Origin of the sequence: Microbispora sitophila, from assembly GCF_014892245.1 — a bacterium.
GTDB classification, from domain to species: domain Bacteria; phylum Actinomycetota; class Actinomycetes; order Streptosporangiales; family Streptosporangiaceae; genus Microbispora; species Microbispora siamensis.
Genome location: NZ_JADBGC010000009.1, coordinates 1 through 57,671, shown reverse-complemented (window position 1 = coordinate 57,671; position 57,671 = coordinate 1). Strand labels below are relative to the sequence as shown.

General features: G+C 71.3%; 48 protein-coding genes and 2 pseudogenes (1 of these 50 running past the window's edge). 27 read left to right on the top strand and 23 right to left on the bottom strand.

The window, feature by feature from the left end; all coding sequences use genetic code 11:
* From IL992_RS17930 to IL992_RS17915, 4 genes are all read right to left on the bottom strand, one after another.
* Window positions 1–977, bottom strand: the beginning of a protein-coding gene (locus tag IL992_RS17930) for a bifunctional YncE family protein/alkaline phosphatase family protein (RefSeq protein WP_226873291.1). Its footprint begins 1,555 nt before the window's first position; only the first 977 of its 2,532 coding nucleotides appear in the window; its start codon is at window positions 975–977; its stop codon lies off the left edge, out of view.
* Window positions 978–1,098: 121 nt separating this feature from the next.
* Complete coding sequence (locus IL992_RS17925; RefSeq protein WP_193204507.1) at window positions 1,099–2,517, bottom strand: pyridoxal phosphate-dependent decarboxylase family protein; 1,419 nt, start codon at window positions 2,515–2,517, stop codon at window positions 1,099–1,101.
* Window positions 2,518–2,525: 8 nt separating this feature from the next.
* Window positions 2,526–3,893, bottom strand: a complete 1,368-nt coding sequence (locus IL992_RS17920) for a sensor histidine kinase (RefSeq protein ID WP_193204506.1) — start codon at window positions 3,891–3,893, stop codon at window positions 2,526–2,528.
* A 48-nt stretch (window positions 3,894–3,941) separates the two neighbouring features.
* A complete protein-coding gene (locus IL992_RS17915; RefSeq protein WP_193204505.1) occupies window positions 3,942–4,616 on the bottom strand; it encodes a response regulator transcription factor in 675 nt (224 codons plus the stop codon).
* A gap of 133 nt (window positions 4,617–4,749) precedes the next feature.
* Between IL992_RS17915 and IL992_RS17910 the strand changes: the two genes are divergently transcribed.
* The 4 genes from IL992_RS17910 to IL992_RS17895 all read left to right on the top strand — a co-directional run bounded on the left by IL992_RS17910 (window position 4,750) and on the right by IL992_RS17895 (window position 8,443).
* Window positions 4,750–5,907 (top strand): LolA family protein, encoded by a 1,158-nt coding sequence (locus IL992_RS17910; RefSeq protein WP_193204504.1) that lies wholly within the window; start codon window positions 4,750–4,752, stop codon window positions 5,905–5,907.
* Window positions 5,904–6,959, top strand: coding sequence for an ABC transporter ATP-binding protein (locus tag IL992_RS17905; RefSeq protein ID WP_193204503.1), 1,056 nt, complete (start codon window positions 5,904–5,906; stop codon window positions 6,957–6,959). The genes IL992_RS17910 and IL992_RS17905 overlap by 4 nt, the downstream gene beginning before the upstream one ends.
* Window positions 6,946–7,905, top strand: a complete 960-nt coding sequence (locus IL992_RS17900; RefSeq protein ID WP_193204502.1) for an ABC transporter permease — start codon at window positions 6,946–6,948, stop codon at window positions 7,903–7,905. The genes IL992_RS17905 and IL992_RS17900 overlap by 14 nt, the downstream gene beginning before the upstream one ends.
* Window positions 7,906–7,969: 64 nt before the next feature.
* A complete protein-coding gene (locus IL992_RS17895; protein WP_193204501.1) occupies window positions 7,970–8,443 on the top strand; it encodes a hypothetical protein in 474 nt (157 codons plus the stop codon).
* Here the strand turns inward: IL992_RS17895 and IL992_RS17890 are convergent.
* Genes IL992_RS17890 through IL992_RS17875 form a run of 4 tightly spaced genes read right to left on the bottom strand, consistent with a single transcriptional unit; the run spans window position 8,370 to window position 11,157 of the window.
* Entirely contained in the window at window positions 8,370–9,173 is an 804-nt protein-coding gene (locus IL992_RS17890) for an ABC transporter ATP-binding protein (RefSeq protein WP_193204500.1), read from the bottom strand. The two genes, IL992_RS17895 and IL992_RS17890, sit on opposite strands and share 74 nt — an antisense overlap.
* 5 nt (window positions 9,174–9,178) lie before the next feature.
* On the bottom strand, window positions 9,179–9,967 hold the full coding sequence (locus IL992_RS17885) for an ABC transporter permease (RefSeq protein ID WP_193204499.1): 789 nt from the start codon (window positions 9,965–9,967) through the stop codon (window positions 9,179–9,181).
* Between the two features lie 6 nt (window positions 9,968–9,973).
* Entirely contained in the window at window positions 9,974–10,774 is an 801-nt protein-coding gene (locus IL992_RS17880) for an ABC transporter permease (RefSeq protein WP_319018628.1), read from the bottom strand.
* On the bottom strand, window positions 10,771–11,157 hold the full coding sequence (locus IL992_RS17875) for a DUF3052 domain-containing protein (protein ID WP_193204498.1): 387 nt from the start codon (window positions 11,155–11,157) through the stop codon (window positions 10,771–10,773). The genes IL992_RS17880 and IL992_RS17875 overlap by 4 nt, the downstream gene beginning before the upstream one ends.
* A 115-nt stretch (window positions 11,158–11,272) precedes the next feature.
* Here IL992_RS17875 and IL992_RS17870 point away from each other — a divergent pair, with 115 nt between their 5' ends.
* From IL992_RS17870 to aceA (IL992_RS17860), 3 genes are all read left to right on the top strand, one after another.
* On the top strand, window positions 11,273–12,253 hold the full coding sequence (locus tag IL992_RS17870; protein WP_193204497.1) for an alpha/beta hydrolase: 981 nt from the start codon (window positions 11,273–11,275) through the stop codon (window positions 12,251–12,253).
* Between the two features lie 66 nt (window positions 12,254–12,319).
* On the top strand, window positions 12,320–13,024 hold the full coding sequence (locus IL992_RS17865; RefSeq protein ID WP_193204496.1) for a type 1 glutamine amidotransferase: 705 nt from the start codon (window positions 12,320–12,322) through the stop codon (window positions 13,022–13,024).
* Window positions 13,025–13,289: 265 nt separating this feature from the next.
* Window positions 13,290–14,579, top strand: coding sequence for an isocitrate lyase (gene aceA, locus IL992_RS17860; protein WP_193204495.1), 1,290 nt, complete (start codon window positions 13,290–13,292; stop codon window positions 14,577–14,579).
* Window positions 14,580–14,690: 111 nt separating this feature from the next.
* On the opposite strand, the gene IL992_RS17855 is transcribed toward aceA (IL992_RS17860), so the two are convergent.
* Together IL992_RS17855 and aceA (IL992_RS17850) are read right to left on the bottom strand one after the other, a co-directional pair.
* Window positions 14,691–15,467, bottom strand: coding sequence for an ABC transporter ATP-binding protein (locus IL992_RS17855; RefSeq protein WP_193204494.1), 777 nt, complete (start codon window positions 15,465–15,467; stop codon window positions 14,691–14,693).
* 323 nt (window positions 15,468–15,790) lie between these two features.
* A pseudogene (gene aceA / locus IL992_RS17850) lies at window positions 15,791–16,392 on the bottom strand (isocitrate lyase); the annotation flags it as partial.
* A gap of 244 nt (window positions 16,393–16,636) precedes the next feature.
* Here aceA (IL992_RS17850) and IL992_RS17845 point away from each other — a divergent pair.
* A complete protein-coding gene (locus IL992_RS17845) occupies window positions 16,637–18,109 on the top strand; it encodes a helix-turn-helix domain-containing protein (RefSeq protein WP_226873290.1) in 1,473 nt (490 codons plus the stop codon).
* A gap of 7 nt (window positions 18,110–18,116) precedes the next feature.
* On the opposite strand, the gene IL992_RS17840 is transcribed toward IL992_RS17845, so the two are convergent.
* Window positions 18,117–19,994, bottom strand: a complete 1,878-nt coding sequence (locus IL992_RS17840) for a propionyl-CoA synthetase (protein ID WP_193204725.1) — start codon at window positions 19,992–19,994, stop codon at window positions 18,117–18,119.
* Window positions 19,995–20,298: 304 nt separating this feature from the next.
* A complete protein-coding gene (locus IL992_RS17835; RefSeq protein WP_193204493.1) occupies window positions 20,299–20,898 on the bottom strand; it encodes a TetR/AcrR family transcriptional regulator in 600 nt (199 codons plus the stop codon).
* A gap of 117 nt (window positions 20,899–21,015) precedes the next feature.
* Between IL992_RS17835 and IL992_RS17830 the strand changes: the two genes are divergently transcribed.
* From IL992_RS17830 to IL992_RS17815, 4 genes are all read left to right on the top strand, one after another.
* A complete protein-coding gene (locus IL992_RS17830; RefSeq protein WP_193204492.1) occupies window positions 21,016–22,218 on the top strand; it encodes an MFS transporter in 1,203 nt (400 codons plus the stop codon).
* 35 nt (window positions 22,219–22,253) lie between these two features.
* Window positions 22,254–23,219: a glucosyl-3-phosphoglycerate synthase gene (locus IL992_RS17825; RefSeq protein WP_319018627.1), complete on the top strand. Its 966-nt coding sequence runs from the start codon at window positions 22,254–22,256 to the stop codon at window positions 23,217–23,219.
* A gap of 57 nt (window positions 23,220–23,276) precedes the next feature.
* Window positions 23,277–24,488 carry an acyl-CoA dehydrogenase family protein gene (locus IL992_RS17820; protein ID WP_193204490.1) on the top strand — a complete coding sequence of 404 codons (1,212 nt, stop codon included), beginning with the start codon at window positions 23,277–23,279 and terminating at the stop codon, window positions 24,486–24,488.
* A gap of 224 nt (window positions 24,489–24,712) precedes the next feature.
* Entirely contained in the window at window positions 24,713–25,216 is a 504-nt protein-coding gene (locus IL992_RS17815; RefSeq protein WP_193204489.1) for a hypothetical protein, read from the top strand.
* A gap of 69 nt (window positions 25,217–25,285) precedes the next feature.
* On the opposite strand, the gene IL992_RS17810 is transcribed toward IL992_RS17815, so the two are convergent.
* Window positions 25,286–25,660, bottom strand: coding sequence for a hypothetical protein (locus tag IL992_RS17810; RefSeq protein WP_193204488.1), 375 nt, complete (start codon window positions 25,658–25,660; stop codon window positions 25,286–25,288).
* A 118-nt stretch (window positions 25,661–25,778) separates the two neighbouring features.
* Complete coding sequence (locus IL992_RS17805) at window positions 25,779–26,252, bottom strand: hypothetical protein (protein WP_193204766.1); 474 nt, start codon at window positions 26,250–26,252, stop codon at window positions 25,779–25,781.
* A gap of 432 nt (window positions 26,253–26,684) precedes the next feature.
* Here IL992_RS17805 and IL992_RS17800 point away from each other — a divergent pair, with 432 nt between their 5' ends.
* The 3 genes from IL992_RS17800 to IL992_RS17790 all read left to right on the top strand — a co-directional run bounded on the left by IL992_RS17800 (window position 26,685) and on the right by IL992_RS17790 (window position 30,049).
* Entirely contained in the window at window positions 26,685–27,941 is a 1,257-nt protein-coding gene (locus tag IL992_RS17800) for a hypothetical protein (protein WP_193204487.1), read from the top strand.
* Between the two features lie 219 nt (window positions 27,942–28,160).
* On the top strand, window positions 28,161–29,135 hold the full coding sequence (locus IL992_RS17795; RefSeq protein ID WP_193204486.1) for a patatin-like phospholipase family protein: 975 nt from the start codon (window positions 28,161–28,163) through the stop codon (window positions 29,133–29,135).
* Window positions 29,136–29,209: 74 nt separating this feature from the next.
* Window positions 29,210–30,049 (top strand): hypothetical protein, encoded by an 840-nt coding sequence (locus IL992_RS17790; RefSeq protein ID WP_226873289.1) that lies wholly within the window; start codon window positions 29,210–29,212, stop codon window positions 30,047–30,049.
* A gap of 24 nt (window positions 30,050–30,073) precedes the next feature.
* Here the strand turns inward: IL992_RS17790 and IL992_RS48390 are convergent, their stop codons facing one another.
* The 3 genes and pseudogenes from IL992_RS48390 to IL992_RS17780 all read right to left on the bottom strand — a co-directional run bounded on the left by IL992_RS48390 (window position 30,074) and on the right by IL992_RS17780 (window position 31,708).
* Complete coding sequence (locus IL992_RS48390) at window positions 30,074–30,238, bottom strand: response regulator transcription factor (RefSeq protein ID WP_319018626.1); 165 nt, start codon at window positions 30,236–30,238, stop codon at window positions 30,074–30,076.
* Between the two features lie 193 nt (window positions 30,239–30,431).
* Window positions 30,432–30,671 (bottom strand): annotated as a pseudogene (locus tag IL992_RS48385) (response regulator); the annotation flags it as partial.
* A gap of 50 nt (window positions 30,672–30,721) precedes the next feature.
* Entirely contained in the window at window positions 30,722–31,708 is a 987-nt protein-coding gene (locus IL992_RS17780) for a sensor histidine kinase (RefSeq protein ID WP_193204485.1), read from the bottom strand.
* A 168-nt stretch (window positions 31,709–31,876) separates the two neighbouring features.
* Here IL992_RS17780 and IL992_RS17775 point away from each other — a divergent pair, with 168 nt between their 5' ends.
* Complete coding sequence (locus IL992_RS17775; protein WP_319018625.1) at window positions 31,877–32,413, top strand: NUDIX hydrolase family protein; 537 nt, start codon at window positions 31,877–31,879, stop codon at window positions 32,411–32,413.
* A 103-nt stretch (window positions 32,414–32,516) separates the two neighbouring features.
* Here IL992_RS17775 and IL992_RS17770 read toward each other — a convergent pair whose 3' ends face one another.
* Window positions 32,517–33,689, bottom strand: a complete 1,173-nt coding sequence (locus IL992_RS17770; protein WP_193204484.1) for an ROK family transcriptional regulator — start codon at window positions 33,687–33,689, stop codon at window positions 32,517–32,519.
* Between the two features lie 131 nt (window positions 33,690–33,820).
* Here IL992_RS17770 and IL992_RS17765 point away from each other — a divergent pair, with 131 nt between their 5' ends.
* The 7 genes from IL992_RS17765 to IL992_RS17735 all read left to right on the top strand — a co-directional run bounded on the left by IL992_RS17765 (window position 33,821) and on the right by IL992_RS17735 (window position 46,667).
* Window positions 33,821–34,948: a Gfo/Idh/MocA family protein gene (locus tag IL992_RS17765; RefSeq protein ID WP_193204483.1), complete on the top strand. Its 1,128-nt coding sequence runs from the start codon at window positions 33,821–33,823 to the stop codon at window positions 34,946–34,948.
* Window positions 34,945–36,447: a sugar ABC transporter ATP-binding protein gene (locus tag IL992_RS17760; RefSeq protein WP_193204482.1), complete on the top strand. Its 1,503-nt coding sequence runs from the start codon at window positions 34,945–34,947 to the stop codon at window positions 36,445–36,447. Before IL992_RS17765 ends, IL992_RS17760 begins: the two co-directional genes overlap by 4 nt.
* Complete coding sequence (locus IL992_RS17755; RefSeq protein WP_193204481.1) at window positions 36,444–37,469, top strand: ABC transporter permease; 1,026 nt, start codon at window positions 36,444–36,446, stop codon at window positions 37,467–37,469. Before IL992_RS17760 ends, IL992_RS17755 begins: the two co-directional genes overlap by 4 nt.
* Entirely contained in the window at window positions 37,466–38,464 is a 999-nt protein-coding gene (locus IL992_RS17750; RefSeq protein ID WP_193204480.1) for an ABC transporter permease, read from the top strand. Before IL992_RS17755 ends, IL992_RS17750 begins: the two co-directional genes overlap by 4 nt.
* A 31-nt stretch (window positions 38,465–38,495) precedes the next feature.
* The gene (locus IL992_RS17745) at window positions 38,496–39,695 is read left to right on the top strand and encodes a substrate-binding domain-containing protein (protein WP_193204479.1); all 1,200 of its coding nucleotides are present in this window, start codon (window positions 38,496–38,498) and stop codon (window positions 39,693–39,695) included.
* The gene (locus IL992_RS17740; RefSeq protein WP_193204478.1) at window positions 39,692–40,555 is read left to right on the top strand and encodes a sugar phosphate isomerase/epimerase family protein; all 864 of its coding nucleotides are present in this window, start codon (window positions 39,692–39,694) and stop codon (window positions 40,553–40,555) included. Before IL992_RS17745 ends, IL992_RS17740 begins: the two co-directional genes overlap by 4 nt.
* A 97-nt stretch (window positions 40,556–40,652) precedes the next feature.
* Window positions 40,653–46,667: a ThuA domain-containing protein gene (locus IL992_RS17735; RefSeq protein ID WP_193204477.1), complete on the top strand. Its 6,015-nt coding sequence runs from the start codon at window positions 40,653–40,655 to the stop codon at window positions 46,665–46,667.
* Here IL992_RS17735 and IL992_RS17730 read toward each other — a convergent pair.
* Entirely contained in the window at window positions 46,646–47,914 is a 1,269-nt protein-coding gene (locus IL992_RS17730) for an MFS transporter (RefSeq protein WP_193204476.1), read from the bottom strand. The two genes, IL992_RS17735 and IL992_RS17730, sit on opposite strands and share 22 nt — an antisense overlap.
* A gap of 145 nt (window positions 47,915–48,059) precedes the next feature.
* On the opposite strand from IL992_RS17730, the gene IL992_RS17725 reads away from it, so the two are divergent.
* From IL992_RS17725 to IL992_RS17710, 4 genes are all read left to right on the top strand, one after another.
* Entirely contained in the window at window positions 48,060–49,094 is a 1,035-nt protein-coding gene (locus IL992_RS17725) for an ArsR/SmtB family transcription factor (protein ID WP_193204475.1), read from the top strand.
* A 141-nt stretch (window positions 49,095–49,235) separates the two neighbouring features.
* On the top strand, window positions 49,236–50,219 hold the full coding sequence (locus tag IL992_RS17720; protein ID WP_226873288.1) for an ABC transporter ATP-binding protein: 984 nt from the start codon (window positions 49,236–49,238) through the stop codon (window positions 50,217–50,219).
* A complete protein-coding gene (locus IL992_RS17715; protein WP_193204474.1) occupies window positions 50,216–51,571 on the top strand; it encodes an ABC transporter permease in 1,356 nt (451 codons plus the stop codon). The genes IL992_RS17720 and IL992_RS17715 overlap by 4 nt, the downstream gene beginning before the upstream one ends.
* A 3-nt stretch (window positions 51,572–51,574) precedes the next feature.
* Complete coding sequence (locus tag IL992_RS17710; protein WP_193204473.1) at window positions 51,575–54,328, top strand: bifunctional YncE family protein/alkaline phosphatase family protein; 2,754 nt, start codon at window positions 51,575–51,577, stop codon at window positions 54,326–54,328.
* Window positions 54,329–54,479: 151 nt separating this feature from the next.
* On the opposite strand, the gene IL992_RS17705 is transcribed toward IL992_RS17710, so the two are convergent.
* The 4 genes from IL992_RS17705 to IL992_RS17690 all read right to left on the bottom strand — a co-directional run.
* Window positions 54,480–55,655, bottom strand: a complete 1,176-nt coding sequence (locus IL992_RS17705; protein WP_193204472.1) for a glycosyltransferase family 4 protein — start codon at window positions 55,653–55,655, stop codon at window positions 54,480–54,482.
* A complete protein-coding gene (locus tag IL992_RS17700; RefSeq protein WP_193204471.1) occupies window positions 55,652–56,539 on the bottom strand; it encodes a sulfotransferase family protein in 888 nt (295 codons plus the stop codon). The genes IL992_RS17705 and IL992_RS17700 overlap by 4 nt, the downstream gene beginning before the upstream one ends.
* A gap of 76 nt (window positions 56,540–56,615) precedes the next feature.
* A complete protein-coding gene (locus IL992_RS17695) occupies window positions 56,616–57,125 on the bottom strand; it encodes an HAD domain-containing protein (protein WP_193204470.1) in 510 nt (169 codons plus the stop codon).
* 109 nt (window positions 57,126–57,234) lie between these two features.
* On the bottom strand, window positions 57,235–57,671 hold a 437-nt coding region (locus IL992_RS17690), incomplete at its 5' end, for a cellulose binding domain-containing protein (RefSeq protein WP_193204469.1).

The window sequence follows — 57,671 nt, the reverse complement described above, 5'->3', positions numbered from 1 at the left end:
GTGTCGACGACGGCGACGTCGTTGTTGCCGGAGTTGGCGACGTAGAGCGTTTTCCCGTCCGGGGACAGCGCGAGCGCGTCGGGGTTGCTCCCGACCTGCGCCCCGCGGTAGGGCGCCAGGCCGATGGTGCGGATCGTCCTGCCGGCCGTGGTGTCGACGACGCTGACGTCGTCGCTGTCACCGTCGGCGACGTACAGGAGGTTCCGCGCCGAGTCCAGGACCGACTGGTTCGGGTGGGTTCCCACGGTGATCGTGGACAGGACCGCGGGCTCGGCCGCCGTCAGGTCGAGCACGGAGACGGTCTCGGCGCCCTGGTCGGTGACGTACGCCCTGGTGCCGTCCCGGCTGATCGTGACGCCGTACGGCGCGTGGCCGACGGCCACGGTCCTGCTCGTCCCGTCGGCGAGCGTGATCACGGTGGCCGCGTCGGCGAGGTGATCGGCGACGACCAGCCTCGCGCCGTCGGGGGTGACGGCGATCTGGGCCGGGTAGGGGTTGATCGTCTGCCCGTCCGGGTTCGTGACGGGCAGCGGGATCGACGTGGTCTCGGTCAGCCGGTCTCCGGCGACGGTGTACACACGGATCTTGTTGTTGCCGCCGGCGCTGACGTACGCCTTCGTCCCGTCCGGGCTGAAGGCCGCCCCGGCGAACACCGCCTGGGGCGAGGCGTACCGGATGGTCTGCGACACGCCGCCGTCCCGCGGGGAGACCACCTGGACGGACTGGACGCCCTGGCCCGCGTTGACCACGAGCACCGCCCGCCCGTCCGGGAACGGTTTGGCGAGGAGCGGAAGGTCCCCGAGCGCGCTCTGCGCCCCCGCCGGGGTGACCCGGTATCCGACGGGGACGACGGCGGTGCCGTCGGGCCGCGGCCCCGCCTCGAACACGTCGGCACCGGCCATCGCGACGCCGATGCCCAGCAGCGTGACGCCGGCCCCGGCGACGAGGGCGCGGGTCACCGCTCCGCGACCACGCATACCGACTCCCCTCCGGATGACGCGCACGGGACGGTAGGGAGCAGCCGATAAGTACAACGAGCGGCCGGATCGACAGCCGGGCATGCCCCGCTAACGGTTCGGCGAAAAGTACGTCGAATCCTCAGGAGTACAGGACCGACAGGAAGCGGACGAGGATCGCCTCGCGGGTCGCGGCCGGCAGCGCGTCGAGCACGGCGTTCACGACCGCCATCCCGGGCTGTCCCGTCGCGGTGAGGTCGATCCCCACCGACGCGGCGAGCTCGGCGAACGTCGCGTCGTCCAGCGCGTCGAGGTCGAGGGACGCGATGAGCTCGGGCAGGCCCTCGGGCACGTCGGCGGGCCCCCGGCGCCGGGCGGCCTCGGCCGCCTCCGCGATCACCTCCAGCATCGCGTCCACCCCCGCCAGCGTCACGCCGGTGACCGTGATGTGGATGTTGGCCGGGATCCCGGCGTACGACAGCTGCGGCTGGAGGAACCAGCCGAGCCTGCGCGCCTCGTCGGCGAGCACGAAGACGTCCACCTCGGCGGAGCCGGCGATGGCGACCAGCGCGGCCTCGGGCTCCCCGAGCACCCGCAGCCCGGGGATCTTCCCCACGCCCTCCACCAGCCGCCGGGTCGCCTCCAGCGTCCTGCGGCCGAGCTCCAGGTAGCCCTCCCGGCCGAGGGCCTGCAGGGTGGCCCAGGCGCCGCCGAGCGGCCCGGCCGACCGCGAGCTCTGCACGGTCGCGTTGATGATCGTGTAGCCGGGCCAGGCCGCCGAGGCGAAGTAGGCCCGGCGGCGCAGGTCCGCGTCGCGGAACAGCAGCACCGACGCCCCCTTCGGCGCGTACCCGAACTTGTGCAGGTCGCACGAGATCGAGGTGACGCCGGGCACGCTCAGGTCGAAGGGCGGGATCGCGGCGCCCGCCTCGCGCAGCCACGGCAGCAGCCATCCGCCGACGCATGCGTCCACGTGGCACGGCACGCCGCGCGCCGCGGCGAGCGCGGCCACCTCTTCGACCGGGTCGACGACGCCCTGCGGATAGGACGGCGCGGAGACCACCGCCAGCGCCGTACGCTCGTCGAGCGCGGCCTCGAACGCCGGGACACAGGCGCGGTAGGTGACCGGGTCGACCGGGACCGGCACGATCTCCATGCCGAGGTAGTGCGCGGCCTTGTGGAACGCCGGGTGCGCGGTGACCGGCAGCACGACGCGGGTGGCGCCGGGACGGGCGTCGCGGGCGGCCTTCACGGCCAGCATGATCGACTCGGTGCCGCCGCTGGTGAAGACGCCCGGCGCGCCGGGCCGGCCGAGCAGCTCGGCGACGGCCCCGACCACCTGCCGCTCCAGCGCGACCATGCTGGGGAAGGCCGTCGGGTCGAGCATGTTGACTTCGAGCATCTCCGCGTACGCCCGGTGGGCGGCCTCGTGCACCTCCGGCAGGCCGGTGTCGTAGACGTAGGCCGTCACCTTGCCGCCGCGCACCGGCAGGTCGGCCTCCTTCAGGGCGGTCAGCTCGGCGAGCAGTTCGGTGACGGGCCTGCCGTATTCGGGAAGCATGAAACTCCTCAACATGCCAGGGGGAGCCGGACGACGACACGCAGTCCGGGGGAGGCGTCCTCCAGGTGGACCGTACCGCCGTGGGCCTCGACCGTGGTGCGCACGATCGCGAGACCGAGACCCGCGCCGCCGTCGTCGCGGCTGCGGGCGTCGTCGAGACGGGTGAACCGGTCGAAGACCCGCTCGCGGTCCTCGGCCGGGATGCCCGGCCCGTCGTCGGTGACCGTGAGCTCGGCGGCGCTCCCATCGGCGCGTACGCCGATCCGGACCGCCGACGCCGCGTGCCGCAGGGCGTTGTCGACCAGGTTGGCGAGCACCCGCCGCAGGTCCAGCGCGTCGCCCAGCACGACGGGAGACGCTACGACGGGAGACGCACTGGGCGCGAGGTCGAGGCCGAGGCCGTACCGCTCGGCCGTACGGCGGGCCAGCTCCGCCAGGTCGACCGGCTCCCGCCGGCCCAGGCGGCCCTCGTCGAGCCGGGCGAGCGCGAGCAGGTCCTCGGCGAGGCGGGACAGCCGGAGGGTGTCCTCCAGCACCCCCTCGGCCGTCTCCTTCCAGTCCTGCCCCTCCGGGTGGCTCAGCGCGACCTCCAGTTGGAGCCGGATGCTCGCGAGCGGGCTGCGCAACTCGTGCGCCGCGTCGGAGACCAGCGCCCGCTGCCGGGCGTCGGCCTCCTCCAGCCGCCCGAGCATGTCGTTGAGCGTCGTGGCGAGCGCGTGGACCTCGTCGAGCGCCTCGGGCACCGGCAGCCGCCGCGACCGCGCCGTGGCGCCCACCTCGGCCGCGCCCCGCCGCAGCAGCGTGATCGGCCGCAGCGTGCGCCCGACGACCAGCCACGAGACCGCCGCCAGCAGCGCGAGCAGGAGCGGCATGCCGGCGATCAGCACGTGTCCGGTGGTCACCAGGCTGCTCTCCACTTCGGCGAACGACCGCGCCACGATCACCGTCACGCCGCGGTCCGCGCTGAGCGCCCGCACTCGCAGCGGCCCCGGCAGGGCGTACGGCCGGCCGTCCAGGAAGCGGGCCGTGCCGCTGTGCACGGCGTCCTCCCGCGCCTTCGCCGGCAGCAGGGGGACCAGGCGGTCGGTGTTCGGGGTGGCGTCGACGATCCGCCCGTTCCGGTCGAGCACCTGCACGATCGTGTTGTCCACCGAGACGACGGGGTCGGACAGCCGGTTCGCGTCGGACAACGCGACGATCTCACGTCCCCGCTGGTAGATCCGGTCGTCGATGCCGCGGACGAGCGCCTCGCCGAGCACCGCGACGAACATGTACGCCGACACGGCGAGGGCGAGCGCCAGCACGGCCGTCGCCGCGGCGGTGACCCGGAACCGCAGGCTCTGCCGCCGCCACCACGTCACCGGGCGCGCGAGCACGGCGAGACCGGATGCGGGTGATTTCGGCCCGGGTGAGTTGGACACCGCTCAGCCGCCGTCGCTCGCGAGCCGATATCCGGCCCCGCGCACGGTCTGCAGGGCGGCGCGGCCGAAGGGCGTGTCGATCTTCCTGCGGAGATACCCGACGTACACCTCGACCACGTTCGGATCGGTGTCGTAGGTGTCCCACACGTGCTCCAGGATCTCCGGCTTCGACACCACCTCGCCCGGCCGGCGCATCAGGTACTCGAGCAGCGCGAACTCCCTGGGCGTCAGCTCGATCGGCGTCTCGCCCCGCGCGACCAGCCGCGCCGCGGGGTCGAGCGACAGGTCGCCCGCACACAGCACGGCGGGCCTGCGGCCGCCGCCCCGGCGCAGCAGCGCCCGGAGCCGGGCCACCAGCACCACGTACGAGAACGGCTTGGTGAGGTAGTCGTCGGCGCCGAGGTCGAGCCCGTCGGCCATGTCGTACTCGCCGTCCTTGGCCGACAGCATGAGGATCGGCACCCAGTTCTCCTCCGCGCGCAACTGCTTGCACACGTTGTAGCCGGACAAGCCGGGCAGCATGATGTCGAGCACGACCACGTCGTAGTCGCCGACGCGGGCCAGGTGCAGGCCCTCGTTCCCGTCGTGCGCCAGGTCGACGGCGAAGCCCTCCGCCTGCAGCCCCCGGCGCAGCGCCGCCGCCATCCGCCGCTCGTCCTCCACCACCAGAACCCGCATTGCCCCAGTGTGGACCCTTTCGCGGGTGCGGGAGAGGCGAGCCTGAGAGCCCTCTCAGCCTCTCAGCGTCGGCACAGGAACGTCCCGGCAGTCTCGGGTCGTCAGGTTTTCCGCCCATAGTGGGAGATGTGAGATGGCGAAGAGAGCCCGCGCCGTGAGGTGGGGAGTGCCGGTGGCGGCGGTGGCCGTGGTGGCGGCGGCCGTGGGGACAGGACCGGTGATCGCGGCGGTGCGCAGCGACCCGTCCCTGCCGGACCGTACGGCCGAGCAGTTGCTGGCCGACGTCGCGCGCACCTGGCAGAGCGGCCGGATGCCGCAGATGTCCGGCACGATCGTCGAGACGGCGTCGCTCGGCCTGCCCGCGCTGCCCGGCCTGTCCGGGGCGCCGGGGCCGTCCGGGGCCTCGGCGGCGTCCCTGCTGTCGGGGTCGCACCAGCTCAAGATCTGGTACGCGGGGGAGGACCGGTTCCGCCTCATGCTGCCGGGGGAGATGAGCGAGACCGACGTCGTCGCCGACGGTGGCACGGTGTGGCTGTGGGACAGCGCCGCCAACACGGCGACCCGCCTCACCGCCCCGGCGGCCTCCGCCGGCAGACCGGACCACGCCTTCCCGCTGCCGTCCGGATCCGCGTCGCCGTTCGCGACTCCGGAGCAGGCCGCGCGGCAGGCGCTGCAGGCGGCCGGGACCGACACCGCGATCAGCGTCGGCGACGTCGTCACGGTCGCGGGCCGCGCGGCTTACCAGATCGTGCTGACGCCGAAGTCGCCCGACTCGCTGATCAAGGACGTCCGGGTGGCGCTCGACGGCGAGAAGCTGATGCCGCTGCGCGTCCAGGTGTACGCCAAGGGGGCGGCCGAGCCGGCCTTCGAGGTCGGCTTCGAGTCGCTGTCGTTCACCGCTCCCGCGCCGGAGAACTTCTCCTTCACGCCGCCGCCCGGCGCGAAGGTCGAGCAGGCGACGGCCACGCCGCCGATCGGCCACCGCCCGGAGGAGGCCGCCGAGGCGCACGACCGGGGCCACGTCGTCGGCTCCGGCTGGGACAGCGTGCTCGTCACCTCCTTGCCCGCCGTCCCCGCCCAGAAGCAGGAGGGGAAGGGGCGTGACGGCGTGGACCTCGCGGCGCTGCTCGACGGCGTGAAGTCGGCGGCCACCCCCGTCAGCGGGGAGTGGGGCAGCGGCCGGCTGCTGCGCACGAAGGTGGTGTCGATCCTCATCACCGACGACGGCCGCCTGCTCGCCGGCGCCGTGACCCCGGAGGCCCTCTACCGGGCAGCGGGTGTGAAGGAATGACCGAGCCCACGCACCGCGGACGAGCGGGGGTCGCGGTGGACGCGGTGGCGGTGGGCACGCGCGCGGGGGCGTCACGGGAGGACACCGGGGCGCCCCCGCCCTCCCCCGAGGGGGCGGGCGCGCACGCCATCGTCACGTCCGGTCTCACCAAGCGCTTCCGCGGCGGTCAGACGGCGGTCGACGGCGTCGGCCTGGCCGTGCCGCGCGGATCGGTCTTCGGCTTCCTCGGCCCCAACGGCTCGGGCAAGACCACGACGATCCGCATGCTGCTCGGCCTGGTCGCCCCGACCTCCGGCACGTGGTCGCTGCTCGGGACGCCCATGCCCGCCGGGCTGGCCCGGGCGCTGCCGCGCGTCGGCGCGGTGGTCGAGGGGCCGGCCTTCTATCCGTACCTGTCGGGCGAGGCCAACCTGCGCCGCTTCGACGCGGCCGACCCGGGGGCCGACGCGCGTACGGCGCGGGCCAGGATCGGCGCGGCGCTGGAGCGGGTGGGGCTGACGGCGGCGGCGGGCAAGCGCTACCGCGCCTACTCGCTCGGCATGCGGCAGCGCCTGGCCATCGCGGCCGCGCTGCTGGTCCCGAGGGAGTTGCTCGTGCTGGACGAGCCGACCAACGGCCTCGACCCGCAGGGCACGCGGGAGGTCCGCACGCTGATCAGGAGGATCGCCGAGGACGGCACGACCGTCTTCGTCTCCTCCCACCTGCTGAGCGAGGTCGAGCAGATGTGCACCCATGTGGGCGTCATGCGCACGGGCAGCCTGGTCGCCCAGGGCCCGATCGCCGCGCTGCGCGCCGCGGGCGAGGAGCCGCGCCTGCGGGTGGAGACGCCGGACGCCGGCGCGGCGGCCGCCGTGCTGGCCCGGGCCGGGCTCGGTGACGTGCGCGCCGGCGACGACGAGGTCACGGCGGTCATCGGCGCCCGGGCGCCGGAAGAGATCTGCGCTCTGCTCGTCGGCGAGGGCGTGGCCGTGCGCGGGTTCGGCGTGGTCCGGCCCACGCTCGAGGAGGTCTTCGTCGGCCTGACCGGGGAGGGGTTCGATGTCGGTGCATGAGAACGGGACGGCGGTGTCGGAGGTCCCGTCGCCGGCGCCGGAGGAGACCGGGCCGTCGCGGCACGCGGAGACGCGGCCGGAGCCGCGGGAGGAGCGGCCGTCCGTCCACGCCGCCGGGTCCGCGCCCGGCCACGTGCGGCACCTGACGCGGCTGCTGGCATCCGAGATCGGGCTGACGTTCCGCCGCCCGCGCAACCTCGCGATGCTCGGGGTGCTCGCGGTCGTGCCGGTGCTGGTCGGCGTCGCGGTGCGGGTCGCGTCGGACGGCGACGCGGGCGGCTCGATCATCGGTCAGATCGCGGGCAACGGCCTGATGCTGACCTTCGCCGCGTTCACCGTCATGATGCCGATCGTGCTGCCGCTGACCGTGGCGGTCGTGGCTGGCGACGCGATCGCCGGCGAGGCGGCCCAGGGCACGCTGCGCTACCTGCTCGTCGCCCCGGCCGGCCGGACCAGGCTGCTGCTGGTGAAGTACGCCAACGTCGTGGTCTTCTGCCTCGCGGCGTGCGCGCTGGTGGCGCTGTCGGCGCTGGTGGCCGGGCTGGTGCTGTTCCCCGTCGGGCCGGTGACGCTGCTTTCCGGCACGACGATCCCGGCGGCCGACGCCCTGCTGCGCGTCGGGGTGGTCGTCCTGTACACCACCGCGGGGATGGCCGCGCTCGGCGCGGTCGCGCTCGCGGTCTCCACCCTGACCGAGGCGCCGATCGGGGCGGTGGCCACGAGCGTCGTGCTGGTGGTGGTCAGCCAGGTCCTGACCGCGATCCCGCAGGTGGCGGCCGTACGGCCGGTCCTGCTGACCTCGTGGTGGACCGCGTTCGACGGGGCGTTGCGGGCGCCGGTGGCGTTCGACCAGATGGGGCAGGGGCTGCTCGCCTTCGCCGCGTACGTGCTGGTTTTCGGCTCCCTCGCCTGGTCGCGCTTCACGAGCAAGGACATCACGGCGTAAGTGCTGCCCTTTACCGTTCTTTGTCGCTAGTGTTGCCGCGGACCTCTCACCCAAGGCGGTGTTCATGCGGCACTTCTTCGGGCTGCTCCTGGGCGTTGTCGTCGCGGCGGCTCTTCTCCTCGGTGGCGGATGGGCGTCCCAGGAGGCGGTCCGGGGAGCGGCACAGAGCATCGACCCGGCCAAGGACACGCGGATGCTGATCGCCCTGGGCGTGATGGCCGTCGTGGGCCTGCTGCTCGGGCTGGTGCTGGTCGGCCGGGTGTCCCCGCTGGCGACGTTCGTCCCGTCGATGACGCTGCTGGCCTGGACCGTGGTCTACCTCCTCGACGTGTCGCGCGCCGCGAGCCTCGTGCCCACCGGTCCTTCGGTGCAGGCCGAGCTGCTGCAGGCCGGTCGGGGCATGCTCACGCTGCTGTCCACCGGCGTGTACGGCCTGCTCGGCGTCGCGCTGTTCCTCCCGGTGCTCATGCCGTCCCGCTGGGCGCGTCCGGAGCCGGACGAGGAGCAGGAGGAGTACGAGGAGTCGTTCGGCTTCTGAGATAGAGGTCGGCCACGACGTCCTCGATCGACGCGCGTCCCGGCGCCGTCGCCCGCAGGCCGTCCACCGTGCCGTCGAAGGCCAGCCGGCCGTGGTCGATCAGCAGCACCCGGCGGCACAGCCGCTCCACGTCGCCCAGGTCGTGGGTGGTCAGCAGCACCGTCGTCCCGCGTTCGGAGTTCAGCCGCCGCAGGAAGTCGCGCACCTCCGCCTTGCTGACGACGTCGAGCCCGATCGTCGGCTCGTCCAGCACCAGCACGGCGGGGTCGTGCAGCAGTGCGGCGGTGATGTCGCCCCGCATCCGCTGGCCCAGGCTGAGCTGGCGCACCGGCGTCGCGAGGAAGCCGCCCAGGTCGAGCAGGTCACACATCTCGTCGAGCCGCTCGCGGAACACCTTTCGATCTACTTTGTAAAGGAGCCGGACCAGCTCCAGGCTGTCCCGGAGCGGCAGGTCCCACCACAGTGTCGTCCGCTGGCCGAAGACGACGCCGATCCTGCGGGCGAGAGCCGTACGGCGCCGGGAGGGATCGAGACCGGCCACCCTGACGCGGCCCGACGTGGGCGTGAGGATCCCGGTCAGCATCTTGATCGTGGTGGACTTGCCCGCGCCGTTCGGGCCGAGACAGGCGACGAACTCCCCGGCCGCGACGCGGAAGGACAGGTCCCGTACGGCGTGTACGACCCGGCGGCGGACCGTGAAGGTCCTCCCGACCCCGTCTGCCTCGATCACTGGTCTCAGCTCCCCGTCGATCGGTAGCGGCGGATCCCCGCCCGCCAGGCGAGCGCGGCGACGGCGGCCAGCGCGAGCGCGGCGGCGGGGGACAGCAGTCCCGTCCAGGACGGCAGCCCGAGCGGGTCGGGGCGGCCGAGCACGTAGAGGCCCGGCTGCCAGTTGACGAACGCCAGCGGCAGCACGAAGGTCAGCCCCCGGACGATGCGGGCGTCGTAGACGCTCAGCGGATACTGGTTGAGCATCGCCCCGCCGTAGGTGAACGCGCTCGCCACCTCGGTGGCGTCGGTGAGCAGGAACTGCAGCGCGCCGCCCAGCGTGAACAACGACGCGAAGATCACGATGCCTGAGACCACCATGACGGGCACCATCCAGGCCCGGGTGAGCGGAATGTCCAGCCGCGCCAGCCCGATGCCCAGCACGGTCCCGGCCTGCACCGCGCGGCCGATCCGGTGCGGCGTGAATCGGTCGGTCGCCATCTGCACCCATGGGGAGGCCGGCCGGATCAGCATCACGTCGAGTGTCCCGGCCCTGATCTGCTGGCTGATCCGGTCGACGTTGCCGGACAGCAGGTCGGCGAGCGCGAAGGCCAGTTCCGACGCGCCGTACAGGAACATGACCTCGGTCAGGCCGAAGCCGGCCAGCGAGTCGGTGTTGGCGAAGATGATCCAGATCACGGCGATGTCGAGGCCGCCGATCACGAACGCGCCCGCCGTCATGAGCGCGAACGAGACCCGGTACTGCGCCGCCGCCCGCGTCCACGCCCAGGCGAGCAGCGCGTACGTCCTGATCATCGGCGCTCACCCACCGTGGATCACGACCTTCCTGCGGGCGGCACGGGTCATGAGCGCGCCCAGCGCCAGCAGGACCGCCGCCCACAGGGCCTGGAAGGCGAGGGCGCGGGCCGGATCGGCCGTGCCCAGGTAGACGTCGGCGGGCACCTGCGCCATCGCCGACCACGGCAGCGCCCGGGCCAGCGAGCCGAACCATCCGGGGAAGATCGCCAGGGGCAGCATCAGCCCGCTGAAGAACGTGGTGACGACCAGGGAGAACACCGCGAGGCCCCGGTCGTCCATCACCCAGCAGGTGGCCAGGGCGAGGATGTAGCGCCACCCGAAGCTCACCACCACGCCCACAGCGACACTCGCGAGGAACGCGGCCGGGGCGTGCGGGGCGACGATGCCGAACAGCAGCGCGCCCGCGAGTGTCGGCGGGGCGCCGCGGACGACGAACAGGTACGCCGCCCGGCCCAGGTCCTCCGACAGGCACCACAGTTGCAGCGGCGCCGGGCGGACCAGGTCGAGCGCGACGTCGCCGGTGCGGATCCGCTGCGGCAGGTCCAGGCCGCCGCCGAACAACTGCATCGGGCCGATGCACGCCTGCGTGAGGAACGTGTAGGTGACCGCGTCCGCCACGTCGTACCCGCCGAGGCCGGGGCGGGTCTGCCACAGCGCGATCAGCACGTACGCGCGGAGCACCCCGAAGACGGTGTTGGTGAACGCCCCGGCCAGCGCGGCGGCCCAGTAGGTCGCGTGCCTGCGGAAGCCGTACCAGGCCAGCCGCGGATAGAGGGAGACGGCGGCGCCGTGGCCGAGGATCACCGGTCGGCGAGGCGATAGACGAAGCGCAGCCCCGACCACACCTCGTCCACGGCGCACACCTTGTTGTCCACCAGGCCCTCGCCGAGCCCGAAGGCGCGGACGACGTCGCCCGACAGGTCGGTGGCGACGCCGCTCGACTTCTTGGGCCAGCCCACCCACAGGCCGCCGTCCCGCGCCAGGCGCTCGCGCGCCCGGGGGAACCCGGCCCGCAGGGCGGCCTCGTCGGGACAGAACATCACGATCACGTCATACGGCTCGGGACTTCCGTCGTCCTTCTCGTGGCCGTCGATCGGCAGATTTTGCGGAGCGTTTACCAGCAACACGCGGTGGCCGGGCTTGACACCGAGCTTCCGGGGCAGCGGTGCCCCCGAATACCCATTCATAAGTCCCTCATGTCCTGCGCCGTTACCTTCTCGTAACACCGCTGTAAGGGGAGTGAAACATACCTACCGGTAGAACGGATGACCAAATGGGGAATGTCCCTTTTGGGAGGCTTGCATGGGACATGAGCTGAATGTAGACATCCGTCCGGAATATCCGGTCAGTTGGCAGGCCGCCGCGATCAACGGGGTCCTGCGGGGCACCATGAAGCCGATCTCCACCATCCTCGTGCGCAACACCGCGGGGATGGCCGTGGCCAGCCGCATCATCTGCCTCGGCGAGCGGGTCCCCGGCATCCTCCCCAAGCACGTGTCCATCGTTCCAGAAGGGTTCGGCTCGTGCACGGGGGAATGGGTGCACGGCGGGCCCGGCCTGGACGAGGACAAGGTGGTGCTCTACTTCCACGGCGGGGCGTACTTCGTCTGCTCCCCGGCCACCCACCGGCCGATCACCTGGCGGCTGTCGGCCGTCTCCGGCCGCCCGGTGTTCTCCCTCGACTACCGCCAGGGGCCGGTCCACTCCCTCGCCGAGTCGCTGTCGGACGCGCTCCAGGCGTACGAGTGCCTGCTCGACCTCGGGTACGCCGCCGAGGACATCGTGCTGGCCGGGGACTCCGCCGGAGGCCACCTCACCCTCGCCACCCTGCTGTCCCTCCGCGACCGGGGCATGCCCCTCCCCGCCGCCGGAATCTGCCTGTCCCCCTGGGCCGACCTCAGCTCCAGCCGCCGCCGCGCCAACGTCTGGTCCGACCCCATGCTCCCCGCCGGCCGCGTCGACTGGCTCGCCCGCCGCTGGACCGACGGCCTCGACTGCTTCGACCCCCTCGTGTCCCCCGTGTACGGCGACTACACCGGCATTCCCCCGTTGATGATCGTCACCGGCTCCACCGAGGTCCTGCGCGACGAGGCCCGCCGGGTCGCCGTCAGCGCCCGCGAGAACGGCGTGCAGGTGACCTACGAGGAGTGGAACCGCATGCCGCACATCTTCCCCCTCCTGGCCGACGTCCTCCCCGAAGGCCGCCTGTTCTTCGAGCACGTCTCCCGCTTCCTCGACGCCGTCCAGGCCCACCACCCCACCTCCGGCATCGAGGCCGCCTGATCCGCGGTCTCCCCGCCGAGGGGAGTGCATGAGGCGGGGCCGGTAGAGTCGGGCCTCATGCCGGAAATGCCGCGAGTGCTTGCCGTACAGAACGGAGAGAACGGGGGTCCAGGGCGGTTCGGAGAATGGCTGGACGCCGCCGGGGTCGCCGTCGACGTGATCACCGCCTTCGACGGGTCCGCCCTCCCGTCACGGCTGGAGCACGACGGCCTGATCGTGCTCGGCGGCGGTTACCTGCCGGACGACGACGACAAGGCCCCCTGGCTGCCGACCGCCCGCGCCCTCGTCGAGCAGGCCCTCGCCCGGTCGGTGCCGTTCTTCGGCATCTGCCTGGGTGGGCAGATGCTGGCCTCCGTCGGCGGCGGGAAGGTCCAGGGCGACGCCGGGGCCCCCGAACACGGCAGCACGCCCATCGCCATCAGGGCCGAGGCGGCGGACGACGTGGTCTTCGGCGGGCTGCCCGCCGCCGTCCCGGCGATCGAGAACCACATCGACGCCATCACGGCCCTGCCGCCGGGCGCGGTCTGGCTCGCCGAGACCGAACGCTGCCCCTACCAGGCCTTCCGGCTGGGCGATCGCGCCTGGGGCGTGCAGTTCCACCCCGAGGTGAGGCCCGAACGCATCCTGCAGTGGGACGCCGAGCACACCCGCAGGCGGGGTCTCGACCTCGACGAGCTGTACGCCGCCGCCGTGACCGACGACCCCCTGTCGCGGGCCGCCTGGGGTGAGGTGGCCTCCCGTTTCGCCGCTGTGGTCAAGACGGGCACCTGAAAGCCTCGTGCGTGCGCGATGCGGGCGCAACCGACCGAATCGCATCGGACAATCACGTGATCCACGAATCCGGCCGAACCCGGCACCCGTTAAGGACGGATCTTTTGTGGCTTATGAGTCCTATGTGACCTGCGGTTTCGCCGTCCGGCCTAACCGAATGGTGTCATTGGCCTTACCTCTCATGCCGCTTGGCGCTACTTGAGCGCGTGGCGCGTTCCAACCGGCCACAGTGGCTGTGCGGCACTTCGAGAGAGGTAGCTTCCGTATGGCACGTGGCGGAACGGCTTCCCAGAACGGCATGCCTCCCGGTGTGCGCCCGCTGACCGTGGGCGACCCGGTCGTCATCGGGCACTACCTGCTGCTCGGCCGGTTGGGCAGCGGCGGAATGGGCGTGGTCTACCTGGCCGAGCACCCCCGTGGGGGATACGTCGCGCTGAAGACGCCGCATCCGGTGCACCTGGGGGATCCGACGCTGCGGGCCCGCTTCGCGGAGGAGGTCGCGTTCTCCCGGCGAGTGGTGCCGTTCTGCACGGCCGCCGTCATCGAGGACGGTCTCGACGGCGAGCGGCCCTACCTCGTCACCGAGTACGTCCCCGGTCCCGCGCTGTCCCAGGTCGTCGCCGCCGGGGGGCCGCTCACCCCCGACCTCGCGTACGGCGTGGCCCTCGGCACGGCCGCCGCGCTCCTGGCCACGCACGAGGCCGGGCTGGTCCACCGGGACCTCAAGCCCGGCAACGTCCTGCTGTCGCCGCGCGGGCCGTTCGTCATCGACTTCGGGATCGCCCGCGACCTCGACGTCGCGATGGCGCACACGCAGGCCGGGCAGATCATGGGCAGCCCGGGCTGGGTCGCGCCCGAGCGGCTTCGCGGCCACCACAAGACCCTCAACGCGGCCCGCCTCGCGGCCGACGTGGCGGGCGTCCCCTCCCTGGTCATCGCGCGGACCGACGCCCAGGCCGCGACTCTCCTGACCAGCGACGTGGACCCCCGCGACCGCGCCTTCTGCACCGGCGACCGCACCGCCGAGGGCTTCTACCGGGTCCGCAACGGCGTCGACGCCTGCATCGCCAGGGGCCTCGCCTACGCGCCGTACGCCGACCTGCTGTGGATGGAGACCTCCACGCCCGACCTCGACGTGGCCCGGGAGTTCGCCGAGGCGATCAGGCGGGAGTACCCCGACCAGATGCTGGCCTACAACTGCTCGCCGTCCTTCAACTGGAAGAAGCACCTGGACGACGCGACGATCGCCAAGTTCCAGCGCGAGCTGGGCCACATGGGGTACAAGTTCCAGTTCATCACCCTGGCTGGCTTCCACTCGCTGAACTACTCGATGTTCGACCTGGCCCGCGGCTACGCCCAGGAGGGCATGACGGCGTACGTCGGGCTCCAGGAGGCCGAGTTCGCCGCCGAGCAGCGCGGCTACACCGCCACCCGCCACCAGCGCGAGGTCGGCACCGGATACTTCGACCTGGTCAGCACGGCCGTCGCGCCGGACTCCTCCACGACGGCCCTGAAGGGCTCGACGGAGGAGGCGCAGTTCGCCGGGGCTCACTAACCACAGCGGACATCTCGGACACAGGTCGGTGGCGGGCCCCGCCGCCCATCCGCAGGTCACCCTCGGGGATCTGACGGATCGGCGGCGGGGCCTCGCCGTATGCCGCGGCGGTCAGACGCGCAGCGCGCGGGCGTACCAGCGGCCGTCCAGCGAGTCGATGCGCAGCCTCCGGCCGAAGCACTCGGACAGCTTCGGCCCGGTGAGCACCTCCTCCACGGGACCCGCAGTCAGGATGCGGGTGTCCCGCATCAGCAGGGCGTGCGTGGTGGTGGCCGGCACCTCCTCCAGATGGTGCGTGACCATCACGGTCGTGAGCCCCTGCCGGGTGCGGGCCAGGTCCTCCAGCGCCTCGATCAGGTCCTCCCGCGCCGGCAGGTCCAGGCCCGCGAACGGCTCGTCGAGCAGCAGGATCGCCGGATCGGCCATCAGCGCCCTGGCCACCCGGATCCGGGCCCGCTCCCCCTGCGAGCACACCTGGAACCTGCGGTCGGCCAGGTCCTTGCAGCCGAGGTCGGCCAGCAGCCGGTGCGCCCGTTCCCGCTCCTCGTCGCCGTACCGGTCCCACAACGGCGCGCTCGTCCCGGTGTGCCCCGTGAGCACGACGGTCAGCGCGGTGGCGCCCTCCTCCTCCAGCAGCGACTCGTCCACGAGCCGCTGGCTGGCCGCGACCAGGCCGATGCTCCGGCGCAGCTCCCGCAGGTCGACCCGGCCGAGCCGCCGCCCGAGCACCGTGGCCGTCCCCGAGCTCGGATGCCGTACGGCCGCGGCGACCGAGAGCATCGTCGTCTTCCCGGCGCCGTTGGGGCCGAGGATCACCCAGTGCTGGCCGTGCTCGACCCGCCAGTCGGCTCCGGTCACCAGAGTCCGGCCGACCACGCGGACGGTCACGTCGTCGAGTTCGAGAGGTCCCCGATGGCGGGATCGGGGAGCGGGTCTGGCCCGGCTGTCCGGGGTGTCCGGGCTGCCCGGGGTGTCCCGGCTGTCCTGGTGGGGAGGGCCGGGTGGAACGGCAGTCCCTCGGCCGCCCGGTGACGCAGCGCCCGTCCCCCGGGCGGATGGTCACCCCGGCCGCCGGCGGCGAGGGCACCGCGGTGGTCCCCCCGCCGTCCGCGGTCGCCGGCTCCGGCACCGAGCCGGGCGGTGGCATGGTCCGCGTGGCCGTCACCGTCACCCTGGGCCGGGCATTGTCCGCGATGGGCACCACCGGCGGCCGGGTGGTGCACCTTGCCGCCGAGGTGGCCGCACTTCTTCTCCGAGGCGAGCTGGTCCTCCCAGTGCACGCCCGCCGCGCCGGCCGCGATCATGGCCTTCATCAGCTCGAACGCGTGTTGAGCACGCCGCCGAAGCCGGCCTCGGCGTCGGCCACGATGGGCGCCAGCCAGTGCGGGGCGTCCTCGTCGCCCTCCGCCCAGCTGATCTGGTCGGCCCGCAGCAGCGCGTTGTTGATCCGGCGGACCACGGCGGGGACCGAGTTGGCCGGGTAGAGGCTCTGGTCGGGGTAGGTGTGACCGCTGAGGTTGGCGTCGGCGGCCACCTGCCAGCCGGACAGGTAGATGGCCTTGAGGCCCGCCTTCACCTGCTGGACCGCCTGGTTGCCGGTCAGCGCGCCCAGGGCGTGGACGTAGTCCTCGTGATGCAGCAGGCCCCACAGGCGCTCCGCGCCGAGCCGGGCCAGCGTGTGCTCCTCCTGCACCGAGCCGCGCAGGCGGATCACGTCCTCGGCCGTGTAGGTCCGCTCGACGTTCGTCCACCGCGGATTGGTGTCCCAGTCCTGCTGCAGCCGCTGGGCGGCTGCGGTGAGGCGATCCGACATCTCCGGTCACTCCCTTGTTGCGTACGTTGTCGTCACCTGGGGCTTGCTTCCGAGTTTGTGTCGATATCAAGACACTCACAAGGAGGCTCCAGCTGAAAGAACGCCAAATCTTCCGCTTCTTGCAAGACTGGCGGGTATTTGACAGTGAAGAAACGCAGAGTTTTCGCTATGGACTAGACCAATCCGTGTGAGGTGGATCACGTAGCGTTGGAAGAAACGCGGATTTTCCGCATAAGATCGGGTCATGACCTCCGTCCTGGGCGAAGAACCGCTGTCTTTGACGCACGAGCTCGATCTCCTGGCCTTCGGCCAGCGGCTCAAGCACCTGCGCAAGCAGCGCGGTCTCACGCTCTCCGAGCTCGGCGAGCGCGTCGGGCGTGCGCCCAGCCAGCTGTCGCTGCTGGAGAACGGCAAGCGCGAGCCCAAGCTCTCGCTGCTGAAGTCGCTGGCCGCCGCGCTGAACGTGCCGGTGGAGGAGCTGCTGCGCAGGCAGGCGCCGAACCGGCGGGCCCAGCTCGAGATCGCCCTGGAGGAGGCCCAGCGCGACCCGCTTTACGCGGGGCTCGGGCTGAACCGCTTGAAGGTCTCCTCACGGGTGCCGAACGACGTGCTCGAGCACATCCTGGGCCTGTTCGAGGAGCTCAAGGCCAGGGAGGCGAAGGGCACGGCCACGCCGGAGGAGGCGCGGGCGGCCAACGCCGAGCTGCGGCGCAAGCAGCGCGAGCTGGGCAACTACTTCGAGGAGATCGAGAAGGCCGCCGCCGAGGCCCTGACCGCCGTGGGCTACCGGACCGGCGCGCTGTCGGAGAGCACCGTCCAGGCGCTGGTGTCGCACTTCGGGTTCGCCGTGCACACCGCCCCCGACCTGCCGCGGTCGGCGCGGTCGGTGACCGACCTGCGCAACCGGCGCATCTACGTCAAACGCCAGCAGCTGGGCATGCACACGCCGCGTACCGTGCTGCTGCAGACGCTCGGGCACATCGCGCTCCAGCACCACAAGCCGCGCGACTTCGCCGACTTCCTGCGCCAGCGGGTGGAGGCCAACTACTTCGCCGCGGCCGTCCTCGTGCCCGAGGCGGCGGCCGTGCCGTACCTGCGGGAGGCCAAGCAGGACAAGGCGCTGTCGGTGGAGGACCTGCGCGACGTGTTCGCGGTGTCCTACGAGATGGCGGCGCACCGCTTCACCAACCTCGCCACCCGCCACCTCGACCTCGTCTGCCACTTCGTGCGCAACGACGCCGGAGGGATCATCTACAAGGCGTACGAGAACGACGGGATCGTCTTCCCGGCCGACGAGCAGGGGGCGATCGAGGGCCAGCGGATGTGCCAGCAGTGGTCGGGCCGCCAGGTGTTCCTCTCGCCCGACCGGTTCTCGCTGTACTACCAGTACTCCGACTCGCCCACCGGAACGTACTTCTGCGTCGCCCACGTGGACCCGTCGCAGGAGAAGGACTTCGCGATCACGCTGGGCGTGCCGTACCGGGAGTCGCGGTGGTTCCGCGGGCGCGAGACCACCCACCGCACGAAGTCGAACTGCCCGAACGGCGAGTGCTGCCGCCGCCCGCCGGCCGAGCTCGCCCAGCGCTGGGAGGGCTACGCCTGGCCGTCGGCGCGCGCCAACTCCCACGTGCTCGCCGCGCTGCCGCCCGGGTCGTTCCCCGGTGTCGACGAGGCCGACGTGTACGCGTTCCTGGAGCGCCACGCCGCCCACGGCTGAAACACTGTCACTTCCGGCGCAGGTGCGGGCGCAGCGAGGCCAGCACGCCCGGGTCCTCGATCGTCGAGGGCACGGGCTCGTCGCGGCCGTCGGCGATCGCGCGCATCGACTTGCGCAGGATCTTCCCCGACCGGGTCTTCGGCAGGCCGTCCACGATCGTCACCTCCTTGAACGCGGCGACCGGGCCGATGTCGCGACGCACCGCCGCCACGAGCTCCGCCTGGAGGGTCTCCGGCGCGATGTCCGCGCCGGCCTTCAGCACCACGAAGCCGCGCGGCACCTGCCCCTTCAGCGAGTCGCGCACGCCGATCACCGCGCACTCGGCCACCGCCGGGTGCGCGGCCAGCACGGCCTCCATGGAACCGGTGGACAGGCGGTGCCCCGCCACGTTGATCACGTCGTCGGTGCGGCCCATGACGAACAGGTAGCCGTCGGAGTCGACGTAGCCGCCGTCGCCCGTCAGATAGTAGCCGGGGTAGGCGGACAGGTACGACGCGACGTACCGATCGTCGTCACCCCACAGCGTCGGCAGGGTGCCGGGCGGCAGGGGCAGCTTGATGCAGATCGCGCCCTCGGCACCCGGAGGCACCTCCTGCCCCGACGGGTCGAGGACCCGCACGTCGTAGCCGGGCACCGGCACGGTCGGCGAGCCGGGCTTGATCGGCATCGGCTCCAGCCCGCGGAGGTTCGCGGCGATGGCCCAGCCGGTCTCGGTCTGCCACCAGTGGTCCACGACCGGCACGCCCAGCCTCTCCGAGGCCCACCGGTAGGTCTCCGGGTCGAGCCGCTCGCCGGCCAGGAAGAGCGTGCGGAACGCCGACAGGTCGTGCTTCGCCGTCTCCGCGCCCTCCGGGTCGACCTTCTTTATCGCCCGCATCGCCGTGGGGGCGGTGAACAGCGCCTTTACGCCGTACTGGGAGATCACGCGCCAGAACGCGCCCGCGTCCGGGGTACCCACCGGCTTGCCCTCGTAGAGCACCGTGGTCGCGCCGGCCAGCAGCGGTCCGTACACGATGTAGGAGTGGCCGACGACCCAGCCGACGTCCGAGGCGGTCCACCACACGTCGCCGGGCCCGATGTCGTACACGTTGGCCATCGACCACGTCAGCGCGACCGCGTGGCCGCCGTTGTCGCGCACCACGCCCTTGGGTTTGCCCGTGGTGCCGGAGGTGTACAGGATGTACAGCGGGTCGGTCGCCGCCACGTCGACGCAGCCGACCGGCTCGGCCGCCGCCATCAGCTGGTCCCAGTCGACGTCCCGCTCGCCCATCCGGGCCCGCGCGGCGTCGCGCTGGAGCACGACGACCTTCTCCGGAGCGTTCGGTGTGGCCGCGATCGCCTCGTCCACGATCGGCTTGTACTCGACGACCCTGCTCGGCTCGATCCCGCAGGAGGCGCACACCAGCACCTTCGGCGCGGCGTCGTCGATCCGGGCGGCCAGTTCCTTCGGGGCGAACCCGCCGAACACGACCGAGTGCACCGCGCCCAACCGTGCGCAGGCGAGCATCGCGATCAGCGCCTGCGGCACCATCGGCATGTAGATCACCACGCGGTCGCCCCGGCCGGCGCCGAGCCCGCGCAGCGCCCCGGCGAACCGCGCCACCTGGTCGCGCAGCTCGGCGTAGGTGTACCGCGCGGTCGCGCCGGTCACCGGCGAGTCGTAGAGCAGGGCGGGACGGTCGCCGTGTCCCGCGTCCACGTGCCGGTCGAGCGCGTTGTAGCAGGTGTTCAGCTCCCCGTCGGGGAACCAGCGGTAGAACGGCGCGCGGTCGGCGTCCAGCCCGCGCCGGGGACGGCGCGACCAGGTCACGGCGTCGGCCGCGGCGAGCCAGAAGGCATCCGGATCTTTCAGGCTCGCCGAGTAGGCGTCCCGGTAGTCACCCATCATCGATCCCGTCAGTCGTTCGTCATCCGTGCCCGGGGACGGCGCGGAAGCCATGTCCATCCTGCGCGAGGCTCCCCGCCGCGGGGAATGGCCCGTACGCGAGGGGGGGAGCCCCCTGGGCGGCCCGCATGGCCCGGCCGCGACGAGACGCAGCAAACGATAGGAAATCGGACGTTGCAGCGGGGTTGCAAAGGGATGGGCGGGGGATCTCGGCGCCGCCGGTCACTTCTCGAGGGCACTTCTCGACGGCGGTGCCGGTCACTTCTCGAGGGCGGCGCCGGTCACTTCTCGACGGCGGCGCCGGTCACTTCTCGACGGCGGCGCGGACGAACGCCGTGAGGTGTTCGCGCAGCGCCTCGCGTCCTTCGGGAGTCGACGCCTCCTCTCCGACCGTGATCCGGGCGAGCTGCGGCATGACGGTCGGCCACATCGCCATGCCCACCAGCGTGAACACCATCCGGGCGACCGAGGCGTCCGGCTCCCGGCCGAGGCCCTCGGCGAGCGATTCGGTCTTCGACCGGCACTTGTCCACCCGGAGCTCCTGGCCGGGCAGCAGGTCGTCCTCACCCCGGTAGTGCAGGGCCTCCCACATCAGCAGGCGTACCAGGTCGGGGTGGGCGGAGTAGAAGTCGAAGAGATTGCCGACGTACTCCTCGGGGTCCTTGCCCGGCATCGCCACCGCCGCGGCGACCTCGTCGAGCGCCGTCTTGATGACGGTGTCGAACAGCTTCTCCTTGCTGCCGAAGTGCCCGTAGATCCGCTCCTTGTTGACCCCCGCGCGCTCGGCGATGCGGTCCACCCGGGCGCCCGCCACGCCGTACGCCGCGAACTCCGTCCGCGCGGCCTCAAGCAGGGCGGCCTTGGTAGCGGCGGTCGGGTCCTTGGCGTCTTTGCGGGGCGACATCGGCTTCCTCCGTGTTCATGAGCGACCGGGGGCTCAGGGGTGGTCCTCAGCATACCCGTCTCGGCCACCAACTGGTTGGTTGACAGCCAACTGGTTGGTTGGCTACCGTCCTCGGCTATGAGCACATCGACGTCCGTCCTCCTCCCACCCGCCACGGGCGAGATCTACGCCCCCGCGCGGCGCACCGTGGCCGCGTTCGTGCCGGCCGGGCTCCTCGCCACCGGGCACCTCTACGTCGTGATCCCCCTGCTGGCCCGGATGTCGGCCGACTGGGGCGCTCCCGCCGCGGTCCTGACGTGGCTCGTCAGCGCCTTCGGCCTCGGTTACGCCGGCGGCTTCCTGCTGTTCGGCCCGCTGTCCGACCTGTACGGCAGGCGCCGCGTGATGACCTGGGGCATGGCGGCCACGGCGGTGACGACCGCGCTGGTCGCGCTGAGCCCCGGGCCCGGGGTGGCGCTCGCCCTGCGGGTGGTCGAGGGCGTCACCACCGCCGTCTTCGCCCCCACCGCGTTCGCGTACATCGCCGAGCGCGTCGAACCCCGCCGCCGGGCCGTCACGATGACCTCCGTGGTCAGCGCGCTGTTCGCCTCGGCCGTGGTCGCCCAGCTCGCCGCCAAGGCCCTCGTCGACCTGCTCGGGTGGCGGCCGGTCTTCCTGCTCGGCGGCGCCGCGTTCGCCGTCGTGGCCGTGGTGCTGCGCCGGGTGATGCTGCCCGACACCGCCCGCCGTACCGGAGCGAACCCCTATGCCGCCGTCCCGGTGCTGCTGCGCGACCCGCGCCTGGTCCTGGTGTACGCCGCCACGCTGACGATCCTCGGCGCGTTCGTCGCCCTCTACACCGCGTTGCAGCTCGAAGGTCCCGCGGGCATCGCCGGCGACCCCGCCGCGCTGCTGACGCTGCGGGCCACCGCGCTGCCGGCGATCATCGCCATCCCCTTCGCCACGCCGTACCTGGCCCGGATCTCCCCGGCCCGCAGGGCGGCGCTGGCCATCGGTCTCGCCGCGGTGCTCGCGCTGGTGGTCGGGCTGGCCGCCCCCGGCGTCGCCGCGCTGGCGGTGCTGCTGGCCGTCTTCGCCTTCACGATCGGCGTCGCCGCCCCCGCCGTGATCGAGACCGTGGGCCTGCTGGCCGGTCCCGCGCGGGCCACGGCCGTCTCCCTGTTCACCTTCTTCCTGTTCACCGGGGCCAGCATCGGTCCTGTCGTGGCCTCGGCCGCCGCGCCGTACGGCTTCGCCGCCCTCATGTACGGCGTGGCGGGCGTGCTCGCGCTGGGAGGGGGACTCGTGCTGATCGCCTCCTCCGGCCGCCGCATAAGGTGATGCCAGTGAACGTGGCGGACAGGGGGAGGACGGGCGTGCTGCCTGAGGTGGAGGCCTGGCTGAGTCGGCGTACCTCGTCGGCGGCCGACTGGCCGGCCCGCGCCCTGCTGTCCGCCAAGGGCGGCGCCACGATCTCGGTGGTGCTGCCCGCGAGGAACGAGGAGGAGACGGTCGGGGAGATCGTCTCCGCCGTGCGCCGTGACCTCGTCGAGGCCGTGCCGCTCGTGGACGAGCTGGTCGTGATCGACTCCCGGTCGTCGGACGACACGGCGGCCCGGGCCTTACGCGCCGGGGCGAAGGTCTTCGCGCAGGACGAGATCCTGCCCGAACTGTACGATCCGCGCTACGACGGCAAGGGCGAGGCGCTGTGGAAGTCCCTCGCGGTGACGACCGGCGACCTGGTGGTGTTCGTCGACGCCGACCTGCGCGAGTTCCGGACCTCGTTCGTGACCGGCCTGCTCGGGCCACTGCTGTCCGACCCCGCGGTCGGATACGTGAAGGCGTGCTACGACCGGCCGCTGCTCGGCGCGACGGAACCGAACGCCGGGGGCCGGGTCACGGAGCTGGTCGCCCGGCCGCTGCTCAACCTGCACTGGCCGCTGCTCGCCGGGTTCGTGCAGCCGCTCGCGGGCGAGTACGCCGGCCGCCGCGCGGTCCTGGAACGGGTGCCGTTCGTCACCGGGTACGGCGTGGAGCTGGGGCTCCTCATCGACCTCCTGGACATCGTGGGGCTCGACGCGCTCGCCCAGGTCGACCTGGGCCGCCGGGTCCACTCCCACCAGTCGACGGAGGCGCTCGGCGGGATGGCCGGGCAGATCATGCATACCGCCTGGGCGCGGCTGGAACGCCAGGGCAAGATCGTTCCGTTGCACGAGCCGTCCACGCGGCTCGTCCAGTTCGAACGCGGCCCCGCCGGGCACCGCCCGCTGACGCGGGACGTCGGGGTGGCCGAGCGCCCGCCGATGGCGACGATCCCGCAGTACGCGTCCCGGATGCGCTGACCGGCTCCTTCCGTCGAGGTGTTACCGTTGGTAACACTAAGGAGAGGAGAGCCCCCCATGACCTTCTGCCCCGAGTTGAGCGACGACCTCCGCGAACTGCGCGACTGGGTCCACGAGTTCGCCCGGGACGTCATCCGCCCGGCTGGGGCGGAGTGGGACGAGCGCGAGGAGACGCCCTGGCCGGTCATCCAGGAGGCCGCCAAGATCGGGCTGTACTCGCTGGACTTCTTCGCGCAGCAGTGGTTCGAGGAGTCGGGGCTCGGCCTGCCCGTGGCGTTCGAGGAGCTGTTCTGGGGGGACGCCGGGATCGGCCTGTCGATCGTGGGCACCGGCCTCGCCGCCGCCTCCATCGCCGCGAACGGCACCCCCGAGCAGATGGGGGAGTGGCTGCCCCAGATGTTCGGCACTCCCGACGACGTCAAGCTCGGCGCGTTCTGCTCCTCGGAGCCGGACGCCGGCAGCGACGTCGGCGCGATCAGGACGCGGGCCGTCTACGACGAGGCGAAGGACGAGTGGGTCCTCAACGGCGTGAAGACCTGGGCCACCAACGGCGGCATCGCCAACGTCCACGTCATCGTGGCCTCGGTCGACCCTTCCCTCGGCACCCGGGGCCAGGCGTCCTTCGTGGTCCCGCCCGGCACGCGCGGCCTGTCCCAGGGGCAGAAGTTCAAGAAGCACGGCATCCGCGCCTCGCACACCGCCGAGGTCGTCCTGGACGACGTACGGGTGCCCGGCCGGTGCCTGGTGGGCGGCAAGGAGAAGCTTGACGAGCGGCTCGCCCGGGTGCGCGCGGGCGCGCGGTCCGGCGAGCAGGCCGCGATGCGGACCTTCGAGACCACTCGCCCCCTCGTCGCCGCCATGGCCGTCGGCGTCGCCCGCGCGGCCTTCGAGTACGCCCGCGACTACGCCCGCGAGCGCGAGCAGTTCGGCCGCAAGATCGGGGAGAACCAGGCGGTCGCCTTCCTGCTTGCCGACATGGCCACCCGGGTGGACGTCGCCCGGCTGATGACCTGGCGGGCGGCGTGGATGGCCCGGCACGGCCGGCGGTTCGAGCAGGCCGAAGGGTCGATGAGCAAGCTGGTCGCGAGTGAGACGGCCGTCTGGACGACCGAGCAGGCCATCCAGATCCTCGGCGGGGCCGGCTACACCCGCGAGCACCCGGTCGAGCGCTTCCATCGTGACGCCAAGATTTTCACGATCTTCGAGGGCACGAGCGAGATCCAGCGCCTCATCATCGGCCGCGCCGTCACCAACCTGCCCGTTCGCTGACTCGATCGCCGACCGCAACCTGACATTCAGGCCTCCTCCGTACAAGCGCAGGCTTCCCCTCGCTGTGGCTGCGAGCGAGCCCAGCTTTTCGCGAGCGCCACAAGCAGTCGTGACACGATGCTCGTGTGTATGGATCGCCTTACGATGCAGGACGGTCGATTCCTTCTCCGCAGCTCGTCGCTGCATGGCATGAGCTGGGGCACGTGCCTGCTGATCGAGTGCCCATGTGGGCCGCTCACTGGCTCGTTCAGGACCTGGATGGTGAGACGTTGCGCACTCTCGCGGGTCTTGACGGACGCGATCCAAACGAGGTGCGCGATGTGCTGGCCGAGGCCCTCGCGGATACGGGAACCCCGATGCCGTCCAGGTCCGACGCGGTAAAAACTGTTTATACCGATATGGCGCGATGCTGCCTCGCGGGCCAGGTCAGTGAGCGTTGGCTGGTTTCGATGATTGAACAACTCGTGATCGAGGAAGACGATCCCGGAGAAATGCTCGCAGCTCCGCTTGGTGCGCTCTATGGGCTGGATGACGAATGGGGAGCGGGCTGGGGGCGCACTGAGCCGCAGTTGATCGCCGCTGTCCAGGCCGCTTGTGCCCAGCAGGTGGCCCTAGGTCGTAACTGGCTCTCGTGTGCGAGCAGGGGGAATGGGGTGATGGGCCGGCAGGCGCGAGCTGAGCAGCCGTCGCAGGTCGGCCAGCAGGACGAATCAGATCTCGATGGGTGACGCCGAACGTGGGTGACCTCGTGCTCGGGCGTCGCTCCCGGCCCAGGGCACCGGCGCCTTCTGGAGGTCTCAGCAGAACATGAGGGAGACGTCCTGCCGGACGCACACCTGCAGGACTTCGATCAGGTCTTGTCCCCGTTCCGTGTACGCCTGCCAGTGTTCCAACGGCTTAGTACGCCATGACGAGACGATCTCCGAGAGGCGGGGGAGCACCTGGGCGCATTCAGCCGCCGTCAGATCGCCGCTGTCATCCGGATGATCCAGTAGGGGGGCAAGGCTTGTCTCCACCGTGTCCCATGAGCGGTCACCGCCAAATCCGACCATCGAATCGAGGTCGAATCCCTCTGCTGTCGCCAGTGCCCTTCGGAAGTGGCCGAACCAGGTGCACGACCAGCTTACGTTAATGGTGACATCGTCGTTAGCTGGAGTGAGTATCACGCCCACTCGAACACCCCCTGCATCGTCTGCCGCAGCCTGCCAGTAATACGACCTTGCCAACAAGAAGCAGGATTGAAGCGGTCCTGTTCCGAATGGAAGCCGGCGCGTGGAGTCCCTCCATTGATCAGCCCTTCAGCAGCAGGCCCGTTCCGAAGACGACAATGACGACGGCTATTCGTATCACCCAGTGGAAGTGGCGCCGGTGACTGTCTTCGATCATCCCTGCTCGCTGGTAACTCTGCGCGACGGAGAGGGCTTGCATGGCGATGGTCAGGCCGATCCCGATCGAGACAACCGTCAGGGTCGCATCGGAGCTGATGATCGATTCGGCCAGCTTGTGTGATCCCGCTTTGCTGCCCGCGACCACCAGGGCCGCCATCTCGAGCACGGTGAGCGCTGAAAGGAATATGGTTTGCACGGCCAGGATGACCAGGAATTGGTTGGCTAATCTCCGTCCCTGATCCGGGGACATCTTCTTCCGCGACTCCGTGCCGACGACACGCCAGGCCTCGTAGGCGCCGCGGTATTCCACGATCACGGCAAGCAGAACCACCGGTATCACCTGTGCCAGCAGGCCTGCGTAAGCGGACGTGTCCATCTATGGTTTCTTCTCCCGATTTCCTGCCCGTGAGGGAACGGGAGCCTATCTTGCCAGAAAGGGGCGAGTAGGATCGATCTTGGCCGGGATGGTTGATCGGTACGCTCGACCGCGGGCCCCTTTGCCGCCTCATCGCATTCTGGGGGTGGAGTTCGGGTCTGAAGCCTCCGGCTTCGAGCAGCGATCTGGCGACGTGGTTCGTCAGGTTGCGGAACCCGAGGGCGGAGCCGCGGAGGTGCTCGAGGCGGTAGAACGCGGCCAGGTCAGCGGCGTCGAAGGTAACGGGAGGTACGTTGCGGTCTTTCGCCGGACGGTGAGCGTGGGAACTCCTATCCTGGAAGATCTTGACCCCCGCCCCGCGACCGCCGCGCGCCCCGGCTCCACCCTCGACTGCGAAGAGCCGCTTCCGCGCCCACATTTCAGGAGCCGACGATGGATGACGAGATTCAGCTGATCAGTGACGGCGACGGACTGGCGGTCATCGGGAATCCGACGGCTGTCGAACGCTTCCTGGTCTCTGAGGGACTGCCGTCGAAGGACCTCGGACTGCAACGGCTCAGATCTGTTCTCAGTGCCGGAGCCGGAGTCGCACAGGCAGGTTCCGAGATCGCCGCCAACTCCGGTCGCTGGGTGAAGCTGTCCAAGGAGTCCGCGCGGCTTGTCGACAAGTACGGACTGAGGAAAAGCTCGAAGTCGGGTCTCAGTTCCGGTGTGCTGAAGGGGAACAAGGGCCAGATCAAGGGATTCGTCGAATTCGTGAAGGGGCCCGGATCGCTTCTGACCAACCCGGCGCTTCTGGCTGGTGCCGCGGGGATCATGGCGCAGATCGCGATGCAACAGACCATGGACGAGATCACCGACTATCTCGCCACGATCGACGAGAAGGTCGACGACGTGCTCCGCGCCCAGCAAGACGCTGTGCTGGCGGACATGATCGGAGTGGACCTCGTGATCGAGGAAGCCATGACCATTCGAGAGCAGGTGGGCCGGGTCTCCGAGGTCACGTGGTCGAAGGTGCAGGCCACTTCGGTGACGATCGCACGAACCCAGGCGTACGCGTTGCGTCAACTCGACGCACTCGCGGAGAAGATGGAGCGCAAGAGCAAGATCGGTGATCTCGCGAAGACGTCCAAGGAGGCCGAGTCCAAGGTTCAGGAGTGGCTCGCCGTTCTGGCTCGCTGCTTCCAACTGCAGGACGCGATCGCCGTGCTCGAACTCGACCGGGTGCTGGACGCGTCTCCGGAGGAGCTGGACCGGCATCGCCTCGGGCTTCGGGCCGCACGGCAGAACCGGCTGGAACTCATCTCGCGGAGCACCGAGCGTCTGATGGCCCGCATGGATGCGGCTGCCGGCATGGCCAACACGAAGGTGCTGCTGCACCCGACCACGTCCCGGGCTGTGGTGCATTCGAGCGACCATGTCGCGATCGCCGTCGTCGACTTCCACGCGCGGCTCGGGATCGAGCGCGGCCGACAGTCATTGGAAGCGAGACGATGGGTGGACGCGGCCGCGGAGGTGAGGGACAAGGTGCTCGAGACAGGAGCGGAGGGCGTCGATGCCGCCAGGCACCTCGGCAACGAGACCCTCGAACGGGCCAGATCGGTGACGGGCAAGCTCTCCAGCGGGATCGCCGAGCGAGCGCTCCGTCGGCGCGGGGACGACGGGGAACGCGACAGGAAGGCTGAGTGAGCGCCGACCCGTCAGCCACGTGGGCTCTCCGGTTGGACTCCGGCGACCATGCGCTGACGGTGGGCCGGTCGCTGCCGGCGGCAGGCGGATTCAGGCCCCACCTACACCCTCGATTGCGATGCGCCCCTTTGCCCCCTCGTGAGTGCGGCGAAAGACAGCCGATGGGATCGTACGGGTAGGAAGGGGGACCGGGGCCGGGGGAGCGTGGGGAAGCGGCCGATGACGACGGCGTTCATCCTGTGGGGAGGCGGCAGCCTGGGAGCCGCGCAGGTCGGCATGCTCCGCGCGCTCACCGCCCACGGGATCCGCGCCGACATGGTGGTGGGCGCCTCCATCGGTGCGCTCAACGGCGCCTATTACGCCTCACGCCCGGACGCCGGGGGCGTGGAGGAGCTGGCCCGGCTGTGGCTGTCGGTGAGCAGCCACGACGTGTACCCGGTGAGCGGGCCCGACGTGCTCCGCACGCTGGCGGGAAACCTGCCCTTCCATCCCCTGCGGGGAGCCCTGCAGGCGCTGGGCATCCTCAACTACACCTTCCCGCTCAATCCGGCCACGCTGGCCGCGGCCGCGCTCGGCCACCGCAACTACCTGTTCGACAACTCCTCCCTGCGGCGGTTCCTCGAACGCATCCTGCCGATCCGCACCCTGGAAGAGACGCCGACGCCGCTGTCGGTGCTCACCGCGGATGTGCGTACGGGGCGGCCGGTGGTCCTGTCGCGAGGGCCCGCACTGCCGGCCCTGCTGGCCAGCACCGCGATCCCGGCCCTGTATCCCACGGTGACGATCGGCGACCATGTGCTCATGGACGGCGGCGTCGCGGACCTGACCACCCTGGACTACGCCGTGGGCGCGGGGGCCGACGAGGCGTACCTGCTGGCGCCCGGGTTCTCCTGCCACCTGCCGGCCGCGCCCTCGACGGCGATCGCCATGGCCCTGCATGGTTACAACCTGCTCAGTGAGCAGCGCATCAGCGCCTCGATCCGGCAGAACAGGCGGCGAACCCGCCTGCACGTGCTGCCGCCGCTCTGCCCGGTCGAGGTGCTGCCCGTCGACTTCCGCGGTACGGCCGACATGATCGAGCGAGCCACCCTGTCGACCACCCACTGGTTGGAGCGGCGCGAGCCCCACCCCGGTCTCGCCCGCCCGCTCGGCCCCCCGCACGGCGCGGACCACCGGCGGCACCGGCCGGGTTAATTCGGTTGTGCCGACGCGTGGGCGAGGCTTTCATGAGCAGTGCCAGAGCCCGAGGAGGGAGACGACGGTGAGACGTGCCGGGGCATAAGGGACCGAGGCCGAGCACGGCGGCCGGCGCCGGCGACGGACTCAAGCTGCACCGCCGCCCGCTGCGGGCCGACGGTCGCGACTACAGCGTCATCACCCTGCGGCCGGGCACGCGGGCCCGCTTCTCCACCAACCGCTGCCACGACACCTCGCACATCCTGTCCGACCTGCACGGAGCCCGCCTGCTGGGCAGGCTGTTGTGGGGCCTGTCCTTCCAGCGCCTGCCGGGCACGGTAGTCGTCGTCGACGGGCCGCACCTCGACCCGAATCCGTTCGACGCCGAGCCGGCCGATCCGATCGTGCTGGCTCCCGCGCACCTGACGACCCTCACTCCGCAGGCGATCCGGCGGCTGCGCCGTCGTGCGGCCGAGCCCTCGCACGGCACGGTCCGCTGGCACACCTGGGGGCTGGACGCCGAGGTGGCCCGCGCGCGTGAGTGCCAAGAGCTGCGCCGATGGCCCGCCTGGGAGCCGCCGGTGGAGGTGCGCGGCGCCGCCGTGGAACGGATCGGCGGCGCGCTGGTCTTCCGTGCCCCGCCGTCCCGGCTGCGCCTGTGGGCCGTCGACGTGGTCACGCTGGGCGAGTGGTCATCCCGGGGCATGGACTACGTGTACCTCGACCCGGTCAGCCAGTGGGCGTCCTGCGGAAGCGACGGCGAGGTGCAGGTCTTCCGTGACTACCACCGCAAGGTGTCGGCGGCCCGGATCGCCCGCCGGGAGGTCCTCGCCGGTCTCCCGCCCGCCGCGCATCCCGAGGACGTGAACCGCCTCGTCTGGCGGCACGGCGAGACGGTCCGCGCCCGCCGAGGGCCCGCCGTCCGGGTCTGACGCCGTGGAGTCGCGACGGCCCGATCAGACGAGGCCGTTCTGGTGGGCGTAGATGACCGCGTGGATTCTGTCGCGCAGCCGGAGCTTGGCCAGGATCCGGCTGACGTGCGTCTTGACCGTCCCCTCCGTGACGACGAGGCGGTCGGCGATCTCCAGATTCGACAGGCCCTGGGCGACGAGCAGCAGCACGTCCCGCTCCCGCGCAGTCAGGACCGCCAGGGCCGCTTTCCTTCCTGGCCACCGGCGCCGTCTCCACGAAGTGCCTGATCAGGCGGCGGGTGACTGTGGGCGCGGCGACGTTCTGACCGCTCGCGACGGTGCGGATCGCGCCGATGAGGTCCGCAGCGAGCGTGTCCTTCAGCAGGAAGCCCGCCGCGCCCGCGCGCAGCCCGTCGTAGACGTACTCGTCGAGGTCGAACGTGGTCAGGATGATCACGTGCGGGGGGCGGCCGGGGCCGGCCCCCGAGCGCAGGCGGCGGGTCGCCTCGATCCCGTCGATCCCGGGCATGCGGACGTCCATCAAGACCACGTCGGGGGCGGTGCGGGCGGTGACCGCCAGGGCGTCCAGCCCGTCATCGGCCTCTCCGACGACCGCGATGTCGTCGGTCTCGTCGAGGATCATGCGGAAGCCGGTGCGTACCAGGGCCTGGTCGTCGGCGATGACGACGCGGGTCACGCCGTCGCCTCGACGGGGAGCGTGGTCCTGACCTCGAAGCCGTGACCGGACGGCCCGGCGTGCAGGGTTCCGCCGAGCGCCGCCACCCGTTCGGCGATCCCACGCAGGCCGTTGCCCGACGCGGACGCCGACGCCGACGCGGACGCCGACGCGGACGGAGGTGGGGATGTCTCACCGGCCTCGCCCGCGAGGCCGGAGCCGCCGCTGTCGTGCACATGGATGCGCAGCTCGCCGGGGGCGAACTCGATGTCGACTGCGCATCGGCTGCCCGGTCCCGCGTGCTTGATGCTGTTGGTCAGCGCCTCCTGGACGATCCGGTACGCCGACAGTTCCACCGCCGCCGGCAACGTGAGTGGCTCTCCTATCACGCTGAAGTCCACCGGGGTGCCGCCCGACCTGACCCGGTCGATGAGCTCCGCAAGCGCGGCCAGGCCGGGCTGTGGGGCGAGGGCGGGATCACCGGCGGCAGAGTCCTGCCGAACGAGGCTGAGCAGCCGGCGCATCTCGGCCAGGGACGCCCGGCCCGTGGTGACGATGGTGTCCAGTGCCGCCCCGGCCCGTTCGGGGCGCCGATTCAGCGCGGCCCGGCCACCCTGGGCCTGGACCACCATCACGGACAGGCCGTGCGCGACGACGTCGTGGAGTTCCCGGGCGATGCGGCCGCGTTCTGCGGCCACCGCCAGCGCGGTGCGCTGCTCCTGCTCCCGGGCCAAGTCCGCGGCGCGTGCCTGGAGCGTGGCCAGATGGGCCCGCCGGGTGCGGGTGCGGTCGCCCACGGTCCAGGCGACGGCCAGCAGCAGTGCGGGCACCAGCGCCTGGGATGCGGCCAGTAGCAGCACGTTGTCCTGCTCCAGAAACGGAAAGGGCGCCGGAGCCCCGACGACCGTGTACTTGCCGAACTTGCCCTCGGGCAGTCCGTTCACCGCGGCCAGGGCGAGGCCGTAGAGACCGGTCTGGGCGGCGCACAGCACCGCCAGCGACACGCGCCGATCTAGAGGTGGCCGTGGCACCCGGCGCACGACGCCGGAGACGCATCGCAGGCCGGCGGTCGCCATCGACGATCAGGCCGGCGCAGAGGCGCTCGCGGGAGGGCCGACACGGGTTGCGCCGACCTGCGAACCGCCCCCCGCCTGGGCAAGTACGATCGACCCGTGACCGAAATGACCGAAACGACGCCAGGCTGGCTCGCTCCCGACGAGATCGAGTCGATGCGGGGCCGGATGCCGATCCTGTACGTGGACGCTGTGCCGGTGCGCGTGGACGACACGGGCATCGTGACCCGCGTCGGCCTGCTGCTGCGGATCGGCGCCGACGGCACCGTGAGCCGGGCGCTGGTGTCCGGGCGTGTGTACTACCACGAGCGCATCCGCGACGCCCTCCTGCGCCACCTGGAGAAGGACCTCGGACCGGTGGCGCTGCCGAGCGTGCCGGTCTCGCCGACGCCGTTCACCGTGGCGGAGTACTTCCCCACCCCGGGCGTCACGCCGTTCCACGATCCCCGCCAGCACGCGGTCTCCCTGGCGTACATCGTGCCGGTACGCGGGGACTGCCGGCCCCGGCAGGACGCGCTGGACCTGGAGTGGTTCACGCCCGAGGAGGCGGCGTCCCCGATCGTGCAGCAGGAGATGACCGGCGGCCAGGGCGTGCTGCTCAAGCAGGCGCTCGCCTACGTCGGCCGCCTGACCTGATCGGGTCATTCCTCGGCTAAGGCAGGGCCGAGCGCGTCGCCCGGAACCTGTGAAGAAGGTCGCGGGGCAGCGGGACGCGCTCGGCGTACCTCCCCGGCAGTCTCTAGGCCAGCTCGCGGTCCAGCACGGTGGGGGAAAGGGCGTGCTGGACGACCATCGCAGCGGCGCCGACGACACCCGCGTTCTCGCCGGCCTGTGAGGTGACAATACGCAGGCGCTCGGTGGCCAGCGGCAGCGAGCGACGGTAGATCGACTCCCGCACGCCCGCCAGCAGCATCTCGCCGGCCTGTGCGAGCGCCCCGCCGACCACGATCAGCGATGGGTTGAACAGGCTGACGCCGGCGGCCAGCACCTCGCCGATGTCCCGGCCAGCCTGCCGCACCGCCTGGCCGGCGATCGGGTTGCCGGCCTGCAGGAGGGCCACGACGTCGGCGTTGGTCGTCGCGTCGAGGCCGGCGGCGCGGAGCTTGGCGGCGATGGCGGGCCCGCCGGCCACGGCCTCCAGGCAGCCGCTGTTGCCACAGCGACAGCGCACGTCGTCGGCGCGCGGGGCCAGGATGTGCCCCAGGTCGCCGGCCGCGCCGACGTCACCTCGATGCAACTGGCCGTTGCTGATCAGGCCGGAGCCGATGCCGGTCGCGACCTTGACAAAGATCATGTTCTCTTCGTCCGGGAAGCAGCGGACGTGCTCCCCGAGCGCCATCAGATTGACCTCGTTGTCCACCAGGACCGGCACGGCGAAGTCGGCGGCGATCCGCGCGGGCACATCGTATCCGTTCCAGCCCGGCATGATGGGCGGGTGGGCAGGCTTGCCGGTTGAGTGCTCGACCGGGCCGGGCAGCCCGACGCCGACGCCGGCCACGGGAGCGGTGGGGCCGTGGTCGGCGCGCATCCGCCGCCAGGTGTCGATGAGCAGGCCCAGCACCGCGTCAGGGCCGTCGGCGATGTCCAGCGCGAGCCTCTCGACGGCCAGCGGCTCACTGGTCAGGTCGGCGATGGCGACGGTGGCGTGGGTGGCCCCGACGTCGGCCGCCAGCACCACTCGCGCGCGGGCGTTGAACACGAACCTGCTCGCGGGCCGGCCGCCGGTGACGGCGTTGTCGCCCCGCTCGGCGACCAGCCCGGCGTCCATGAGCGCGTCGAGACGCAGGCCGATGGTCGACCGGGCCAATCCGGTCTCGGTCGCCAGCTCGGTACGGGTGCGCGCCTGCCCGTCCCGCAGCAGCCGAAGCAGCTCGCCAGGCGACGTCGAGGTGGCGCTCTGCCCGTTACTCACTCCCCAATTAAAGCGAAGCGGCCGTAATCCGTCGGCAGCAGGGCCACTTGGCGCACTGATCACAAAAAGTTTTGATATCCATGCGCGAACTTTCGTTGACCATCGACATAAGTTCGTCTTACCTTCATCGCATGTCTGTGACCGATCTATTACGGGCGTCCGGTGGGACCGGGTCCGAGCAACCGCCGCTGCGCGTGGCGGTTGTAGGCACGGGGTTCATGGGACAGGTGCACGCGGAGGCGGCCCGGCGCGCCGGGGCGAGCGTCGTGGCAGCGGTGGCGTCCCGCCCCGAGGGGGCCGCCAGTGCGGCACGCGCGGTCGGTGCGGACGAGGGCTACCCGGACCTGACGGCCCTGCTCGACGCCGCCGAGATCGACGTGCTGCATGTCTGTACGCCTAACGCGTCGCATGCCCCCGTCGCCGCCGCCGCGCTCGCCGCCGGTGTGCACGTCATCTGCGAAAAGCCGCTTGCCACCGGGAGCGCGGAGGCCGTCGCGCTCGTTGAGGCGGCCGGCGATCGGGTGGCCATGGTGCCGTTCGTCTACCGCTTCCACCCCATGGTCCGTGAGTTGCGGGCGCGGCTGGCGGCGGGTGAGGCCGGCGTCGTCGCCAGCGTGACCGGCGGCTACCACCAGGACTGGCTGTCCCGCCCGTCAGACGACGACTGGCGGGTCGATGCCGCGCTCGGCGGGCCGTCGCGGGCGTTCGCCGACATCGGTTCGCATTGGTGCGACCTTTTCGAGTTCGTTACGGGCGACCGGATCGCGCGCCTGTCCGCGCACACCGCGGTCGTGCACGAGCGGGCCCGCGGGAACGGGAAGCCCACCGAGGACCTGGCCTCCGTGCACTTCACCACCGCCGCCGGCATGGTCGGCACTCTGGTGGTGTCGCAGGTCGCCGCGGGTCGCAAGAACCGGTTGCACCTGGAGCTCTCCGGCACCGAGGCGAGCTTCGGCTTCGACCAGGAGGACCCGGAGCGGCTGTGGGTCGGCCGGCGCGAGGGCGGCCAGACGCTGCTGCGCGACCCCGGAACGCTGCACCCCTCCGCCGCGCGCTACGTCCGGCTGCCGGCCGGGCACGCGCAGGGCTACCAGGACTGCTTCAACGCGTTCGTCGCCGACACCTATCGGGCGGTGCGCGGCGAGGACGTGCCGGACGGCCTGCCCACGTTCGCGGACGGCCTGCGCGCCGTCCGGATCACCGAGGCGGTGCTGGCCTCGGCGGCCGCGGACGGCGCGTGGAGAGAGGTGCCGGCATGACGCCAGGCATCGCGACCAACGTGCGGCTGAAAGGGATCTCCAAGTCCTTCCTCGGCGTGCCGGTGCTGCAGGGTGTGGACCTGGAGCTGCGCGGGGGCGAGGTGCACGCGCTGATGGGGGAGAACGGCGCGGGCAAGTCCACGCTGCTCAAGGTTCTGGCCGGGGTGCACCGCCCGGACGGCGGAACCATCGAGGTCGACGGCGCCGAGGTGTCCTTCGCCGGCCCGACCGACGCGCAGCGGGCCGGCATCGCGATCATCCATCAGGAGTTCACCCTGCTGCCGCATCGCAGTGTCGCCGAGAACGTCTACCTCGGACGCGAGCCCGTGCGGGGGATGCAGGTCGACCGGCGGCGCATGGTGGCCGACACCCGCGAACTGCTGGACTGGCTCGGCGAGGACGGGATCGATCCAACCGACGCCGTGTCGTCGTTGTCGGTCGCTCAGCGGCAGGTCGTGGAGATCGTCAAGGCGCTGTCGACCGACGCTCGGGTGCTGGGGATGGACGAGCCGACCGCAGCGCTCGCCGATCACGAGGTCGAACTGCTCTACGACCTGGTGCGCCGGCTGCGCGAGCGGGGCATCGCGATCCTCTACGTCTCGCACCGCATGCGGGAGGTGTTCGACCTCTCCGACCGGATCACCGTGCTCAAGGACGGCCGGTTCGTCACCTGCGCCCCGACCGGAGAGCTGACCTCCGAGGACCTCGTCCGGCACATGGTGGGCCGCGACCTGGGCGAGTATTACCCGGACCGGGCCGCCCCCGACGACCTCGGGCCGGTCCGTCTCGCGTTGCGCGGCGCCGGCAACGACCGCGTTCGTGAGCTGGACATCGAGGTGCGCGCCGGAGAGATCGTCGGTTTGGCCGGGCTGCAGGGATCCGGCCGCTCGGCGGTCGCACGCGCGGTGTTCGGCGTCGAGCCGTTCACCCGGGGCGTGGTGGAGGTGGACGGGGTGGCGCAGCGGGTCACCCGGCCCCGGACTGCGGTGCGCCTCGGGATCGCGCTGGTGACCGAGGACCGCAAGGGAGACGGGCTGGCACTCCGCCAGTCTGTACGCGACAACACGCTGCTGGTACGCCGCGCCGCACTGCGTGGCGCACGCTCCCGCGCGAAGTCGGACGTCAAGGCGTTGCTCGACATGGTGACCGTGGTGGCCCGCGGCGAGCACCAGGAGGTGCGCTTCCTGTCCGGCGGCAACCAGCAGAAGGTTGTGCTCGCCAAATGGCTGGCGGTCGGGCCGAAGGTGCTGGTCGTCGACGAGCCGACGCGCGGCATCGACGTCGGCGCGAAGCGGGCCGTACACGAGCTGCTGCGCGATCTCGCGAGGCGTGGCGTGGCGGTGCTGATGATCTCTTCGGAGCTCCCCGAGCTGATCGGGATGAGCGACCGGATCCTCGTCATGCAGGACGGTGCGCTGGCCGGTGAGCTGCCCGCCGGCGCGAGCGAGGAGGCCGTGATGGCGCTGGCCACCGGGCACGGGGTCGGTGAGGCGGCGTGAGCGCTCTAGAGGGGAACACCGTACCGGTCACGCAGAAGGTCACGCGGCCGGCGGTTCACCGACGACTCACCCCGGTCGCCATCGTCTACATCGCACTCGCCGCACTTCTGATCGTCGGCAGCGTGCTCGTCGGGCTCCGCGGCGAGGTCCTCCTCGACCAGGGCGGCATCCTCAACATCCTCACCCGGGCCACCGCGCTCGGCCTCGTCGCGATAGGACAGACGATGGCGATCCTCACCGGATCCCTCGACCTGTCCGTCGCCTACCTGGTCGGCCTCACCTCACTGATCGCCGCGGAGACGATGGCAGGGCGGGACGGCATGGTCGTGCCCGGCGTGCTGCTCGCGCTCGGCGTGGCCGCCGGCGTCGGTCTGGTCAACGGGCTGGTCATCACCGTCCTCAAAGCCAACGCGTTCATCGCGACGCTGGGCGTGGCGCTGATCCTGCGCGGCTACCTCGAGGACAACTACACCGGCCCGGCCGGCGACGTACCGCGTGGCTTCCAGCACCTCGGCTACGACCGGATCGGCCCGGTGCCGGTCGCGGCGCTGCTCATGCTGGCCGTCGCCGCCCTGTCCTGGTGGTACCTGTCGCGGACCCGCCCCGGCTACCACATGTACGCCGTCGGCGGCGACATCGAGGTGGCCCGGCTGTCGGGGGTGCCGACCCGTCGGATCATCGTCACCGCGCACGTGCTGTGCTCGGTCGCTGCCGGCCTCACCGGGATCTACCTCGCCAGCCGGCTCGGATCGGGCGCCCCGTACGTCGGCACCGACGCCGGGTACGACCTGGAGTCGATCGCCGCCGTCGTACTCGGCGGGACGCTGCTTGCCGGTGGCCGGGGTGGCGTCGCCGGCACCATCGGCGGCGTCTTCATCCTGGCCACCTTGGACACGATCTTCGACGACCTCGAGGTCGATCCGTTCTTCAAGGACGTGGTGCGCGGCGTCGTGCTCGTGACCGCGGTCGCGCTCTACGCCCGGCGCATGATGGCCAATCGCGCCCGCGGGAGGTTGACATGACCTGGCGTCCTCGCCTGGCCGAGGGCACCGCGCCGGTGCTCGTCGTGCTCCTTCTGCTGCTCGTCGGGCTGGCGATCGTCGGCCCGTCCTATGACGAGCCGTCCGGTTACCTGGCGCTCCTCAAACGTGCCGCGCCGCTCATGATCCTCGCGATCGGGCAGTATTTCGTCATCGTCTCCGGCGGATTCGACCTGTCGGTCGGCGCGCTGGTGACCGCCGGCGTGGTCATCGCGGCCCGGCTCATCAACGGGAGTGAGTCGGCGACGGTGTGGGTGATCCTGCTCGTGCTCGGGTTCGGCGTGCTGGTCGGCCTGGTGAACGGTCTGGTCACGACGAAGCTCCTGGTGCCGTCGTTCATCGTCACGCTCGGCATGCTGCTCGTGCTCGACGGCGCGATCTTCCTGTGGACCGGTGGCGCACCACGCGGCGCGCTGTCCGCCGGGTTCCGGATGTTCGGGCGCGGTGCCGTGGATGTCCCGGTGCTCGGCAAGGTCCCGTGGTCGGTGCTCATCCTGCTGGCGGTCCTGGCGGCGGCGGTGCTGTTCATGCGCGGCGGCACTGGCCGGGCGCTGGTCGCGGCCGGCGACAACGAGGCCGCCGTGCGCCTTTCCGGTGGCCGGGTCGACCGGCTCCGGCTGCTCGCGTTCGTCCTCTCCGGACTGCTCGCCGCGGTCGCCGCGATCCTGCTCGGCGGGTTCGCCAGCGTCTCGGCGCAGGTCGGCGACGGCCTGGAATTCCGGGCGATCACCGCCGTCGTGCTGGGCGGCGTGCTCCTCGGCGGTGGGCGCGGGTCGGTCGTCGCGGCCGCCGCCGGCGCGCTGTCCCTGGAGGCTCTGTTCACGCTGCTGAACCTGCTCGGCGTCAGCGGCGCCCTCGAGTCGGCGGTGCAGGGCGTGATCATCATCGCCGCCGTCGCCTACGCCTCCCTCGGCAGCGGCCTACGGCTGCGGTTGTGGCCGAAACAGCGGAACCCCGTGCAACCCATTTCCTCCTGAAGTCCCCCCGGTAGTAAGGAAATCATCGATAATGACCAGAAAATGGGCCATAGTGGTCGTGGCGGGCGCGCTCGCGCTCGCCGGGTGCTCAAGCGACCTGCCCGACGACAAGGCGGCCCCGAGCGGGGGATCGACCAGTTCGAGCGGGGGATCACCCAGTTCGGACGCGAGCAAGTCCAAGTTCTTCGACCAGGCCGAGTACAACCGTCAGCTGGCGTTCCGTAACGCCACGCCAGAAGGCCCGGACGGCAAGCCGTGGGAGCAGATGCTCCAGCCGGAAATGGTCGACACCGCGAAGTACGCGAAGCCCGGCGGGAACTACACCCTCTGCTTCTCCAATGCCTCAGTGGACAACCCCTGGCGGCAGGTGGGTTACAAGACCATGCAGCAGGAGGTGAAGCTACACCCGGAGATCACCAAGTTCACCGTGCTGGACGCGGAGGCGAAGGACGACAAGCAGATCAGTGACATCCAGTCGCTGTCGGGCCAGAACTGCGCCGCGATCATCATCTCGCCGAACACCACCGCCACGCTGACGCCGGCTGTGGAGCAGGCGTGCAAGACCGGCGTGCCGGTGATCGTGTTCGACCGAGGCGTCAACACCGGCTGCCCGGCCACCTTCATCCACCCCATCGGCGGCTTCGCCTTCGGCGCGGACGGTGCGGAGTTCCTGAAGGAGAAGGTCAAGCCGGGCGGCAAGGTCCTCGCTCTGCGCATTCTGCCGGGCGTGGACGTGCTCGAGCAGCGTTGGGCGGCCGCCAACGAGATCTTCGCCGGCAGCGAGCTCAAGGTGGTCGGTGTGGAGTTCACCGACGGCGACGCGGCCAAGACCAAGAGCATCGTGACCGACTACATCCAGCGCGAGGGGCAGATCGACGGTGTGTGGATGGACGCCGGCGCCACCGCCGTCGCCGCGGCGGAGGCGTTCCAGGACGCCGGGGTCGATGTGCCCGCCATCGTCGGCGAGGACCAGCAGGACTTCCTGCGGCTGTGGGCCGACGAAGGCCTGACCGCGGTCGCGCCGACCTATCCCACCTACCAGTGGCGGACTCCGATCATCGCGGCGCTGAAGGTCCTCAAGGGCGAGCAGGTGCCGAAGGAGTGGGTGCTGCCGCAGCCGCGGATCACCGGCGACAACGTCAAGGAGTACGTCAAGCAGGACATGCCGCCATTGCACTACGCGATGTGCGGGTGCGAGGACATGCCGGGCTACCCGGGGCCGTGGAAGTGACCAGACATCCGCTCGGGGTCAACACCTGGGTGTGGACCTCGCCGCTGACCGACGCGACCCTGGGCGCCCTCGCGGCCAAGGTCGCGGGGTGGGGCTTCGACGTGCTCGAACTCCCAGTAGAGAACCTGGGCGACTGGGAGCCGAGCCGGGCCGCCCAGGTGCTCGCCGATCACGGTCTCGGCGCCACCGTATGCCTTGTGATGCCGGCCGGTCGTGAGCTGGCCGCGGCCGACCCGGCCACCATCCGGTCCACCCAGGACTATTTGTTCGGCGTGGTGGACGCCGCCGCGACGGTCGGGTCGCCGGTGATCGCCGGGCCGGCGTACGCCTCGGTCGGCCGGACCTGGCGGATGTCACCGGCCGAGCGGGCCTCCGCGTACGCGCAACTGCGGGACAGCCTCGCCCCCGTGGTCGAGTACGCGGGCGCGGCCGGCGTGACGGTGGCCGTCGAACCGCTCAACCGCTACGAGACGAGCCTGCTCAACACCATCGGCCAGACCCTCGATGCGATCGGTGACCTACCGCACTGCGGCGTCGCGCTGGACCTCTACCACCAGAACATCGAGGAGACGGACATCCCGGCGGCGATCCGCGCGGCCGCCGGCCGGGTGGCGCACGTCCAGGTGTGCGGCAACGACCGCGGTACGCCCGGCGCCGACCACCTGGACTGGCCGGCCATCCTCGCCGCGATCGACGACGCGGGCTACGCCGGCCCGCTGTGTATCGAGTCGTTCACGGCGGAGAACGCGACGATCGCGACAGCCGCCTCCATCTGGCGTCCACTCGCCGTGAGCCAGGACGCGATCGCCGCGGACGGACTCGAGTTCCTGCGGGGGGTGATGCCCCAGACCCGACGCTAGACCCGACGGCCAACTCAACACCAGCCCGACGGCGCCGGCACGCCGCACGGTCACGACCCCCCCAGTAGTTCCTCGCGTCATGGAGGTACCGCATCTCATGAACGTGACCTGGCGTCCCCGGTGGGGACGGTGGTTCGCGATGCCCGTGGCCAGCGCGCTGGCGCTGACCATGATGGGCTCGACGCCGGCGACCGCGCACGAGGGCACGCAGGATGAAGCCCACGTGCTGATCTTCACGAAGACCACTCAATTCCGGCACACCGAGGCGATCGAGCAGGGCGTTCCCGTGCTGGAGGCCGCCTTCGCCGACGCCGGCATCACCTCGCAGCACACCGAGGACTCGTCCATCTTCAACGACGAGGACCTCGCGCGTTTCGACGCGCTCGTGATGTTCCAGGCCTCGGGCGACCCGTGGACCGCCGACCAGAAGGCGGCCATGGAGCGCTACATGCGGGCCGGCCACGGCATCGTCGCCATCCACAACGCCACCGACATGCGTGGCAACTACGCGTGGTGGGACAACATGATCGGCACGCTGATGCCCGGTCACGCCGCCACCGGCACCAGCCCCGGCCTGCCCGGCACTGTCCGGGTGGAGGATCAGGTCCACCCGTCCACCAAGCACCTGCCGCAGCGGTGGGGACGCGCGGACGAGTGGTACAACTACGCGCTCAACGTCCGCGGCAACGCGCACGTGCTCGCCACGATGGACGAGACAACGTACGCCCCGGGCGGCAACGCCATGGGCTACGACCACCCGATCTCCTGGTGCAAGCCGTACGACGGCGGCCGCGCCTGGATGACCGGCATGGGTCACTTCGGCGCCCACTACACGGGCGAGGCGGCGCTGGTGCAGCACATCGTGGGTGGCGTGAAGTGGGCCGCCGGGATGGAGAAGGGCGACTGCGGCGGCACCAACTGGGACGACTTCGAGCGGGTCCCGCTGGACCAGAACACCAGCGCCCCGTACGCCATGGACGTCGCACCCGACGGCCGAGTGTTCTTCACCGAGCTGGTGCGCGGCCAGATCCGCGTCTACGACCCGCGGACCAGGACCACCTCCACGGCGATCACGATCCCGGTCTACTCCGGCGGTGAGGACGGGCTGCTCGGCATCGCGCTCGACCCGGACTTCGCCAAGAACGGCTACCTCTATATCTACTACTCACCGGCGAGTGCGAACGACAGCGACCCGGCGAACTTCGTCAACCGCCTGTCCCGCCTCACCGTCGGGCAGGGCTCGCAGATCGACCGGGCCACGGAGAAGGTCCTGCTCGAGGTGCCGGCGCGCCGGCTCCCCGACGAGCCCGGTCACACCGGCGGCGGCCTCGCGTTCGGTCCGGGCGGGAACCTCTACCTGGGCGTCGGCGACGACGTGAACCCGCACTCCGAGCCGTCCGGCGGCTACGCACCGCTGTCCGAGCGGGACGGAACCTTCCACGACGCGCGGGCGACCTCGGCCAACACCAACGACCTCCGAGGCAAGCTCCTGCGGATCCACCCGGAGCCGGACGGCACCTACTCCATCCCCGCGGGCAATATGTTCGCGCCGGGCACGCCGAAGACCCGGCCGGAGATCTATGCGATGGGCTTCCGCAACCCGTTCCGGTTCTCGATCGACCCCAAGACCGGGGCCGTCGGGCTGGCGGACTACTCGCCGGACAACAGCAACGACAACCCGGACAACCGGGGCCCCGCCGGTATCGCCGAGTGGAACCTCATCACCGAGCCCGGCTTCTACGGCTGGCCGCTGTGCATGGGCAACAACGAGCCGTTCCGCGACGTCGACTACCGGACGAACCCGGTGACCGTCGGCCCGTACTTCGACTGCGCCAAGCCGATCAACGACTCGATCCGCAACACCGGCCTGACCGAGCTGCCGCCGGCCAAGCCGGCCACGATGTGGTACGGCTACAAGCGGTCCTCGGTGCCGTCGGTCATCCCGCAGGGTGGCGGCCTGGCCCCGATGGGCGGCCCGTTCTACGACTACGACCCGGACCTGCAGTCGGACACCAAGTTCCCGGCGTACTACGAGGGGAAGCCGTTCTTCTACGAGTGGTCGCGGAACAAGATGTACTCGATCATCCCGAACGGGAAGGGCGGGGTCGAGAAGGTCAATCCGTTCCTACCGCAGCAGCAGTTCCTCGCGCCGATCGACTCCAAGTTCGGTCCTGAGGGCTCGATGTACGTGCTGGACTGGGGTGGCGGGTTCGGCCGCGACAACCCGAACTCGGGGCTGTACCGGATCGACTACATCTCCGGCTCGCGTTCGCCCACGGCGAAGATCAACGCCTCGCCGGACTCCGGCCAGGCGCCGCTGCCGGTCCGCTTCGACGGCTCGGGCAGCACCGACCCGGAGAAGGAGCAACTGCGGTACGAGTGGGACTTCACCGACGACGGCGTCGTCGACTCAACCGAGGTGAAGCCGACGTTCACCTACACCGCGAACGGCGTCTACAACGCCCGGCTCACGGTGACCGACCCGGCCGGCAAGACCGGGATGACGACGGTGCCGATCACGGTCGGCAACACCCGGCCGGAGGTGAAGTTCAACCTGCCGCCCAACGGCGCGTTCTTCGACTTCGGTGACGAGGTGAGCTGGGACCTGTCGGTCACCGACGCCGAGGACACCAAGATCGACGACGCCGATGTGGTGATCCAGCCGGCGATGGGCCACGACGAGCACGCGCACCCGGCCGAGCCGCTGCACGGGCGCACCGGCTCGGTGGTAACCGCCCTCGGCGGCGGGCACGGCGAGGACATGAACGTCTTCTATGCGCTGGACGGCCGGTACTCCGACTCCGGCGGCGCGGGAGGCACCCCGAGCCTGACCGGTTCGGAAACCACGCTGATATTCCCGAAGCAGCGGGAGGCGGAGTTCTTCGACGACTCGTCGAACGTGACGGTCGGCCCGTCGCGGGACATCGAGGGCCACGCGAACTCCATCTCCGGCCAGAACGGCGCCTGGGCGTCGTACGACCCGGTCAACCTGCACAACGTCGACCGGCTGGTCCTGCGCGTGTCGGCTGCCGGCGCAAGCAAGATCGAGCTGCGGCGGGGCGCGCCGGACGGTGAACTGCTCGGCACCGCGCAGGTGCCGGCGACCACGAGCGGCGGCTACGTCGACGTCCCGGTCGACGTGTCCGACCCCGGCGAGACGTTCACCCTGTACGCGGTGTTCCCGGGTGCGGGTGAGCGGCGGCTGAACTTCATCGAGGCCGACGGCAAGGGCGTCTCACCGACGAGCAAGCCGAAGGTCGCCGTGACCTCTCCGACGCCGGCCGACGAGCTGGAGCCGGGCGAGATCCAGGTGACCGCGGACGCGAGCGACGCGGAGAACAAGATCACCAAGGTCGAGTTCTTCGCCGACGGCACGTCGATCGGCACCGACACCACGGCGCCGTACTCGGTGACCTGGAACGCCCCCGCCGAGAAGCGCTACCAGTTGACCGCGGTCGCGACCAGCGACAAGGGTTACCGCACGAAGTCCCGCGTCGTGCAGGTCGAGGTCGGCGACCTCCTCGGCGCCTGGCAGACCTACGCCAACACCACCGCCAGCTTCGATCGGCCGGACCAGGACACCTGGATCGTCAAGGCCGGCGGAGAGAACATGTGGCAGGGCACCGACCAGTACGGCTCGGTGTACCTGCCGGCAGCGGCCGGCGACACCTGGACCGCCACGGTGAAGATCGAGAGCCAGACGAACACCAACAACTCCGCCAAGGCCGGCCTGATCGTCCGCAACGACATCACCCGTCCCGGTGTATCGCCTGGGTACGCGGCGATGACGATGCGGGCGGGCCTCGGGTTCGAGTGGCTGCGCGACACCGACGGCAACGGCCAGCTCGACGCCAGCACCGGCGCCAGCACGACGAGCTATCCGTCCTGGGTGCGGATCGTGCGGGACGGCGGGAAGTACTACGGGTACTGGAGCAAGGACGGGAAGTCGTTCACCCTGGTCGGCGACCCGGTGACGCTGCCCGGCGCGGCCGGCCCGCAGGACATCGGCCTCGCGGTCACCGCGCACAACGCGTCCGCCACCAGCGAGGTGAAGTTCAGCGGCTTCTCGCTGGTCGACCGGGCCATCCACCCGGCACCGCCGGAGACCTCGCCGATCTGCGCGATCCGCGGCTCGGACACCTTCGACGGTGACGCGCTGAACACCAGCCGGTGGAGCACGGTGCGGAACGCGCCGAACCTGCCCGTACGGGTCGCCGACGGCGGGCTGGTCCTGCCGGTCACCAACGGTGACATCAACGAGGGTGCCGCCGGGCCGATCAGCTACGTCGGCCAGCGTGCCAAGACCGGGCCGTGGACGATCACCACGAAGGTGACCATCCCGCACGACCGCGAGTGGCAGCACGCCGGTCTGCTCATGCACGGCACCGACAACGACTACGTCAAGCTGGCGTTCACCCGTAACTCGTCCGGCGGTCGGATCATGGAGTTCCAGACCGAGGCCGGCGGGACGCGGACCTGGCACGCCAACGTGGGTGTGCCGGCGGACTTCCCGTCCACCGCGCACCTGCGGCTGGTCAGCGACGGTCAGAAGCTGACCGCGGCGTACTCCGCCGACGGCCGGACCTGGACGGCGCTCGCCGGCTCCGCGAACGTCATCCCGAACGCGACCGTCGGCCCCATGGCCGCCGGCGACACCGGGGCGGCGCGGGTCAACGCCGTGTTCGACCACTTCACCATCACGCCGGACGGCACGGACGACGGTGTCCGCGCGCCCGGCGACGAGTTCGACGGCAGCGCTGTCGACGGCTGCCGGTGGAACTCGGTGGTGCGATACGACTCGTCCAAGGTCGCGGTGAGCGGCGGTGCGCTGCGCGTCGAGACCCAGCCGGGCGACATCAACGGCACCGACAACGCCTCGCCGCGGAACTTCATCCTGCAGAAGATCCCCGCGGACGTCGCCGCCGGCAACTGGACGATCGAGACCAGGCTGACGCCGACGATGCTGCACAAGTGGCAGCTGGCCGGCTTCCTGGTCTACAACAACGACGACAACTACGTGAAGTTCGACGTCGTCGCCGGCAATGACGCCGGAACGCCGGCCAACCTGCGTGCCGAGCTGGTTTCGGAACGCAACGCGCAGTTCGGCAACGGCGGCAACCGGTCGATCGACATCGCAGACTCGTCCGAGAGCGGCTGGTACTACCTGCGGCTGAGCCGGAGTGGGAACACCTACTCGGCCCAGATCAGCGACGGGGGGGTCAACTGGACCTCACTCGGCCAGCCGGTCACCAACGACGCCGCGATGACCTCGTTCGGCCTGATGGCGATTGGTCCGCAGCAGGCGCAGCCGGTCACGGTCGCGTTCGACTACTTCCGGGTCCTCGACACGACGGCGCCGAGCCTGACCGTGTCGGTCGATCCGGCGCAGCCGAACGGCCGGCGTGGCTGGTACACCTCGCCGGCGACGGTCACCGCGTCGGCGAGCGACGACCGCGACGGCCCGGTGCGCATCGAGTTCGCCCAAGGCGACGGCGCCTGGACCCAGTACCGCGAGCCGGTCCGGGTGACCGAGGACGGCCTGCGGGAGCTGCGGTTCCGGGCGATCGACGAGGCCGGCAACGTCTCCGCGCCGGCAGCGGTGTCCCTGCGCGTCGACACCACGGCCCCGGTCGTGAGCGTGGACGGCGTGGCGAAGGACGGCAAGTACGACGTCGGTACCTCACTGCCGATCGCCGCCACGGCGCGGGACGCCACGTCGGGCGTCGACTCGGTGGCCCTCCGCCTGGACGGGGTGGCGATCGAGAGCGGTGCGGGTGCCGAGCCCACGGCGGGCGGTCACAAGCTGACCGTCGTGGCGACCGACCTGGCCGGCAACGACACGGAGGTGACGGTCGCCTTCGAGGTCGTCGCCACCTACGACAAGACCCAGGCGCTGGTGCGGCGGTACCAGGCGGAGGGTCTGCTCGGCGACGAGCTCGCCGACCGCCTGTTCGGCCAGCTCCAAGCGGCCAAGGCCACGTCGGCGGCAGGCCGGACGGACCAGGCCAAGGCTGCCCTGGACCGGTTCACGGCGGCGGCTCGTACCGCCACCGACGAGTCGGTCCGCGCGCAACTGCTCGCGGCCGGTGCCTACCTGCGAGCCCGCCTGTGAGTAGATGACGGGGAGCCGGTGCCGGCCGGCTCCCGACCGGTGCCGGAGCACGCCCCGCGTGCTCCGGCACTTGGTCTTCTGGGGCGGCACCGCGCACGCGCCAGGAGGTGGCGGGTCAGGGCGAGCGCGGCGAGCAGTGCGACGAGCGCGCACACGCCCCGCCAGCCGGCCGCGCTCCAGACGCGGACCCCGAGCCAGGATCCCGCACTGCCGCCGAGGTAGGCGCAGGTCATGTAGGCGGTGTTGAGCCTGCCGCGGGCGTCGGGCCGCAGGGCGTAGATCCGGGCCTGGTTGGCGACCATGCCGCACTGCATCGCGACGTCGAGCAGCAGTGTGCCGAGGGTCAGCGCGGCCAGGCCCGCCGTCCCGCCCAGCGACCCGGCGGCCAGGACCGCCGCCGAGAGGAGGACCCCGAGCATGCAGACGAGGTTCACCGGATCCGGCCCCACGCGGTCCACGAGGCGACCCGCGACGGGAGTGCAGAGCATGGTCGCCGCGCCGACCAGGGCGAGCATCCCGACGGCCTGGGCGCCCAGGCCGTACGCCGGGCCGGTGAGCAGGAGCGCCAGGCAGGTCCAGACGGCCGAGAACCCGGCGAAGACGGCCGCCTGGTAGACGCAGGAGCGACGCAATTCGGGCTCGGCGCGCAGCAGGCGCAGCGGCTCGGCCAGGAGGGCCGGGTAACGCCGGCGGGTGGAGGCGGCGGTGACCGGCACCGTGACGGCCAGGCCGGCCGCGAGGAGCAGCGCCAGCGCCGCGGCCACCAGGTAGGGAGCCCGCCAGCCCAGCCATTCGCCGAGGGTTCCGCCGAAGGTGCGGGCCAGCAGCATGCCGCCGGTCGATCCGCTCAGCAGCGTGCCGAGCACCGCTCCCCGGGATTCGGCCGCCACCAGACCGGCCGCCAGGGGGCCGACGACCTGCGCGGCCACGGTGGTGAGGCCGACCAGGGCACTGGCGGCGACGAGCGGCGGCAGGGCCGGCGCGCAGCTCGCGGCGAGCAGGCCGAGGCCGGTGAGGGCGAGCAGGACCACGAGGAACGGGCGGTGCGGGAAACGGTCGCCGAGCGGCACCAGCAGGACGATCCCGGCCGTGTAGCCGGCCTGGGTGGCGGTCACCACCAGGGCGCCCGCGTCGGGCGGCAGGTGCAGCCCGGTGGCGACCAGCGGCCCGATCGCCTGCGGGAAGTAGATGTTGCCCACCGCCACCGCGCAGGTGAGGGCCAGGATCGCGAGCATCCGGCGGCTCATGCCCCGACCACCGGCCCGCCGGGGACCATCTCATCGGGGACGCGGCGCCGGCCGGTCATGTCGCTCACGACGACGAATGCGTGGGTCATGGACCGAAGTCCACGCCACGAGCCTTCCGCCACCAATCGATGTAGCGTATGGCTTAATGATCAGCTTTGTGCTCGGCGTGGAGGACCTCGCGGACACGAGGTTCGCCCTCTCGCCCCTGACCGAGACGGTGTTCAGCCTGCGGGTGCTGCGCGACCCGGGCCTGTCGGCGGTGCATCTCCCGTGGCGCAGATCCGTCATCGGCAGGCTCGGCGCGCTCGACGCGGACCTGCTGATGTCCCTGGTGGCGGAGAGGTTCACCCTTCCCGATTTCCTGACCCCGAGGCCCGAGGTCTTCGCCCCGGACTTCGACGAGGAACTGGAGGTGGTGCGCCGGACCCCTCCCGATCTGGTCCGCCGTGACCTGGCGGTCACGCACGCGCCGGCTCCGCTCCCCGAGCCGCTGCGCGACGCCGCCGCCCCCGACGACGCGCCGGTCGTACGGCTCCGGGACGCCGTCTGCGATCTCCTTGCGCGGTACTGGGAGATCGCGGTCAGGCCGTTGTGGCCGCAGATGCGGCTGGTGCTGGAGGCCGACATGACCTACCGGGCACGGCAGCTGGCCGTGGGAGGCGCCCGCCTGCTGTTCGCGGGCATGCACCCGAACCTGCGCTGGGACGACGGCGTGCTGCACGTCGACAAGATGATCAGCAGCTTCCGCGTCGCGGCGGCCGGTCGTGGGCTGCTGCTCGTGCCCTCCGTGTTCGCGCACAAGCCCGCGCCCCCGGTCATCCCGGAGGTGCCTCCCACGCTGGTCTATCCCAGCCGTGGCGTGGCGACGCTCTGGGCCCCGCCGCCCGTCGCGGACGAGACCGCTCTCGTGTCGCTTCTCGGCGCGCCGAGGGCGAGGCTGCTCGGCCTCCTCGGCGAGCCGCTGCCCACCGTCGAGATCGCCCGCCGTCTCAGGGTCACCCCGAGCGCCGTGTCCCAGCACCTGCGCGTGCTGTACGCCACGGGCCTGGTCACGCGGGCCCGCGACGGGCGGCAGGTCCTTTATCGGCGCAGTTCCCTGGGCGACATGCTGACCGGTGCGGCCGATCCGCGCGCTGCCGCCTCAGCCGTCGGCGCGACCAGAACGAACATGACCAAATAAATCATGATGTCTGTTCACGCGGCATAAACCCTTCGTTGTCGCGATGCACACCCTGCAGCGTCCTTAGCATGGCTAACTTTCTCGCTGCCGCACCGATCGCCGAATCCGCGACCGGGTGCCGGTAGCCGAGGAAGGACAGGGATGCGAAAAAGCGACATGCACGGGAGTCCAGCCGTCCGGGCTCGCGGAATCACGAAGTCCTTCGGTGACGTGGTCGCACTCGACGGCGTCGACCTCGACGTGGCGCGCGGGCAGGTTCACGGCCTGGTCGGCCCGAACGGCGCGGGCAAGACGACGCTCCTCGGCCTGCTGCTGGGCTTGGCGGTCGCGGACGGCGGCCTCCTCGAGATCCTGGGTACGCCGGTCGGGCGGACGCTCGCCGTTCCCGACGGCGTCGCGGGCTTCGTGGACGGACCCGGGCTCTATCCCTCGCTCACCGCGCGCCGGAACCTCTCGGCCCTGGCCGCGCTGGCCCGGTATGACACCGGCGGCGCCACCGGTGTCGACGACGCGCTGGAGCAGGTCGGGCTCACCGACGTCGCAGACGACCGTGTCCGGGGCTTCTCGCTGGGGATGCGCCAGCGGCTCGGGCTGGCCGCCGCGCTGCTCACCAAGCCGCGACTGCTCGTCCTCGACGAGCCGGCCAACGGCCTGGACCCCGCGGGCAAGCACCACGTGCACCGCGTCATCACCGGACTCGCCGCGGACGGGACCGCGGTGGTTCTCTCCAGCCACCGGATGGACGACCTCGCCGCGCTGTGTTCCGAGGTGACCATCCTCGCCACCGGACGGGTCGTCTTTTCCGGTCCGGTGAGCAAGCTCGCCGCCGAGAGCGGCGAGCTCGACTACCGGCTGCTCACCTCAGATCCGGTGGCCGCCCACCGGCTGGCGTCGCAGACGCCCGGGCTCCGCGTCGCGCCCGGCCGCGATCCCGCGCAGCGACCGGACGCCGACGTACTCGTGGTCCGCGGGCCTGTGCCGGCCATCGACGAGCTGGTCGTACGGCTGGTGCGAGCCGGCGTGGCGCTCCGGGAGCTGGCGCCCGTGGTGACGCCGCTCGAGGCCGCGTTCCTCACCCTGACCGGCACCGTACCCGCGCAGACCGACCAGGAGGACCTGCGATGACCGCGACCGTCACCCGACCCCGGGCCGGCGCCCGGCCGGCGCCGGTGTTGCCCGGCTACCGGTTCGAGCTGGTCAAGCTGCTCTCCCAGTGGCGCATCCGCCTGCTGCTGCTCGCCTGCTGGATCGCCCCGGCGGCCTTCGTGGCCGCCGTCAGCCTGCAGAGCTCGCTCCCCGCCGACACGGTCTTCGGCCGCTGGATGAACGCGACCGGCTGGGCGGGGGCGCTGGTCGTACTGGACTTCTCGTGCAGCTGGGCGCTCCCGCTGCTGACGGCTCTGGTCGCCGGCGACGTCTTCACCGCCGAGGACCGGCTGGGCACCTGGCGCCACCTCCTCGTGGCGGTCCGCTCACCGAGGCGGATCTTCGTGGCGAAGGGCCTCGCCAGCCTGACCGTGCTCCTGCTGCTGGTGGCCGGACTGGCCGCGTCGGGCATCATCGGCGGCCTGGCCGCGGTCGGCAACCGGCCGCTCGCCGGTCTGGACGGCCACCTCCTCGCCCCGGCGGACGCGGCCGGCACGGTCCTGCTCGCGTGGGCCTGCGCGCTGGCGCCGACGCTGGCGTTCGCCGCCGTCGGGCTCCTCGGCTCGGTGGCCCTGGGCCGCTCGCCGATGGGCCTGCTGATGCCCGCGCTGCTCGCCTTGGTGCTGCAGCTCGCACAGCTCCTCCCGCTGCCGGTGGCGGTGCGGATGGCCCTGCCGAGCAGCGCCTTCCTCGCCTGGCGCGGGCTGTTCACCAGCCCGGCACAGGCGGGCCCCCTGCTCATCGGTCTCGCGGTGAGCCTGGCGTGGGCGGTCACCGCCACCACGCTGGCCTACCGGCTGTTCCTGCGCCGCGACTTCACCGACCTGGCGTACGACGGGTCGGGCCGGCGGGTCGTCGTGGCGGCGATGCTGCCGCTGGCCGCACTGGTCGTCCTCACCGTGGGCGTGATCGCCGTCGCGGCCCCGGCCACGGGCTCGGGGATCGAGAAGGGAAAGCTGCAGGACTCGCTCGCCACGGCGTACGCCCATCTCTACCGGCTGCAGACGCGGGAGCTCCATCGCCCCGACGTCACCGAGGCCCAGCTCGGGGCGTCCGCGTCCTGCGACAAGGGCGGATCCCGGGTCCCCGACCGGGGACCGGGCAACGACTGGCGGTGTGTCGTGTCCTGGCGCCTCCCCGGCGCGACCGCCGTTGGCTCCGCCATCTACCAGCTCGACGTCACCGCGGACGGGCGGTACGTCGCCGACGGAGACGGACCCAAGGAGGTGAACGGCTACTTCCAGGTGCGCACCCCGGCCGGGGACGCACCCAACCCCCTGTGGCAGTTCGACGGGAACGTCGACCTGCTCGCAAGCACCCCTAAGGAATGATCCATGCACGTCACGCGCCAGCGCGTCGCGAAGGTCCCGCTCGGGCTCCTCAACGGACGCACCGGCCGGCGGACCCGCCTCCTCGCGGCCGCCACCGCAACCCTCGTCGTCGCCGGCGGCGGCATCGCCTACGCGTCCACCGACGGATTCGGCACCCAGCAGGTCGGCCAGACCACCGACAAGGGCCTGGTCGTGTCGAGTGACCAGTACATCGACCCCATCGGCGAGCGCCTCGTCATCAACAACGGCAAGATCATGTCGTCGTCGGTCAGCCCGGACGGCACCCACCTCGCGGCCTCGGTCACCGACGGCGGCATGGCGCTCGTCATCGTCGACCTGAAGAACTGGAAGGTGCAGCAGCTCGTCGGCAACAACGCGGCGGCGAACCTGCGCATCAGCGGCAACGACGTGGGACAGGAAGGCCCGACGTACTCGCCGGACGGCTCGCAGCTGTGGCTGGGCCGGGCCGACGGCTACACCAGGTTCACCGTGAACCCCGACGGCAGCCTCGCCAACCCGACGAACGTCACCATCGCCGCACAGGGCTCGAAGCGCGCGCTGGCAGGTGAGCCGGTGTTCTCCGCCGACGGGACGACCGTGTACGCCGCCGTGAACGGCCAGAACCGCGTGGTCGCCATCGACGCGGCGACCGGGGCCATCCGGCAGAGCTGGGCCGTGGGCAACGCCCCTCGTGACATGGTCGTGGTCGGGACCAAGCTCTACGTGAGCAACGAGGGCGGGCGCCCGGCGAAGCCCGGCGAGACGACGATCAACTCGTACGGCACCCAGGTGCCGGCCGACCCGGACACCGGCGCCACCACCACCGGCACGGTCAGCGTCATCGACCTGGCGAACCCGGCCGCCGCCCCCGCGAGCATCGACGTCGGCCTGCACCCGACCTCCCTCTATGCCAAGAACGGCGCGCTGTTCGTCACCAACACCGCCACCAACGACGTGTCGGTCATCGACACCTCCAGCGACAAGGTCGTTCAGACCATCGCGACCCAGCCGTGGCCGGAGGCCTCGGTGGGTTACGAGCCCGACGCGGTGACGCTCACCGACGACGGTCACCTGCTGGTGACGCTCGGGCGCGCCAACGCGGTCGCCGTCTACCGCTACACCACGCCGCAGGAGCCGGTCGGCTACGTCGGCCTGCTCCCGACGGACTACTTCCCCGCGGAGATCACCACCGTCGGTGACGACGTGCTGGTCTCCAACACCCGTGGCATCGACGCCCGCCGCCCCACGAGCAGCGCCGGGCACGGCACCCACGACACGACGTCGAGCCTGCAGCGGTTCACGCTGCCGGACGACAGGGAGATCGCCAAGTACACGGCCCGGGTCTTCGCGCAGAACGGCTGGGGCAAGAACGACGTCAAGAAGGCCGAGGGCAACAAGCAGAAGGCCGTGGCGGTCCCGAAGCGTCTCGGCGACCCCTCGACGATCAAGCACGTCTTCCTGATCGTCAAGGAGAACCGGACCTACGACCAGGTCTTCGGTGACATGCCGCAGGGCAACGGCGACCCGTCGCTGGCCCAGTACGGCGAGAACGTGACGCCGAACCAGCACGCGCTGGCGCGTCAGTTCGGCCTGTACGACAACACCTACGACATCGGCACCAACTCGGCCGAGGGCCACAACTGGCTGATGCAGGCCGACAACCCGGAGTACACCGAGTCCTCGGCCGGCGAGTACCTGCGCAGCTACGACACCGAGGACGACGCTCTCGGCCACCAGCGGACCGGCTTCCTGTGGACCGGCGCGCAGGCGGCGGGCAAGACCGTGCGAAACTTCGGCGAGTTCCACCAGTTCCTGACCAAGCCGTCCGGCGCGACCTGGCAGAACCTGTACTGCGACACCAGGAACATGGAGGCGACCGGCCAGAACACCGCCTACACCCTGAACTCGTCCTCGCCGATTCCGTCGCTCAACGACGTGTCGGTGCACGGCTTCCCGAAGTTCGACACCAGCGTCCCGGACATCTACCGGTACGAGATCTGGAAGCGTGACTTCGCGGCCAACGGGCCGGCGAACCTGAACATGTTCTGGCTCTCCAGCGACCACACCGGCGGCCCGCCGAACGGGGCCGCCCAGGTCGCCGACAACGACCTGGCCGTCGGCAAGATCGTCGACACCATCTCGCACAGCGAGTACTGGAAGGACTCCGCGATCTTCGTCGTCGAGGACGACTCCCAGAACGGCCTCGACCACGTCGACGGCCACCGTGCCCCGATCCAGATCATCAGCCCCTGGGCCAAGCACGGCACCGTGGACAGCCACTACTACACGCAGATCACCATGATCCGCACCATCGAGCAGATCCTCGGGATCCAGCCGATGAACCAGAAGGACAGCGCCGCCACCCCGATGGCCGCGGCCTTCACCGGCAAGCCCGACTACACGCCGTTCACCGCCCTGCCGAACCGCACGTCGCTGACGCTGGGCCTGTCGGGCTCCAACCTGCCGTCCTGCGGTGCGGACACCCCGGCGCCGCAGAACTCGGCTGCTGCGGCGGCGCCGTCGGCGAAGGTGCCCAAGGGCAAGCAGGAGATCGCGACGAAGTGGGGCGCCTGGAAGTCACACCAGTCGTTCAACGGGCCCAACGCCAGGGCCGACTCCGGGAACCCCGAGCAGATGAACCGCTTCTCGTGGTACGAGGCGCACGACTACAAGAAGCCCTACCCGGGTGACGACGAGATCTACGCGCCGGACCAGGTGCCGGGCGCCTACATCCCGTCGTCGGACAACGACGGCTGACGCGGGCTGATCAGACGGAAGGGCCCTTGACCGGCGTCACCGCCGGCCAGGGGCCTCTTCCGTCTCCCGCACGGGCGGCAGGCCGGCCGGGCGACACGTCCGCGCGAGCCGCGTCACCGCCGCGCCCGCGCGTCACCGCCGCGCCCGCGCGTCACCGCCGCGCCCGCGCGTCGCTGCCCGTCTTGGCCTGGAGAAGTTCGGTGAACAGGTTCTCCCACTGCGGCATGACGTTCTCCGGGGCGTACTCCCTGGCGGTGGCCGCCGCGGCGGCGCCCATGCGCAGCCGGAGGTCGCGGTCGGCGATGAGCCGGTTGAGCGCCGCGGCGAGGGCGTCCACGTCCTCACAGGGCACCAGGACGCCGTCGGTCCCGTCGGTGAGCACGTCACGGGGGCCGGTCGGGCAGTCGAAGGCCACGATCGGCAGCGCGTGGGTCATCGCCTCGATCATGACCATCGGCAGGCCTTCGAAGCGGCTGCTCAGCGCGTAGATCGAGGCCCGGGCGAGTTCGTCGTCGAGGCGGTTGGTGCGGCCCATCAACGTCACGTGCGCGGACAGGCCGTGCTCGCCGATCAGCGCGCGCAGGGCGGCCTTCCTCGGGCCGGTGCCGAAGACGCGCAGGCGCCACTCCGGATGCTCCTTCACCACCTGGGCGAACGCCGGGAGCAGCAGGTCGAAGCCCTTCTGCCTGACCAGGCGCCCGGCGGCGACCACGACGGGGTGCTCCTGCCGGGACGGCACCTGGTTCACCGCGTGCACCGCGTTCGGGATCCGCACGATCCTCGTGCCGGGCAGCGCGCGCTCGTACTCGCGCCGGTCGTCGGCCGTCAGCACGGCGATCGCGTCGAACGCGCCGTAGTGCCGGACGATCTCCTCGCGCAGCAGGCCGGGATAGGTGCCGAGGTTCATGTGCTCCTGCGCCACCCGCACGACGTTGCCGGAGGCGCGGCGCGCGGAGATGAGGTTCAGCGCCGGGCGCGTGGTGACGAGGATCCCGTCGTCCACCGAGGCGACGTAGTCGATGACCGCCTTCTCGACCCGCTCGGTGAAGTAGCCCGCGGCGAACTCGCCGTACGGCACGATCTTGCCGCGCAGCCGCCGCCACACGCGCCGGCCGAGGGAGTCGGCCTGTACGCCGGTCCGCTGGTCCACGAGTGTGGTGAGCGCGACGTCGGGATGCAGGCGGAACTGCGGCTCGTCACGGCGGCGCACCACGCTGACGATGTCCACCTCGTGGCCGAGCGCGGCCATCGCGTTCGCCTGGTTGACCACGGTGCGGATCGTGCCGCCCATGCCGTAGGCGTGCAGGAGCAGGTAACGGATCCTCATCGGCCCTCCTCCTTCGGGAGGTAGCCCCAGCTGCGGCAGATGGGTTTGAGCAGGTCGGGTATCTCGTCCGGCCCGGGCAGGTCGCGTCCCGGCTGCACCGTGCCCGACCGGATCTTGTCGCTCCAGTCGCCCAGGCCCTTCTGCACCACCTTCTGCTCGCCGTACGCCAGCATTCCGGGCTCCCACTCCACCTCGAGAAAGTCGCAGATGGCACGGGTCGTCTTCTCCGGCTCGGCGGTCAGATCCTCGTACCGCACGGTCAGGCCGGTGAGCGCCTTCCTGGCCCGCTGCACCGCCTTCATGTAGCGCAGCGCGTCGGCGGCGGCCTCCTCCCGGGTGCGCTTGACGGGGTCGGCCTCATACCAGGAGGCGGCGATGGAGGCGGGGTGGCGCAGCAGGAAGACGTAGCGGGCGTCGGGCCAGCAGGCGGAGATCCGGGCGTACGCGAAGGCGTTGGCGGGGGTCTTGTCCACGATGGTCCGCTTGCCGCTCCGCACCAGTTCGCGGTGGAGCACCCGGTCCCACAGCATGTGCTCAAGGTCGGCCTGGTTGTGACCGAGCGCCTCCATGGCCTTGCGGGCCAGCGGCGTGCCGAACCCGACGGTCAGCCGTCTGACGTGCAGCTCATGCGGGGCGTGCAGTTCGGGGTGCGCGTTCAGGACCGACCGCAGCAGGGTGGAGCCCGACCGCACCGGGGACATGATGAACACCGGAGCGACCAGAAGGCGGTCGTTGCGAGGGTCGGCGGGAGGACGCACCATTTCCTCCGGCGCCGGAGCCGGGGCGGGGCCGGCGGGCGAGGACTGGGCGGCGGGCCGGACACGGGTGAGCTGGACTCCTGTGAACTTCACGAGTGCGCCGTTGATCCTCCGCTGCCACGTCATGGCCCGCGAGATTACCGGGGCTTCCGGGGAAATCCCTGAGAATCCACCCCCTGCTCACCTGTGACCGCGCCATGCCTCACCAGGAGGCTTGCGGCCTCCGTGCGGTCAGCCACCGGCGGGCCGCGTCCAGGTGGGCGTCGCTCAGCCCGTCCCTGGGGTCGACGGCCACCACCAGGAACTCGCCGACGCCCGGATGGCCGCGCAGGAATTCCAGATCGGCCGGGCCGAGATCGTCGTCGAACCACACGAACGGCCGGCCCCGGACGTACTCGGCGACGTGCCAGGTCTTGATGTTCACGCCGGGCGGGCGGGGAGGGTCGCCGTCGATCGGGATAACCGGCAGCGGAGGCAGCCCGATCCTGGGGCCGATCTCCTCGTTGGCGCGCTCGCCCCAGGTCGTCGCCCAGGTCAGCGCCGCGCCGGTCTCCCGGCGCAGCGCGGTCAGCTTGGCGCCGTGCCGGGGATCGAGCAGCAGGCGGAACCACTCGCCCTCCGCCACGCACTCGAAGCGGCGGAAGCGCGGCGAGGAGCGCCGTGCGGGGTTGAGCACCCCGTCGACGTCCAGCAGCAGCAGCGTCCCGTCCATCACGGCCATCATCCCGCCGCCGGCGTCCGCTCCTCCACCCCAGACAAGGGGAAACCGGACCCGGCCGGACATCGTCCGAACCGGATCCGGTTTCGTCAGGCGCCAGGGATCAGGGGCTGGTGCAGGTGACGGACGGGGTGGCCGCGCTGCCGTTGGCGGTGAAGCCGAAGGTGGTGGAGGAGCCGGCCGCGATGGAGCCGTTGTAGGGGGCGTTGCGGACCGTCACGGAGGAGCCGGACACGCTGTGCGTGCCGTTCCACAGGCTGCTGATGGTCTGCCCGCCGGGCCAGGTCCATTTCACGGTCCAGCCGTTGACCGCCGAGCTACCGGCACGGACCGTGACCTCGGACTGGAATCCTCCGGGCCAGCTGTTGACCGTCGTGAGGGTCGCCGAGCACCCGCCCGGCTGCGGCGAGTCCCCGGGCGAGGGGCTGACCGGCGGCGTCGGGCTCGGGCTGACCGGCGGGGTGGGGCTGGGGCTGACCGGCGGGGTGGGGCTGGGCGAGGTGTTCGGGCCGGCGGCGTTGAGGGCGTTGAGGACCGAGG

Excerpts from the sequence above, each read along its gene's own strand:
- IL992_RS17730 (WP_193204476.1), bottom strand. The coding sequence starts at position 47,914 with ATGAGCCGCCGGATGCTCGCGATCCTGGCCCTCACCTGCGCGGTGGCG.
- IL992_RS17925 (WP_193204507.1), bottom strand. The coding sequence starts at position 2,517 with ATGCTTCCCGAATACGGCAGGCCCGTCACCGAACTGCTCGCCGAGCTG.
- IL992_RS17720 (WP_226873288.1), top strand. The coding sequence starts at position 49,236 with ATGCGAAAAAGCGACATGCACGGGAGTCCAGCCGTCCGGGCTCGCGGA.
- IL992_RS17915 (WP_193204505.1), bottom strand. The coding sequence starts at position 4,616 with ATGCGGGTTCTGGTGGTGGAGGACGAGCGGCGGATGGCGGCGGCGCTG.
- IL992_RS17835 (WP_193204493.1), bottom strand. The coding sequence starts at position 20,898 with ATGTCGCCCCGCAAAGACGCCAAGGACCCGACCGCCGCTACCAAGGCC.
- IL992_RS17700 (WP_193204471.1), bottom strand. The coding sequence starts at position 56,539 with ATGACGTGGCAGCGGAGGATCAACGGCGCACTCGTGAAGTTCACAGGA.
- IL992_RS17830 (WP_193204492.1), top strand. The coding sequence starts at position 21,016 with ATGAGCACATCGACGTCCGTCCTCCTCCCACCCGCCACGGGCGAGATC.
- IL992_RS17800 (WP_193204487.1), top strand. The coding sequence starts at position 26,685 with ATGGATGACGAGATTCAGCTGATCAGTGACGGCGACGGACTGGCGGTC.
- IL992_RS17710 (WP_193204473.1), top strand. The coding sequence starts at position 51,575 with ATGCACGTCACGCGCCAGCGCGTCGCGAAGGTCCCGCTCGGGCTCCTC.
- IL992_RS17840 (WP_193204725.1), bottom strand. The coding sequence starts at position 19,994 with ATGGGTGACTACCGGGACGCCTACTCGGCGAGCCTGAAAGATCCGGAT.
- IL992_RS17705 (WP_193204472.1), bottom strand. The coding sequence starts at position 55,655 with ATGAGGATCCGTTACCTGCTCCTGCACGCCTACGGCATGGGCGGCACG.
- IL992_RS17905 (WP_193204503.1), top strand. The coding sequence starts at position 5,904 with ATGACCGAGCCCACGCACCGCGGACGAGCGGGGGTCGCGGTGGACGCG.
- aceA (WP_193204495.1), top strand. The coding sequence starts at position 13,290 with ATGGCACGTGGCGGAACGGCTTCCCAGAACGGCATGCCTCCCGGTGTG.
- IL992_RS17695 (WP_193204470.1), bottom strand. The coding sequence starts at position 57,125 with ATGGACGGGACGCTGCTGCTGCTGGACGTCGACGGGGTGCTCAACCCC.
- IL992_RS17875 (WP_193204498.1), bottom strand. The coding sequence starts at position 11,157 with ATGAATGGGTATTCGGGGGCACCGCTGCCCCGGAAGCTCGGTGTCAAG.
- IL992_RS17750 (WP_193204480.1), top strand. The coding sequence starts at position 37,466 with ATGACCTGGCGTCCTCGCCTGGCCGAGGGCACCGCGCCGGTGCTCGTC.
- IL992_RS17865 (WP_193204496.1), top strand. The coding sequence starts at position 12,320 with ATGCCGCGAGTGCTTGCCGTACAGAACGGAGAGAACGGGGGTCCAGGG.
- IL992_RS17745 (WP_193204479.1), top strand. The coding sequence starts at position 38,496 with ATGACCAGAAAATGGGCCATAGTGGTCGTGGCGGGCGCGCTCGCGCTC.
- IL992_RS17845 (WP_226873290.1), top strand. The coding sequence starts at position 16,637 with ATGACCTCCGTCCTGGGCGAAGAACCGCTGTCTTTGACGCACGAGCTC.
- IL992_RS17820 (WP_193204490.1), top strand. The coding sequence starts at position 23,277 with ATGACCTTCTGCCCCGAGTTGAGCGACGACCTCCGCGAACTGCGCGAC.
- IL992_RS17870 (WP_193204497.1), top strand. The coding sequence starts at position 11,273 with ATGGGACATGAGCTGAATGTAGACATCCGTCCGGAATATCCGGTCAGT.
- IL992_RS17715 (WP_193204474.1), top strand. The coding sequence starts at position 50,216 with ATGACCGCGACCGTCACCCGACCCCGGGCCGGCGCCCGGCCGGCGCCG.
- IL992_RS17765 (WP_193204483.1), top strand. The coding sequence starts at position 33,821 with ATGTCTGTGACCGATCTATTACGGGCGTCCGGTGGGACCGGGTCCGAG.
- IL992_RS17725 (WP_193204475.1), top strand. The coding sequence starts at position 48,060 with ATGATCAGCTTTGTGCTCGGCGTGGAGGACCTCGCGGACACGAGGTTC.
- IL992_RS17895 (WP_193204501.1), top strand. The coding sequence starts at position 7,970 with ATGCGGCACTTCTTCGGGCTGCTCCTGGGCGTTGTCGTCGCGGCGGCT.
- IL992_RS17760 (WP_193204482.1), top strand. The coding sequence starts at position 34,945 with ATGACGCCAGGCATCGCGACCAACGTGCGGCTGAAAGGGATCTCCAAG.
- IL992_RS17735 (WP_193204477.1), top strand. The coding sequence starts at position 40,653 with ATGAACGTGACCTGGCGTCCCCGGTGGGGACGGTGGTTCGCGATGCCC.
- IL992_RS17910 (WP_193204504.1), top strand. The coding sequence starts at position 4,750 with ATGGCGAAGAGAGCCCGCGCCGTGAGGTGGGGAGTGCCGGTGGCGGCG.
- IL992_RS17885 (WP_193204499.1), bottom strand. The coding sequence starts at position 9,967 with ATGATCAGGACGTACGCGCTGCTCGCCTGGGCGTGGACGCGGGCGGCG.
- IL992_RS17805 (WP_193204766.1), bottom strand. The coding sequence starts at position 26,252 with ATGGACACGTCCGCTTACGCAGGCCTGCTGGCACAGGTGATACCGGTG.
- IL992_RS17900 (WP_193204502.1), top strand. The coding sequence starts at position 6,946 with ATGTCGGTGCATGAGAACGGGACGGCGGTGTCGGAGGTCCCGTCGCCG.
- IL992_RS17815 (WP_193204489.1), top strand. The coding sequence starts at position 24,713 with ATGTGGGCCGCTCACTGGCTCGTTCAGGACCTGGATGGTGAGACGTTG.
- IL992_RS17795 (WP_193204486.1), top strand. The coding sequence starts at position 28,161 with ATGACGACGGCGTTCATCCTGTGGGGAGGCGGCAGCCTGGGAGCCGCG.